The sequence below is a fragment of the Paraburkholderia sp. RL17-383-BIF-A genome (assembly GCF_046028015.1).
GTDB lineage: Bacteria > Pseudomonadota > Gammaproteobacteria > Burkholderiales > Burkholderiaceae > Paraburkholderia.
Genome location: NZ_JARESR010000023.1, coordinates 57672 through 115342 on the forward strand (window position 1 = coordinate 57672; position 57671 = coordinate 115342).

A 57671-nucleotide genomic window follows, 5' to 3' on the forward strand; every position below is an offset into this window, starting at 1 on the left:
CGGCGCGCCTCACGCATCCGTAGGCCAGTTGTCAGGATATGTAGAAATTTCTGGATCTGCGAAAAATAAATCGATTTTCCATATGTAATTGTTGCTTATCGCCACGCTGCATATCGAAATTGAATGGTTTTATTTATTCTGATTGAGGAAATTTCACGTGGGCACTGACGTCATTTTTTGCTAGCCTTTCCGGCGAAATCGATTGGCCGCCTGGCCCGCGAACACACTAATTTCTAACCGATGTGGGAATGCCTACCATGCTGAAAGTCACCAAAGCCGTGTTTCCCGTAGCGGGCCTCGGGACACGATTCCTGCCGGCTACCAAGGCAAGTCCTAAGGAAATGCTGCCGATCGTCGACAAGCCGCTGATTCAATACGCGGTCGAAGAAGCGATTGCCGCCGGCATCACCGAGATGATCTTCGTGACGGGCCGCAGCAAGCGCGCCATCGAAGATCATTTCGACAAGTCCTACGAGATCGAGGCTGAACTCGAGGCGCGTAACAAGCAGAAACTGCTCGACCTGGTGCGCAGCATCAAGCCGGCTAATGTCGACTGTTTCTATGTGCGTCAGGCCGAAGCGCTCGGTCTTGGCCACGCGGTGCTGTGCGCCGAAAAACTGGTGGGCGACAGCCCGTTCGCGGTGATTCTGGCGGACGACCTGCTACACAGCTCGAAGCCGGTCATGAGCCAGCTGGTCGATACATTCAATCACTATCACAGCTCGGTGATCGGCGTCGAAACCATCGCGCGTGAAGACAGCCGCTCGTACGGCGTGGTGGATGGCCGCGAGTGGGAAGACAACGTGATCAAGCTGTCGGGCATCGTCGAGAAGCCGGCGCCGGACAAGGCGCCGTCGAATCTCGGCGTGGTGGGCCGTTATGTGCTGATGCCCACCATCTTCAAACATATTCGCGCGTTGAAGCCGGGTGCGGGCGGTGAGCTGCAATTGACCGATGCAGTGCAATCGCTGCTGACCGAAGAGCAGGTGCTGGCTTATCGCTATTTCGGCACGCGTTTTGATTGCGGCAGCAAGCTTGGGTATCTGAAGGCGACGGTGGAATTCGCGCTGCGTCATCCGGAAGTGAAGGCGGAATTCGAGGCTTATTTGCAGGCGTATATGCAGACCAATATGCAGGACGGCGTGCCGGCGCAATATACGGCGGAAGCGGCTTGATCCACTTTGAAGGCCGCCGTGGCTAGCGCAGGCGGCTGATGCGCGCCGCGCTCGTTCGAGAGCGCCATGCGCTCGCGAAACTCCCGCGAAACTCATCACGCAGAAGCAACGCGCAGCAGTATCGCGCACATTAAAACGGGCGCCGCTAACCACGCGGCGCCCGTCTTTCTTTCAGCCGGCCCACGCTTCACGCGCGGCCCGGCAAGCCCGTCCTCAGGCTTCTTTCTTCACTTCCAGCCGGAACTTGTGCAGCAACGGTTCCGTGTAGCCGCTCGGCTGCTGGCGTCCTTCGAACACCAGCGCTTGCGCGGCCTTGAAAGCGATCGTGTCGAAGCCCGGCGCCATCGGCTTGTAGTGCGGGTCGCCCGCGTTCTGCTCGTCGACCACCTTCGCCATGCGCTTGAACGTCTCTTCAACCAGTTCGCGTTTCACCACGCCGTGATACAGCCAGTTGGCGATATGCTGGCTGGAAATGCGCAGCGTGGCACGGTCTTCCATCAGGCCGACGTTGTGAATGTCCGGCACCTTCGAGCAGCCCACGCCCTGATCGATCCAGCGCACCACGTAGCCGAGAATGCCCTGTGCGTTGTTGTCGATCTCGCTGCGGATCTCGTCGTCGCTCCACTTTGCCTCGGCGACGACCGGAATCGTCAGCAAGTCGTCGAGCAGTTCGTCGCGCACCTTCGCGTAGTCCGTGCGTTCCAGTTCCTGCTGCACCGCTTGCACGTCGATCTGGTGGTAATGCAACGCGTGCAGCGTCGCGGCGGTCGGCGAGGGCACCCATGCGGTGTTCGCGCCGGCCTTCGGATGCGCAATTTTCTGTTCGAGCATGGCGTGCATCAGATCAGGCATCGCCCACATGCCCTTGCCGATCTGCGAGCGGCCGCGCAGGCCCGCGCTCAAACCGACCAGCACGTTGCTGCGCTCGTAAGCGGCGATCCAGGCGCTCGACTTCATGTCGCCCTTGCGCAGCATCGGACCGGCTTCCATGGCCGTGTGCATCTCGTCGCCGGTACGGTCGAGGAAACCCGTGTTGATGAACGCGACACGCTCCGATGCTTCGGCGATACAGGCGAGCAGGTTCACGCTGGTGCGGCGCTCCTCGTCCATGATGCCCATCTTGATCGTGTTGCGCGGCAGCTTCAGCAGGTCTTCCACGCGCGCGAACAACTCGCTCGCGAAGGCGACTTCGGCCGGGCCGTGCATCTTCGGCTTGACGATATAGATCGAGCCGGTGCGCGAATTCAGCTTGTGCTTGCGGTCGTGCAACGCGCACAGCGTGGTGATCACGGCGTCGAGAATGCCTTCCGGAATCTCGTGGCCGTCTTTCGTCAGCACCGCCGGATTGGTCATCAAATGACCGACGTTGCGGATGAACAGCAACGAACGGCCATGCAGCACGACCGGCGCCGTGCCATTCGCGGCGGTGTAGACGCGGTCGGCGTTCAGCCGGCGCGTGAAGGTCTTGCCGTTTTTCGTGACCTCTTCGGCGAGATCGCCGTTCATCAGGCCGAGCCAGTTGCGGTAGAGCTGGACCTTGTCGTCCGCATCCACGGCCGCGACCGAGTCTTCACAGTCGATGATCGTGCTCACCGCCGCTTCGACCACCACGTCCTTCACATGCGCCGAATCGGTCTTGCCGATCGAGTCGTTCACATCGATCTGGATTTCGAAGTGCAGGCCGTTGTGCTTGAGCAGCACGGCGGACGGCGCGCTTTCTTCACCCTGATAGCCGATGAATTGCGCCGGCGTCTTCAGTTCGCTCTTGCCGGTCTTCAGCGTGACGATCAGCTTGCCGCCTTCCACGCCATAGTGGGTCGCGTCGGCATGCGAGCCGTTCGCGAGCGGTGCGGCCTGATCGAGAAACTTGCGCGCATAGGCGATCACCGCGGCGCCGCGCACCGGGTTGAAGGCCTTCTGCTTGTCGGCGCCGTTGCTCTCGGGGATTGCGTCGGTGCCGTACAGCGCGTCGTACAGGCTGCCCCAGCGCGCGTTCGCCGCGTTCAGCGCATAGCGCTGGTTCGACAGCGGCACCACCAGTTGCGGGCCGGCCTGTTCGGCGATTTCGGTGTCCACGTGGTCGGTCGTGGCTTTGACGCTGGCAGGCACGGGCACGATATAGCCAATGCCCTCCAGAAATGCGCGGTACGCACGCAGATCGCGCACCGGACCCGGATTGGCGCGATGCCAGTTGTCCAGCTCGGTTTGCAAGCGGTCGCGCTCGGCGAGCAACGCACGGTTCTTGGGCGCCAGCTCATGCACGAGGGCGTCGAAGCCCGACCAGAATTCAGCGCTGTCGATTCCGGTGCCGGGCAGGGCTTCGGTTTCGACGAACTGGTCGAGGTTGGCGGCGACTTGCAGTCCGCCGCGCGGGTTCATCTGAGTCATCGACTGCTCCATCTATCTGAATGGGGCCGATGAGGGGGCATCGGCCCGCGTTGTGCAACGGTTTAGCTTCTTATGATGATCGCCGCCGCTTCGAGCGGCACGCGAGTTTAAGCGGCGATAGCCTGAATCCCGGCCTTGGCGATCTGCGCGTCCTGATCCGACTTGACGCCGGACACGCCGACCGCGCCGACCACCTGGCCGTCGACGATCACCGGCACGCCGCCTTCCAGCGTGCCTTGCAGCGGCGCGCTCAGGAATGCGGTGCGGCCGTTGTTGATCATGTCTTCATATACCTTGGTTTCACGCCGTCCGATCGCCGAAGTGCGGGCCTTTTCGGTCGCGATATACGAACTGGCCGGCGCGCTGCCGTCGAGGCGCAGCATTCCGAGCGGATGGCCGCCGTCGTCGACCACCACGATGGCGACGGCCCACTTGTTCTGCTCGGCTTCCGCGCGGGCGGCTTCGAGAATGCGGGTCGTTTCGGCAAGGGTCAGCACAGGTTTGCTCAGCATAATGAATTTCCTGGTTCGTTTATGGTAACGATGCTTCTACAAGTTCTATCCAGTGGCGCACCGGAGTGCGCCCGGCGCCGTCCAGATGCATCTGGCAGCCTATATTGGCCGTGACGATCAGCTCCGGCTTGCCGCTTTCCAGCGCGTCGAGCCGGTTGTTGCCTAACCTTTGCGTAACCTTTGCGCAAGCTCGGGCTGGGTAATCGAATACGTGCCTGCCGAGCCGCAACACAGATAGGCGTCGGGCACGGCGGTGAGATCGAAGCCGAGTTGTTGCAGGATCGACTCGACCGCGCCGCCCGGCTTCTGCGCATGCTGCAACGTGCAGGGGCAGCGAAACGCGTTTCTTTGCTGAGTCTGCCCTGGCAAGCTTGCTTGCAGCTGACCGAGCGGCCGCGTTGGTGTTCGGTGACAGCGCGGGTTGCACGCAGCCCTCCAGCATCAGCATTGTGCGCGGATGCGGCGGCGCCGGCCTTGGGTTTGTCCCAGCATTTGGCCGAACGCTTTGCCTCGCGATTTTACGTCCAAGCGCGGCCGGAAGAAACGGCCGCATCGCGCGGCCGGTCTTCAGCAGCGCGCCGAATACCGCCGAATGCGGGATCGCGCGGCGCAAACCCTCGCGCAGCAAGCGTTCCGACAAGGGCCGCTCGATGCGCCGCTCCAGCTCGGCACGGCCGATATCGAGCAGCGCGTGATAGGTGACGCCGGACGGGCAGGTGGTTTCGCAATTGCGGCAGCTCAGGCACCGGTCGAGGTGCAATTGGGTTTTCTGCGTGACCGGCTCTTCCTCCAGCATCTGCTTGATCAGATAGATGCGCCCGCGCGGGCCGTCGAGTTCGTTGCCGAGCAGTTGATAGATCGAACAGGAAGAGCAGCGGCTCGTGCGGGCGACATTACGGCTGGAAGGATGGGAGTAGAGGGCTTTACAATCGCGACTTAAACACAACAATTCGCACGCTCCCCACGTGCCCCCACTCCATGGCGACCATCAGCGAGCTTTTTGTCTATCCGATCAAATCCTGCGCGGGCATTGCGTTGCATGAGGCGCGTCTGTTCGCCACCGGCCTCGAATACGACCGCTGCTGGATCGTCACCGACCCGGCCGGCGCCATGCTCACGCAGCGCGCGTATCCGCGCATGGCGCTGATCCAGGCCGAAATCGGCGCCGAAGATCTCGTGATTCGCGCGCCGGGCATGAGCGAATTGCGCACGCCGCTGGACAGCGCGCGGCTCGAAGCGCCGAGCGCGGTGCAAACGCAGGTCTGGCGCGATGCCGCTTATGGACTCGACACCGGCGCGGCAAGCGCGGCATGGTTCTCGACGTTTCTTGGCGTGCCCGCACGGCTGCTGCGCTTCGATCCCGAGCGGGAGCGCATTGTCGATCCGGACTATACGGATAGCGTGGGCGGCGCGACCACGCACTTCGCCGATGGTTTTCCGCTGCTGGTGATCGGTCAGGCGTCGCTCGACGATCTGAACACGCGCCTGAGCGGCAAGGGCGCACCGGCGATTCCGATCAACCGGTTCCGCCCCAATGTCGTGCTGACGGGGCTCGACGCGTACGAAGAGGATTACGTGGAGACGCTGAGCATCGACGGGGAGGCGGGTGAGAACGTGCAATTGCAACTGGTGAAGCCGTGCTCGCGCTGTCCGATGCCCACCATCGACCAGGCCAAAGGCGCGCCCGATCCGGACTGGCCGAACGAGCCGACCGACACGATGAGTGTCTATCGCGCGAATCCGCAGCGAAACGGGGCGATCACGTTCGGCAACAACGCGCTTGTCGCACGCGGGGCTGGGCAGTGGCTGCGCGTGGGGCAGTCGGTGGAGGCGGAACTGGGTTTCGGCGACTGACGGCGGTGGGTGGCCAGTACGTCTGCCAGGTCGGCGAGGTCGGCAACATCGGCAAACGCGGGAAGAGGCCGGTCAAAATGTCCAGCGCAACGTTGCCGGCGCAACGACGCGAAAGCCGCCGGTCTCGGTCTTAATGGCGGATCCGCCCGTTCAACGCGGCAAGAATGACCGGCATGGGCACCGGTTTGACGAAGTGATGATTGAAGCCCGAACGCAGCGACTCGCTCTTTTCCTCGTCGCGCTCGAGCCCGGTAACCGCCACCAGCATGGGCGCGGGCACGTCGCCCACGTAGCGGATTCGCCGCGCGACCGCGCGCCCGTCAAGGCGCGGCATTTCGACGTCCAGCAACGCGGCCTCCGGATGCCAGGCGCAGTATTGCGCCAGCGCGTCGAGGCCGTTGCGCGCGGTCCTGATGTCGAAACCATGTGCGCTGAAAAAGAGTACGTAAGCGGCCAGCAGATTCGCGTCGTCGTCTGCGATCAGAAGGCGTGTGGCTCGTTGATGGCCCATCCGATTTTCCCCAGTGTGTGTTCTGTGTGTCCGTCTATTCCTTTCCGTCCATTCTTGTTAGTGAGCAATTTGAAGTCCTGAGAGAATTCATCTTCAGGAGAGTTTGTTTTCAGGCCGCGTAGAGACAGTTTTCACAGAACCGCGTTTTATAGCGAAGGTTGCCCGGCGCGAATCTACAACCTGCGCAGCCATATTGCCGTACTGAGCATTCTTTGCGACCGCAGTTATTTCGGTAATCTCTGCGCCTGAGCGCTTTTACGCCGCCTGTGCAACGAACTCTCGCCCGATCAGCTTGTCGATCTGCATGGCCACTGTTTCATCGCGCCGTGCCTGATCCGCAGCCCTCGCGCACTCAACGCTCTCGCCGATCGCGCTGCCCACCAGAATCACCGCCGGACTACCGAAACTCGCGCTCGTCGCATCGACCGCGAGGCGATCGAGACGGCTCACGAGGCGCCGCTCGTTGCTGCCCCCCGCCCACTGAACGACGGCTGCCGGGGTGTCGGCCGGCAGGCTCGCGAGCAACGCGGTCGCGATGCTCTCGATGCGCCGCATCCCCATATAGATGGCTAACGTGGTGCGGGTCGCCGCCAATGCGGCCCAGTCCGGCTCGCCGTGATCCTCCGTATGCGCGGTAACAAAAGTAACGCCGTGGCAGTGGCGGCGATGCGTGAGCGAAATGCCCAGTCCCGCGGCGGCCGCGAATCCCGACGAAATGCCGTTGACGATCTCGACCGAAATGTCGGCGTCGCGCAGTGCCGCGAGTTCTTCACCGGCCCGGCCGAATAGCAGCGCTTCGCCGCCCTTGACCCGCACCACATGCAAGCCCTTGAGCGCGTAGCGCCGCATCAGGCGTTCGATAAACGCTTGCGGCGTGGAGCGGCAGCCGCCGCGCTTGCCGACGCGAATCACCCGCGCCTGCGGCGCCAGCGTCACGATCTCCGGATTCGCGAGGTCGTCCAGCAACACGACGTCGGCCGCCGCCAACGCTTTTGCGGCTTTCAGCGTGAGCAGATCGAGGTCGCCCGGGCCTGCGCTCAATAAGGTGACCTTGCCGGTGTTCGTGTTCATCGCGGTGTCCTTCGCTTGTGGGTCGGCTAACGGCAGTTGAATTGCCGGAGCCAAATAAAAAACGGCGTCCGCTCGTGATGGTCACGAGGGGACGCCGTTGTCCGTTTGCTACCTGGTGTATCGGTATTCGACTTCGAGTGGGACGAATCACAACATTGTGCTTCGTCCGGTATTCGTTCGTACTGCAGGTCATGGTGGCTGCGTTGCCACGTTGACTTGTTCACTCTTACGCAAAGATCACGCCATACATCGCGACGGTGCGTTCAATGCCTTGCCGGGTCTCGGCTCCCACCGAAAGAACTGGCGTCGACGCACCGCATGCGTGCCCCGATTGCGCACGTACACAGTGCTGCGTCGCACCATGCGTGTGCTTCGCTGCATCGAAACGCGTCGCGCGCCGGGGGCGCCGCACGCGCGTGCCATTTGCCTCGAAGCCCCGCGCCACGGCGTCTTTCGGGCCATTCCGTGCAATTGGCACAGGCCTTGCATTAAGGCTTGCCATCGGATCAACGTGGATCCGCTGCGAGTGCAACACAAAGTACTCGCCGCAGCACAGGTCAGGACAACGGCGTCCCCCGAACTCAGTCATCGACTGGGTTCGCGGGACGCCGTTTTTATTTCCGGAATCGCTTTCGCCACCTGCCGCCCGACGGCGCTCGCAACCAGCACATTGAGGAAACCGCGGTCATGAAAATCATCGTTATCGGTCACGGGATGGTCGGCCACAAACTGGTCGAGTGCCTTGCACAAGACGCCGCGCATGGCCTCGACATCACGGTGCTGAGCGAAGAATCGCGGCCGGCCTACGACCGCGTGCACCTGTCCGAGTTCTTCTCGGGCAAGTCGGCGGACGACCTGTCGCTGGTCGAGCCGGGTTTCTTCGAGCGGCAAAACGTGTTGCTCAAGTTAAACGCAAAGGCCGTGGCGATCGATCGCGACGCGCGCACCGTGAAGGTATCGACGGGCGAAACGCTGCCTTATGACAAGCTCGTGTTCGCCACCGGTTCCTATCCGTTCGTGCCGCCCGTGCAGGGCCGTGAACGCGCGGATTGCTTCGTGTACCGAACCATCGACGACCTCGAAGCGATGCGCGAATGCGGTGCGCGCTCGAAGACGGGCACGGTGGTCGGCGGCGGACTGCTCGGTCTCGAATGCGCGAAGGCGCTGCGCGACATGGGCCTGCAAACGCACGTGGTCGAGTTCGCGCCGCGTCTGATGGCCGTGCAGGTGGACGACGGCGGCGGTCGCGTGCTGCGCACCAAGATCGAGGAACTGGGCGTGACGGTGCACACGCAAAAGAACACCACGGCGATCGTGGACGGCGAAGCGGGCACGCACCGCATGCAATTCGCGGACGGCAGCCACCTCGACACCGACATGATCGTGTTCTCGGCGGGCATTCGTCCGCGTGACGATCTGGCGCGCGAGAGCGGTCTGACACTCGGCCCGCGCGGCGGTATCGTGATCGATGACGCCTGCCGCACGAGCGATCCGCACATCTATGCAATCGGCGAATGCGCGCTATGGAACGGCCAGTTGTTCGGCCTCGTGGCGCCGGGTTATGAAATGGCCCGCGCGGTGGCGAAGCAATTGCACGGTGGCACGGCCGAATTCGTCGGCGCCGACATGAGCACCAAGCTCAAGCTGATGGGCGTGGACGTGGCGAGCATCGGCGACGCGCACGGCAATACGCCGGGCAGCCGCGCCTACCAGTTCAGCGACGAACGCAAGCAGGTCTACAAGAAGCTGGTGGTGTCGGAGTGCGGCAAATACCTGCTGGGCGGCGTGATGGTGGGCGACGCCGGCGAATACGGCACGCTGCTGCAGATGATGTTGAACCGCATCGAGCTGCCGGCGTCGCCCGAATTCCTGATCCTGCCGCAGGCGGACGGCAACGCGAAGCCCGCGCTCGGCGTGGAGGCGTTGCCCGCGGGCGCGCAGATCTGCTCGTGCAACAACGTCTCGAAGGGCGAGCTATGCGCCGCGGTCTGCGCGGGCGCGATGGACATCGGCGCACTCAAATGCGCCACCAGCGCCGGCACTTCGTGCGGTGGCTGCGTGCCGCTCGTCACGCAGGTGATGAAAGCCGAGATGAAGAAGCAGGGTCTCGCGGTCAACAATCACGTCTGCGAACACTTTCCGTATTCACGCCAGGAGCTGTACCACATCGTGCGGGTGGAAGGCGTGCGCAGCTTCGGCGAACTGCTCGCGAAGCACGGTCATGGTCTCGGCTGCGATATCTGCAAGCCGGTGGTGGCGAGCGTTCTCGCGTCGTGCTGGAACGAGTTCGTGCTGAAGAAGGAGCACGCGTCGTTGCAGGACACCAACGACTATTACCTCGCCAACATTCAGCGCGACGGCACGTATTCGGTCGTGCCGCGCATGGCCGGCGGTGAAGTGACCCCCGACGGTTTGATCGCGGTCGGGCAGGTGGCCAAGAAATACGGCCTCTATACGAAGATCACCGGCGGTCAGCGCGTCGATCTGTTCGGCGCGCGCGTCGAACAATTGCCGCTCATCTGGGAAGAGCTGATCGCCGCCGGTTTCGAATCGGGCCACGCCTACGGCAAGTCGCTGCGCACCGTGAAGTCGTGCGTCGGCTCGACGTGGTGCCGTTATGGCGTAGGCGATTCGGTGGGCCTCGCGGTCGAGATCGAGAACCGCTACAAGGGCCTGCGCACGCCGCACAAGATCAAGTTCGGCGTGTCGGGCTGCACGCGCGAGTGCGCGGAAGCACAGGGCAAGGATGTCGGCATCATCGCGACCGAGAAGGGCTGGAATCTCTACGTGTGCGGCAACGGCGGCATGAAACCGCGCCATGCCGAGCTGCTCGCTTCGGACCTCGATAAAGAAACGCTGGTGCGCTACATCGACCGCTTCCTGATGTTTTACGTGCGCACCGCCGACCGTCTGCAACGCACCAGCGTGTGGCGCGACAACCTCGAAGGCGGCCTTGAGTATCTGATCGACGTGGTTGTCAACGATCGCCTCGGCGTGGCCGACGAACTCGAGTCGGAAATGCAGCACGTGGCCGACACCTACGAGTGCGAATGGAAGAAGGCTGTCACCGATCCCGAAACGCGCAAGCGCTTCCGTCATTTCGTCAACAGCGGCGAATCCGACAGCAACATCGCTTTCGTCGAGGAACGCGGCCAGATCCGGCCGGCCACGCCCGCCGAGCGCCACGCGAAGCTCGCCGCGATTCCCGTCGTCGTCGAAACCGTCTGATTGATTTGCACCCTTCACCGAGGACTTCCGTCATGAATAACGATCGCCTGCCACGCGCCTGGACACCGGTTTGCCCGCTCGACGACATCGTGCCCAACACGGGCGTTTGCGCGCTCGTCAACGGCGAGCAGGTCGCGGTTTTTCACGTCGACAACGGTGACGCCGACGCCACCGTGTTCGCCATCGACAACTTCGACCCCGGCTCGCAGGCGGCGGTGCTGTCGCGCGGGCTGATCGGCAGCCTCGGCGAGCGCATCGTGGTCGCTTCGCCGATCTACAAGCATCACTTCGACCTGCGGACCGGCGAGTGCCTGGAAACACCGGCGTATTCCGTCGGCGCGTTCGCCGCGCGAGTCGAAAACGGCCAGGTGTGGGTCGCCGTTTGAGCCACGGATTGTCTGCAACCTTTTCGAGTGATCTTGCCCGCCATGTCCTCCACTAACGTGAAAACCGTGTGCCCTTACTGTGGCGTTGGCTGCGGCATGGTGCTGCATGTCGAGGACGGGCAGGTCGTGAAGATCTCCGGCGACAAGGAGCATCCGGCCAACTTCGGCCGGCTGTGCACCAAGGGTCAATCGGCGCACGTCGCGTTGCGCAAGTCCGGGCGTCTTGAAGATGCGTTCGTGCGCCATGCGCGTGGCCAGGACCCGGCGCCGCTGCCCATGGCGCAGGCGATCAGCACCACAGCGGCGCGTTTGCGCGGCATGCTCGACGAACATGGACCGGATGCGCTGTCGTTTTACGTGTCCGGTCAGATGTCGATCGAGGCTCAGTATCTCGTCAACAAGCTCGCCAAAGGCTTCGTCGGCACCAACAACATCGAATCGAATTCGCGCCTGTGCATGGCGAGCGCGGGCAGCGGCTACAAACTGTCGCTCGGTGCGGACGGCCCGCCGGGATCGTACGAAGACATCGATCATGCCGACCTGTTCTTCGTGATCGGCGCGAATATGGCCGACTGTCACCCAATTCTGTTCCTGCGCATGATGGATCGCGTGAAGGCCGGCGCCAAACTGATCGTCGTCGATCCGCGCCGCAACACGACGGCGGAGAAGGCCGATCTCTTCATGCAGATCAAGCCGGGCACCGATCTGGCGTTGCTCAACGGCTTGCTGCATCTGCTGCACGAAAACGGCCATACGGATGCCGCATTCATCGCCGACGCTACCGAGGGGTGGGACGCGATGCCTGCGTTTCTCGCCGACTACGCGCCGGAGAAGGTCGCGCAGATCACCGGCATCGCACTCGACGATCTGCGTGCGGCCGCGCAGATGATCGGCACCGCGAGCGAGTGGATCAGCTGCTGGACCATGGGCCTGAATCAGAGTACGCACGGCACGTGGCACACCAACGCGATCTGCAATCTGCATCTGGCAACGGGCAAGATTTGCCGCCGCGGCAGCGGACCGTTTTCGTTGACTGGCCAGCCCAATGCGATGGGCGGCCGCGAAATGGGCTACATGGGACCGGGATTGCCGGGCCAGCGTTCGGTGCTAGTCGAAGAAGACCGCGCGTTTATCGAAGACCTGTGGCGCATTCCGAAGGGCACGCTCAAACCGGAAGTGGGCAACGGCACGATCGACATGTTCACACGCATGGCGGCGGGCGAGATCAAGGCGTGCTGGATCATCTGCACGAACCCGGTGGCGAGCGTGGCGAATCGTCAGAACGCGATCGACGGCTTGCGCGCGGCGCAACTCGTGATCGCGCAAGACGCTTTCCTCGACACGGAGACCAACCGATACGCCGACGTGCTATTGCCCGGGGCGCTGTGGGCCGAAGCCGAAGGCGTGATGATCAACTCCGAGCGCAATGTCACGCTGATGCAAAAAGGGATCGAGCCGCCGGGCGCTGCGCTGCCGGACTGGCAGATCATCGCGCGCATTGCCTGCGAAATGGGTTACGCGGAGGCTTTCACTTACGCGAGCGCCGAGGAAGTTTTCGCGGAAATCACCCGCGCGTCGAATCCCAAAACCGGCTATGACCTGCGCGGCGCGAGCCATCGTCGTTTGAAAGAAACGCCGTTGCAATGGCCGCTTGCATCGGGCGATTGCGCGGAGCGCAATCCGGTTCGCTACCTCAACAACGGAGTGAGCCAGACACTCAAGGAACTGCCGGACGGCAGCCGTCCGCGGCTCGTCTTTCCGACCGCGAGCGGCAAGGCAATGTTTTTCGCGCGCGCTTACGCGGCGCCGGCCGAATTGCCAGATCGTGAGTTTCCGATCGTGCTGAATACCGGCCGCTTGCAGCATCAATGGCACACGATGACCAAGACCGGCAAGGTCGCGATGCTCAACAAGCTGAACCCCGGTCCGTTTGTCGAGATTCATCCGGAAGATGCCGCCACGCTCGGCATCAAGGCAAAAGACCCGGTGGAGATTCGCTCGCGCCGCGGCCGCGCGGTGTTGCCGGCTGTCGTGACCGAGCGCGTGAGCGCGGGCAACTGCTTTGCGCCGATGCACTGGAACGATGTATTCGGCGACGACCTGTGCATCAACGCCGTAACGAGCGATGCGATCGACCCGGTCTCGCAGCAGCCCGAACTCAAGTTTTGTGCGGTCGCGTTGAATCCCGTTGTGGCCGACAGCACGGAGCCGCTTCTGAATGACGACGATACGGTGCTCGCCGAGGCATCCGTTGCCGTAGCCGTGAGCGCGGCGCAGGAGAACACCGTATCGGCAAGCGCCGAGGATCTGGATATGCCCCGTATCAATGCACTCACCGGCCTGTTGCAGTTGCCGGCGACGCTCGCACCTTCGTTCAACGATCAGCAGCGGGTCTATCTGGCCGGCTTCGTTGGCGGCCTGCGTTCAGCGGAAGCGCAGGGCGTCGACAGCGTGCCGGTTCTGCCCGGCAACGCTCCGTTCGATACCACGAGCCGCCTGTATGTGGACGGCTTGCTAGCCGGTCTCTATAGCCGCAGTGCGACGATTGCCGCCGCTCCGCTTGCGGCCTCGCATGCGCAGGCATCGCAAGTATCGGGCGTGCGAATTGTGCGCGCGCGTCCCAAGGTCACCTTGCTGTGGGCCTCGCAAACCGGCAACACCGAGTCGCTGACCGAAGGCTATGCAACTCGTTTGATGGAGTCGGGCTTCGAAATCCGCACATCGTGCATGGCGGACTATCCGGCCTCAATGCTTGCCAAGGCGCAATACGTGCTGTTGATGACAAGCACTTTCGGCGATGGCGATCCGCCCGACAACGCGCAAAGTTTCTGGACGCAATTGAACGCCGAGGGCGCGCCTCGGCTCGACGGCGTGCGCTTCGCGGTGCTCGCGCTCGGTGACCGCAACTACGACCAGTTTTGCGGACATGGCCGTCGGCTCGACCAGCGGCTCGCCGAGCAAGGCGCGCTGCGGCTGATGGACCGCGTCGATTGCGACAGCGAGTATCAGGAGAGCGCGGATGCGTGGCTCGATCGCATCATTGTGCGCATCAAGGAAGAGGACGCCGCGCTGTACGCGGTGCCGCCCGGCGGCATGGTCAACGCGGTGGTGCCGGGCACGGTGCCGAGCAAGACGCGGCCCGCCGCATCGCGGCTCGTGAGCAATCTGCGCCTGAACAAGCAGGGCGCGGCGAAAGACACGCGTTACTTCTCGCTGCACACGGGCGACTCGGGACTCGAATACGAAGCAGGAGATGCCCTTGGCGTTTGGCCAAGCAACTGTCCCGAACTGGTCGACGAATTGATCGGTCTGAGCGGTTTGAGCGCGGATGCCGCCGTGAATGTGGCGGGTGCGGGCGAAATGCGTCTCGCCGATGCACTCGCCAGGCACTACGAGATCGCGCGACCGAATCCGGATCTGCTCGCGTTTGTCGCCGCACGCAGCAATAACGGCGCGCTACGCGATCTGCTGGCGCCCGAGCGCAAGGCCGACCTCAAACAGTGGTTGTGGGGCCAGCAGATCGCCGACGTGCTGCACGAATTTCCGGTGCGCCTCACGGCAACCGAATTGACCGGCATGCTCAAGCGTCTGCAACCGCGTCTTTACTCGATCGCCTCGAGCCCGAAGGCCCATGCCGGCGAAGTTCATCTGACGGTTGCCGCCGTGCGTTACAGCAACGGACGCCGTCATCGCAAAGGCGTGTCGTCTACTTTTCTCGCCGATCGCGCGGGCGATGTCAACGTTCCCGTGTTCGTGCAGAAGTCCGCACACTTTCGTCCTCCTCATGGTTCAGAAACGCCGATGATCATGGTCGGACCCGGTACCGGCGTTGCACCGTTTCGTGGCTTCTTGCACGAGCGGCGGGCACGTGGCGACACGGGACGCAACTGGCTGTTCTTTGGCGAGCAGCATGCCGCTTCCGATTTCTACTACCGCGACGAACTTGAATCGATGCGCGACAGCGGCGTGCTGACCCGTCTCGACGTTGCGTTCTCGCGCGATCAGGCGGACAAGGTCTACGTGCAGGACCGCATGCGCGAGCAGGGTGCGCAATTGTGGGCATGGCTCGAAGACGGTGCGCATTTCTACGTGTGCGGCGACGCGAACCGGATGGCGAAAGACGTCGATGCGGCGCTCAAGGAAGTGGTCGCCCGGCACGGCGGCATGAGCGATGAGAAAGCGCTCGACTACGTGAGCCGCCTCGCGCAGGAAAAACGCTACGCACGCGACGTTTATTGATAGCCGCACGCTTTCCAGAGCGACGAGTGCGTTCACCGTTTCAAGGTTTCAACGAGTACGCAGTGAAGCTTCAAAAGACGGAGCCGGATGGCATGGAGGTTGCATGTTCATGCCGGTTTTCAACATCGTGATCATTCCGGTGCGTAGCGCGTGGCGCAATCTGCCGGATAGTCGAAAAATCAGTTTTGTGAGGATGTCTGATGAAAAACGTGATGAGCTCCCTAAAGAGTGGGGACTGGCGCGCGCTGGTGGCGTGTTTCCTCTATTTCGACACCGGCTTTACCGTCTGGGTCCTGTATGGACCGCTCGCGCCGTTCATCAGCAAGAGCATAGCGATGACGCCCGCGCAACAGGGACTGCTGGTCGCGGTGCCGGTGCTGTCGGCCGCGATTCTACGGGTTACGCTGGGTAATCTGTATCAATCCGCTCACGGCAAGCGCATTGCATTGATGGGCGTGCTGTTGTCGGCGGTGCCGACCATCGTATTGCCGTTGATGCCTTCCGTGCCGTCATACACGGTCCTGCTGGTGCTCGGCGTGTTCCTCGGCGTCGGCGGCGCAAGTTTCGCTGTGGCGCTGCCGATGGCCGGCAGCAACTATCCGCCGAAGGTGCAAGGTCTCGTGCTCGGCCTCGCCGCGGCCGGCAATATCGGCGCGGTGCTCGACGGCTTCCTGTTCCCGCAGCTGGCCACGCATTACGGCTGGCAGATGGCCGCCGGCGGCGCACTTCCGTTGCTCGCGATCGCGGCGATCACGCTCTATTTCTGGGCCAATGATTCGGGCGTGAAATCGGGTAGCGTGCTGCGCGCATTCGGCAGCTTCGCGGTGACGCTCGCCGGATTGATCGTGCTGGTGCTGCTGGTCGAAGCCGGCATGTTCGGCTCCGGCAAGACCGGTGTGCTGCTGTTGCCGGTGATCGGCGCATTGCTGGCCATCGCGGTGCTGCCCAAGCGCTATCGCGCGGTGCTGGCCGAGCGTGACACGTGGGCGATCATGCTGGTGTACAGCATTACGTTCGGCGGTTTCGTCGGCATGTCCTCATATGTTTCGCTGCTGTTGACCAACCTCTATCAGCTCTCGAAGATCGACGCGGGTCTCTTCATGGCATTGCTCGCCGCGACCGGCGCAATGGTGCGACCGCTCGGCGGCCTGATCGCCGACAAGGTGTCCGGCGTGCGCGCGCTGACCTTCCTGCTCGCTATCATCTCGTTGTGCGACTTCGTGTTCGCCGCTGCCATGCCTTCGATGGCGGGCGGCATCACACTGCTGTTGTGCCTGTATGTGGCCTTTGGCCTCGGCAACGGTGCGACCTTCCAGCTGGTGCCGCATCGCTGGGCCGGCCGTACGGGTCTGATGTCGGGCATTGTCGGCGCGGCAGGCGGCATCGGCGGATTCTATCTGCCGGTCGTCATGGGTATCGCCAAGGAAAGCACGGGCAGCTATCAGATGGGCTTTGCGACGTTCGGCGCGCTGGCGGCATGCGCGTTCCTTGCGATCGTCGCGCTGCGCCGTCCGTGGATGGCGTGGTCGATGCACTCCGGTGTGATGCACGCGCACGCAACGGAGTAACCGGGTCATGCGCTCAACCCGGCCTGCGCATCGACGCACAGGCCGGGGGCCGGGGACCGTGTCGCGCGACGGGGCCGATCACAATCATAAGAAGTTGACATGAGCTTCACGACAGAACGGGTTCACGCACACACGTCCGACACGGACGTCTCCAGCGAGGTGTTGAGCTCGTTGATCAATCTTGCGGGACGTCAACGGATGCTCTCGCAGCGCATCGTGTTGAAAGCGATGCTGGCGTTCCAGCAGTTCGACGGCGCGCTGGCGATCGCGCGCGACACGTTAAACACCTTTGCCGACAGTCATACGGTGCTGACGCAAGGCCGCGATGGCTTGCCCGGCCTGTTTTCTCCGGCGCTGCGCGAAGCGTTTCACGGCAGCGGGAAAGTGGCCGCGAAGATCGCGGACTTTATCGCGCTGGCTTCGGCTGCGTTAGAGGCGATCGGGCGCGCGTCACCGCGCGCTGACGATGCGCTGAAGGCGTTGGTCGACTCCGTGGATCCGTTGCTGACACAACTGCACGGTGTCACCGCCGTCTACGAGCAGGAAAGCCGGCGCATAGCGCGCTTGCAGAAGAAGGAGCAGCAGCAACTGATCGAGCGGATCAAGGGGATCGCGAAAGAAGCGCACATCGTGTCGTTCAACGGACAGATCGTGGCGAGCCGCGCGCAAGTGACCGGCCGCGAGTTCGCCGTGGTGGCCGGCGTAATGACGACGATCACAAAAGAGCTGGAAGCCGTGGTGAACGCATTCGTGAAGAAGACGTCGACGGGGTGAGGTACGCAAAGCGGCGGTATTGCCGTATGCTTGGCGTTTTCTTGGTGTCAGGTAAATGTAATGAGTAACGGGTGGCACGTGGTGTGGGCGACCGCCCAGGCAGAATTTTCCGATCTCGGCAGCGTGGCCGACGTCACCCAGGTGCTGATGCGCCTCGGACTCGCATTGATACTCGGCGGCATATTGGGTTTCGAGCGTGAGTTGTCGCGGCGCGATGCCGGCATGCGTACGCATATGATGGTGGCGGTGGGCGCGGCCTTGTTCGTGGTCGTGCCGTTGCAGGCCGGATTTTCGCAGGACAACATGAGCCGGGTGTTGCAAGGACTCGTGTCGGGTATCGGCTTTCTGGGCGCGGGCGCCATCATCAAGCTCAGCGCCGAGCGCGAGGTGCGCGGCCTGACGACGGCGGCGAGCCTGTGGCTGAGCGCGGGTGTTGGCGTGGCGTCTGGGCTCGGGCGCGAAGCCACGGCGATTCTCAGCGTGGCCATCGCGCTCGCCATTCTGTCGAGTGCGCGGCTGTTCAAGGGCCGCGAGCAGGAGGAGAAGTAGATCTGAGAGGGGGGGGCGATCCTACGACGATGCGGACGCGAAGCCCCCACTGCTTTAAAACTTATGCCGCAGCGCGACCCGAACAGCGACCTGCGTACTCGTCGACGAAGGCGCCTGCACGCCAGGAATGAACGCGTTGTCGAGAATCGAGTGAGTCGAATCGCCCGCCACCTTCTGGTACTCGCCCTGCACATAAACGTCGGTGCGCGTCGACAGGTTGTAATCCGCCATCAACCCCACCGAGTGGATCTTCGGCTTCACACTGCCTGACGACGCGCCGTAGTTCTCCATCGTGTACACATACTGGGCGCCGACAAAGAACGCCGGCGTGAACTGGTATTTGCCGTTCACCTCGAAGTTCTGATACTTCAGCGTATTCAACGTCACGCCCGGCGCGGCCAGCGGAATGCCGATATAGCCGTTGCCGGTCGGATTCTTGTAGTTCGAGTTGGTGTACGCAAAACCTGCCGTCGCCGAGCCGAACGTGTAGTTGATGCCGCCGCCGAACACCCGCATGCGTCCGGCGATAAAGCTCGCGTCGTTGGCGGTGATCGCGCCGGTGGAGCCCACGCCCGGATTGTCCGCCTGCATGTAGGCAGCGGCCACCAGCAGGCCGCCGTTCGCGTACTGGCCGCCGAAGCTGTACGCGCGGTTGTTCGCAAAGCTGGTGTCATTGCTGAAGCTGTACACGCCGCCGAACTGGAAGCCCGCGATCTCCGGGCTCGCATACTTCACGCTATTGCCGAGACGGAACGAGTTGTCCGTGTTGTCGTTGTCGTAGGGATGCGCGAAGAGGTAGCCGGCCCAGTTGCCGTTGGCGGTGGTCTGAGCGAGGTAATCGACCACGGAATCGTACTGGCGCCCCAGCGTGACCGTGCCGAAGCGGCTGTCGCTCAACCCCACGTAGGCCTGCCGGCCAAACATGCGGCCACCCTGGCCGAGCCGCCCGGAGCTTACGTCGAAGCCATTTTCCAGTTGAAACACGGCCTTCATGCCGCCGCCCAGATCTTCCGCACCCTTCATGCCCCAGCGGCTGCCTTGCGCGTAGCCGCTCGCCATTTCCCAAACCGCGCCGTGTCCGGCGTTGTTGGTGTAGTCGATGCCTTCGTCGAGTACGCCGTACAGCGTCACGCTGCTTTGGGCGAAGGCCGAGGACGCGGCCAGTGAGGTGAGTGACGTGAGCGCCATGAATGCGGCGGTCGCGATGCGGTTCTTTTTCATCTTGAGCTCCAGACGTTGGTAGTGAGCGGGCCGAATGCCTTCGACGCCCGCTGCTTTTTGGCAAAGCCCGGATTCTGCAAGTTGGGAGGCCGATCGCGAATGAGGCACATCCCTGGATAAACGTGATTTTTTAGAATGTTTGTCCCGCAAATTATTCGCTTGTGGCCAGCGGTGACGCAGAGAAAAATTCCGTCCATGCACCTTTGGCAGACAAGCCATAGCCGAGGGCGATGCGTTTTTCGCACCAATGCTTTTCAGGAGACGACCATGCGACTCGATCGGAATTTTGCTAACGGCCGGTTCAACGAACCCGCGACAGGAACCGCTGGCAGCGAGCTCATCGCCGTCTACAATCCGGCCACGGAGGCCGTCATTGCCCACGTGACGGGCGCCACCGAAGCTGAAGCCATCGCCGCTGTCGAGGCCGCCGCGGTCGCGCAAAAAGGCTGGCGCAAGCTGCCTTCGACCGAGCGCGCGGCTTACCTGCACAAACTCGCCGATGCGCTGACCGAATGCGCGCCGGCCATCGGCGCGGCGCTCGCGCTGGAGTCGGGCAAGAGCGTGGCCGACGCCACCAACGAGGCGATCTACGCCGGCCAGATCACCCGCTATCACGCGGAGTGGGCTCGCCGCATCGAAGGGGAAGTGATTCCGAGCGATGCGCCCGACGAAAACCTCGTGCTGCATCGCGAGCCGATCGGCGTGGTGGCGTGTCTGATTCCGTTCAACTATCCCGTCTACACGTTCATGCGCAAAGTGGCGCCGGCGCTGATCGCCGGCAACACGGTCGTAGTGCGCCCGAGCAACAACACGCCGACTTCCGCATTCGAAATCGCCAAAGCGGTCGAGAAGGCCGGTATGCCCGCGGGCGTGGTGAACATTCTCGCGATGAATCATGCGACCGCAGAAGCGCTCTGCACGCATCCCAAGGTCGGCATGATCACGCTGACGGGCAGCGTCGGCGCGGGCCGCAAGGTACTCGACTACTGCAAGGCGAATATCGCCAAGCCATCGCTGGAACTGGGCGGCAAGACGCCCGCGATTATCGAGGCCGATGCCGATCTGGAGAAAGCCGCGCGCGACCTGGTCGCTTCCAAGACCACGCACTGCGGTCAGTTGTGCACGGCGATCGAACGGGTCTACGTGCAGGAAAGCGTGCATGACCGGTTCGTCGCGCTGCTGAAAAAGCATATGAGCGCGGTGGAAAGCGGCGATCGCAGCGAACAGCCCTCGCTGATGGGGCCGCTCGTCAACGAAGCGTCACGCCAGTCGATTCACGCGATGGTGGAACGTGCGGTCGCGGCAGGCGCGAAGCTCGAAACCGGCGGCAAGCTGCCGCAAGGAAAAGGCTACTTCTACCCGGCCACGTTACTGTCGAACTGCCGCCAGGACATGGAAATCATCCAGGAAGAAACGTTCGGTCCGATCATGCCGGTCGTCAAATACCGCACGCTGGACGAAGCGCTCGAGATGGCCAACGACCATCAATTCGGTTTGTCGTCGGTGCTGTATACGGAGAACTATCGCGGTGCGATGAAGATCGCCAACGGCATCGAGGCAGGCGAGCTGTATGTGAACCGTACGCCGGCCGATCCGTATCAGGGCTTTCACGCCGGCTGGAAACGTTCGGGCCTCGGCGGCGACGACGGCAAGCACGGCATGCTCGAATTCACCCAAACCCGTCTCGTGGTCATGAAGTACTGAAGCTGAACCGGCACGCGCCGCACGTCGAACCCACGGCGCGTGTCTGCCTTGCAACCCAAAGAAGCGCAGCGAACCGCTGCCAGTCCATAACAAACATATTGGAGACCCGGCGGGCCGGTGGGCCGGTGCTGTGTCTCTGAGGAGCGCTCACGTGTCATCCCAACCCGTTCGAACCAACGCATCGCTCGCTTTAGGCGACGAGCAGGCCGCACTGCAAGACAGCAAGACGCAGCGCTATATCCAGCTGATGTTGCTGGTGATCGCAGCCGGCGCGATCTACCCGATTCTGTATCTGCGGCAGGTGTATCAGCCGACCATGCTCGAAGTTTTCCACATCACCGATAGCCAACTCGGCTATCTGTATTCGTCGCTGGGCACGATTTTTCTGGTGAGTTATCTGCCGAGCGGCTGGCTCGCGGACCGCATCGCGCCGCGTCTGCTGATCTGTTTTTCGCTGATCGCCACCGGCGTGCTCGGGCTGTGGTATTCGACCGCGCCGTCTTTTCCCATGCTGATGATGATCTTCGGCGGCTGGGGCTTGTCGACCGGCCTGACGTTCTGGGCCGCCGTCATCAAACGCGTGACGATGATCGCCGGCACGCATGAGCAGGGCCGTTTCTTCGGCTTGCTCGACGGCGGACGCGGCCTGATCGAAGCCATGCTCGCGACAATCGCGATCACGCTGTTCGCATGGATGACGCAAACCAAAGGTGCACCGGTCGCGGCCGGTTTTAAGCTGGTGGTGTACATGTACGCGTTTCTGTGCATTGCGCTCGGCGTCGTGCTCGCGCTTGTCAAAGACCCGCAAGGCACCGAAGACGCAGCCGCCAATCGCGCCGCGCGTCAACGCAACAACGTGCTGGTCGACCTGAAGACGCTCGCGAAGATTCCCGAACTGTGGCTGGTTGCCGCCATTGTGTTCTGCGGCTATCAGGTGTTCTGGGCCACTTACAGTTTCTCTGCGTATCTGCATGAAGGCGAGATCGGCCTGACGGTCGTGATGGCCGGCACGATCACCACGCTCAAGCTGTGGATGCGGCCGATCGGCGGCATTGGTGGCGGCTTTCTGGGCGACCGCTATTCGAAGGTGTCGGTGCTCGTGATCGCGCTCTTTCTCGCCGCGCTGTCGCTCGTGGGACTGATGGCGGCGCCGCGTATTTCGAGCCACGTGCTGCTGGTTTTCCTGGTGTTGTTCATCGGTATTCTGACTTACGCGATTCGCGGCCTGTACTGGTCGCTGCTGGACCGCTGCAATATTCCGGTTGCCACGATGGGCCTTGCGATCGGCCTGATCTCCGTGCTCGGCTATTCGCCGGACGTGTTCCTGCCGCTCATCAACGGTTATCTGACGCAGACGTTCCCGGGCGTCTTCGGCTACCAGCTCTACTTCGGTTATGTCGCCGCCATGGCGGCGCTCGGCGGCTTTGCCGGGCTCGCGCTGAGAAACATGCTCAATAGAAGAGAGGTTGCATAAATGAAAGTTGTCTCGCTCGAAACGCATATCGTCGCCGTACCGCCGCCACACGTGGGCGGCATGTACTGGATCTTCGTCAAGCTCAAGACCGATTGCGGGATTGAAGGCGTCGGCGAAATCTATTCGGCGACGTTCCACCCGAAAGCGATGACTCATATCATCGACGACGTATTCGGCCGCTATCTGCTCGACAAGGACCCGCACCATATCGAGCGGCTCTGGCGCGAGGCGTATTCGAGCGGTTTCACGCAACGCCCCGATCTGACGATGATGGGCGTGGTCAGCGGCCTGGAAATGGCGTGCTGGGACATTATCGGCAAGGCGGCCGGCAAGCCGGTGTACGAGTTGCTCGGCGGCATGGTGAATCAGCGGCTGCGTTCATACACGTACCTGTATCCGAAGAACAGCCGCGGCGAATACGACTACGACGATCCGGATCTGGCGGCCGAATGCGCGGCTGAAAACGTCAAACGCGGGTTCACCGCGGTGAAGTTCGATCCGGCCGGGCCGTACACGGCGTACTCGGGTCATCAGTTGTCGATGGAAGTGCTGGATCGTTGCGAAACCTTCTGCCGGCGCGTGCGCGAAGCGGTGGGCAGCAAGGCCGACCTGCTGTTCGGCACGCACGGGCAGATGGTGCCTTCGTCGGCGATCCGGCTCGCGAAACGCCTCGAAAAATACGATCCGCTGTGGTTCGAGGAGCCGGTGCCGCCGGGCCAGGAAGGCGCCATGGCGCAGGTCGCGCAACACACCAGCATTCCGATTGCCGCCGGTGAACGCCTTACCACCAAGTACGAATTCTTCAAGTTGCTGGAAGCGGGCGCCGCGTCGATTCTGCAGTTGAACGTGGCTCGTGTGGGCGGCCTGCTCGAAGCGAAGAAAGTCGCGACGCTGGCCGAGGTGTACTACGCGCAGATCGCCCCACATCTGTACAACGGGCCGATTGGCGCGGCGGCCAGCATCCAGCTCGCCACCTGCACACCGAACTTCCTGATTCAGGAAAGCATCGGCACGTGGGACGGTTTTCATGCGGCCGTGCTGAAGAAGCCGATTCAATGGGAAGACGGCTACATCATTCCTTCGCAGGAGCCGGGTCTCGGCGTCGAGCTGAATATGGAGGTCGTCAGGCAGCACACGCCTTACACCGGCGAGCGCCTGCATCTGCAGATGGCGGCGCAGCCGGCCGACGTGAAGGATCTCGCGCCGGCAAAGGGTTGAGCGTGGTTTGATCTGGCGAGTTTCACCAATACGCTTTCAATGGATTGAGCGCCGTCTGGCGATATAGAGCATGAACTACGATTACATCATCGTCGGCGCGGGTTCGGCGGGCTGCATTCTCGCCAATCGCCTGTCGGCGTCGGGCCAATACTCGGTGCTGCTGCTCGAAGCAGGCGGCAAGGACAGCTCGTTCTGGTTCAAGATTCCAGTGGGTTTCACCAAGACGTACTACAACGAAACCTACAACTGGATGTACTACAGCGAGCCGGAAAAGGAACTCGACAACCGGCCGATTTATTGTCCGCGCGGCAAGGTGCAAGGCGGCTCGGGCTCGATCAACGCGATGATCTTCGTGCGCGGCCAGCCGCACGATTTCGACGATTGGGCCGCCGCCGGCAACAGGGGCTGGGCGTTTCGCGACGTGCTGCCGTATTTCCGCAAGCTCGAATCGCATCCGCTCGGCAACACGGAATATCACGGTGCCGACGGCCCGATCCGCATCTCCCCGATGAAAGACGCGGTGCATCCGATCTGCCACGTGTTCCTCAAGGGCTGTGATCAGGCGGGCTACCAGCGCAGCGACGACTTCAACGGCGCGCAATTCGAAGGCGCCGGTATTTACGACGTGAATACGCGAAACGGGCAGCGCTCATCAAGCAGCTTCGAGTATCTGCATCCGGTGCTCTCACGCAAGAACCTGCGGGTCGAGCGCGACGTGCTGGTAAGCCGCGTTCTATTCGACGGCAACCAACGCGCGATCGGCGTGAGCGTCACGCAGAACGGTGTCGCACGGCAATTCATGGCGACGCGCGAAGTGATCCTGTCCGCGGGCGCGGTCGATTCGCCGAAGCTGCTGCAACTCTCCGGCGTGGGTGACAGCGCGTTACTGGCGAAGCATCGCATCGCAATGGTCAAGGATCTGCCCGCCGTGGGCCAGAACCTGCAAGATCATCTGTGCGTGAGCTTCTACTACCGCTCGAACATGAAGACGCTGAACGACGAGATGCGGCCGTTGCTCGGCAAGCTCAAGCTCGGTCTGCAATATCTGCTGACGCGCAAGGGACCGCTCGCGATGAGCGTGAACCAGTCGGGCGGCTTCTTCAAGGGCAGCGAACGCGAGGCGCAGCCGAACCTGCAGTTGTACTTCAATCCGCTGTCGTACCGGATTCCGAAGAGCAATAAGGCGAATCTCGAACCTGAACCGTATTCGGGCTTTCTGCTGGCATTCAATCCGTGCCGGCCGACAAGCCGTGGTTCGATCGAGATCGCATCGAATCGCGCCGAGGACGCCGCGAAGATCCGTATCAATGCGCTGAGCACGGAGAAAGACATCAGCGAAGTGATCCAGGGTTGCGAACTGGTGCGCAAGGTGATGGCTTCGCCGGCACTGAAGGCGATTACGGTCGAGGAGATTTCGCCGGGACCGCAGGTGAACACGCGGGAAGGTTTTCTGCAGTACTTCCGCGAGCAATCGGGGTCGATCTACCACCTGTGCGGTTCGTGCGCGATGGGCGACGATCCGCGCACCTCCGTGGTCGATGCGCGTTTGCGCGTGCATGGCCTTGCCGCACTGCGCGTGGTCGATGCGTCGATCTTTCCGAATATCACGTCGGGCAATATCAACGCGCCCACCATGATGGTCGCGGAAAAGGGCGCCGACATGATTCTCGAGGACGCGGCGAGTCAGGCCGCGTACCGTCCCGACGTGGCCGAGCTGGCTGCCGCGGCTTGACGGCGTGATGGGCCCGGCGGTTGTCGGGCCGGCCACCGCACAGTAAGAAACCGCGCCGATGCGATGCCATCGGCGCGGTTTCTATTTCATGCGATGTGGCGTGTGTGACGCGTCGCAATGCCGCTCGGTGCTGCAACGCACGCCTCAATCCTCGTCGCTCATAGGCGCCGATTCCGACGCATCGAGCGCGCGTCCGCTCAACCAGATCTCCTGCTGCAGCCAGTCGCGAAACAGCGCGACGTGTGGCAGATCGTCCTGCTCGCTACGGGTGACGAACCAGTACGACTGATGCCCGTCCACATGCACGTTCAGCACCTGCACGAGTTGGCCTTCCGCGAGTTCGCGCGCGATCATGTGACGGTCGGCGATCGTCACGCCGAGTCCGTCGATCGCGGCGCGAATCGCGTGGTCGAGCAGATCGAATTCGTAACCGCCGCGCGTATCGACGTTTTCAATTCCCGCCGCTTTCAACCAATGCTGCCAGGTGAGATAGCGCTGATCGGCGCTCGCCAGCACGTGCAGCAGCGTGAACTGATTCAGGTCGATCGCCGCACGGCCCGCCTCGCGCGCGAGCAAGGCGGGCGAGCAGACGGCGATATGCCGCTCGCTCATCAATAGCCGGCTGTCCACGCCTTCCCACTCGCCATTGCCAAAGCGGATCGCGCAGTCGAGCACGCCGGATTCCGCGAGGTTATCGTCGACGCGCGTCGACAGACTCAGTTCGAGCTGCGGATGCGCGTCACGCAAGCGGCCGAGACGCGGCATCAGCCAGCGGCTCGTGAAGGTGGGCGGCGCATTGATACGCAGACGGTTGCGGTGAGTTTTCTCCTGCAGCCCGCGAACCGTGAGTTCGATCCGGTCGAACGATTGCTGCAACGCCTGCAGAAGAATCCGGCCGGCGGCGGAGAGTTCCAGATGATGGTGATGACGCTGCAACAGCGTCTCGCCCAGTTGTGCCTCGAGTTGCCGGACCTGGCGGCTGACCGCGCTTTGCGTGACGTTGAGCAGTTCCGCGGCGCGGGTAAAGCTGCCCGTGCGGCCGGCCACTTCGAAGGCTTTGAGCGCATTCAGCGCGGGCATTTTGCGTTTCAAGATGTTCGACCGGGAGGTGAGGCGCGGTAGCGCGATGTCCCGGTATTTTACTGGTTTGCCTGCGCGGCGCCTGCCTGACAAGCGGCGCGCAGGCGGCCCGTCATCAATAAGCAATACAGACCGACTTGCTCTCCGTATAGGTGTCGATGATCGCCTTGCCGTGTTCGCGGCCGATGCCGGACGCCTTGAAGCCGCCGAACGGCATGGCCGGATCGACCATGTTGTGCGTGTTGACCCAGACGGTTCCGGCCTCGATGCCGTCCACCAGCCGCAACGCCTTGTCGAGCTGGTTGGTCCAGACGCTCGCGCCGAGTCCGTACTCGGAGGCGTTCGCCTCAATCAGCACTTCATCGATGTCGTCGTAGGGCATGGCCACCAGCACCGGTCCGAACACCTCTTCCTTGACGACGGAAAGCGGCTTGCGGGTGCGATTGGCGATCACCGTCGGCCGCACGAAGTAGCCGTCGCTCTCCACGCGCGCATCGCGCGACACGATCTCTCCGCCTTCGTCCTTGCCTTGCGCGATCATGCCGGCAACCTTGTCGCGGTGCCGCGCGGAAACCATTGGGCCCATCTGCGTCGCGGCATCGAAACCGGAGCCGAGTGTGATGCCGTCGGCAACGGCTGCGATGCCTTGCACGACTTCGTCATAAATCGAACGTGCGACGTACAGGCGCGAGCCTGCCGTGCAAACCTGCCCATGGTTGAAAAAGATCGCGCTGGCCGCGCCTTCGATAGCCTTGCGCGGGTCGCAGTCGTCGAGCACGATTACCGGGCTCTTGCCGCCCAATTCGAGCGACGCGCGCTTCAGATCGTCGGCGCATTGCCGGCCGATGATGCGCCCGACCTCGGTCGATCCGGTGAACGTGACCTTGTTCACCAGCGGATGCCGGACGAGCGCCGCGCCGGTGGTTTCGCCTCGGCCGGTGACCACGTTGAATACGCCGGCAGGGAAGCCCGCTTCATACGCCAGTTCAGCGAGCCGGATGGCGGTCAACGGCGTTTCTTCTGCCGGTTTGAGCACTACCGTGCAACCGCAGGCCAGCGCCGGGGCGATTTTCCATACCGCCATCAGCAGCGGGAAATTCCACGGAACGATTGCTGCGACCACGCCGGCCGGCACGCGCCTCGTCGACGCGTTGTAGCGCGTGCCCGGCGGGAAGGGAATAGACAGATCGAACGTCGTGCCTTCGATTTTAGTCGCCCAGCCGGCCATATAGCGCAACCATTGCACGCTGCCCGCGACTTCCAGCATCTTCGAGAAGCCGATGAGCTTGCCTTGATTCAGCGTTTCCAGCGTGGCAAGTTCGTCGCTATGCCGCTCCATGAGGTCGGCGAGCTTGAGCAGCAATCCTTCGCGCATGGCCGGCGGCATTCTGCGCCACGCGTCGGATTCGAAGGCGGCTTTCGAGGTTCTAACGGCGTGATCGATATCCGCTTCCGACGCGTCGGGGATCTGCGCGATTGCTTCCGCGGTGGCCGGATTGAAGATCGGGAAGGTTTTGCCCGCGGCGCTGCCGGTCTTTTCGCCGTTGATGAACATGGTATGTGGCAGCGTCACCGCTGGCTTGTGTTCAGTCATGATGTTTTGTCTCCGTTGGGGTTGTGGCCGTTGCGCTAGCCGGAAGGGTTCGTTTGACGCCGGTATGGGTTCGAATGCGGATAAAAGAGCTGCGTTGCACGCCAACGCACTGCTAAAGACGCAGCGCAGATCAGGTTCGCTGCCGCGCCCAACGCATACAGCACAATGAATCCATCGCCGAAAAAGTAGGGAGTGGTCGACAACGCCGCGCCCAACACCATGCCGACGTGATGCGCGAGGCCGGGACAGCTTGCGCTCGATACGCTGTTCGAGCGTGCGCGCAAGTCGACGAGCGCTGGAATCGTCAGGCAGTCGAGAGCCAGAAAGAGAGTCGCCGCGAGCGGGGCGAGCGCGGGATTGTCGCTCGCCGCAAGCGTGCCGATCAGCGCCGCCCGCGCGACGTACAACGCGATCAGCATGCGATTGCCGCGTGAACGGTCGGCGATGAATGCGAGCGCGCAGACTGCGGCAAGCAATAGCGCGATTTGCCAGAGCGGCTGCGCGCCGCTTACGCCGCAAATCGCAAAGAGCTGGAAGCGGGCAAGGCTGCCGCTCGACAGTCCCGCCAGCAGGGCGAGCAAAGCCGTTGCGGCTGAAGGTGGCGCCGTGTTGACCGAGTCGTGCGTGCGGCGATGCAGGTCGTGACGCTGTTTGACGGATGGGCCGAGCACGCACAGTCCATAGAACAACATTCCGATGCCCGTTGCCATCATCAGCACTGCAACGACAGTGCCGTGCGCCGCGCTGTTCAGGTACGCCGGCACACTGTTCGTCGCGGTAAGCGTCGCGATCAACGTCGCGGCGCTCGCCAGCATGGTGTGACGGGCGCATGAGCGTGACATCAGCAGTGGCACGCTCATCATGACCAGCAGCATCAGCGCGCTCATCCACAGCGAAGTAGCGCGCTGACCCATACCGGCCTGCATCAGCAGCGTAGCGCCGCCGCTCGCGAGCCCCACGCATGCCGAACTCGCGCACAGCACGCGCGCGAGGGCGGTGTGCCGCGCACGAGACACGATCGGATCAGTGCTTGCAGCAACCATGATCCGGGAACTTGCCGTCTTCAACGCTGTTCAGATCACGCTCGGCCGGCAGGTCCATGGTCGGGTTCGCCGAGAAGAAGTTGTTCGGCTTGAGCATGAATCCTGCGTATTCCACCGGCATCACCGGGAAGTCCTCCGGCTTGCACACGTGTGTGTGGCCGAAGCTGTGCCACAGCACGATGTCTTCGTTCTCGATGTTGCGGTTCGCTTCGATATAGCGCGGCAGTCCGCCACCGCCTGAATGCTGATTCGGGTAATCGCCGCTGGCATAGCGCTCGGCCGGATCGAACGGCGTGACCCATACGTGACGCGTGGCAAAGCCGCCGCGCTGGCGCACCTTGGAACGTTCATCGGCGAGCATCAGCGGCGAGTCGTTCACGACCAGCTTGTAGCCTGGATTCGCGCCGACGGCATTCTTCACGTTCGGGTTGAAGACCTTCCAGTAGCGGCCGGTGTTGCCGTTCGCGACACGAGCCGCTTCGCTTTCGGTTTTCAACACGCGCTTCGTCGTGTCGAATACGTTGCCGTACGGGTTGGTGTCGCCCATTGGACGAGGCACAAATTCATGTTCGGTCACGGTGTTGTGCTCGCCGTCCACCATCATATGCATGCGGGCATTGAAGAAGTGCTGGTGCGTCGGGCCGCCGAGGTTCTCCGTGATCATGCCGCCCCACGGATAGGTATCGCCGTCGGCGACCGCCGAGGTCTGCACGATGCCGGTCAGCTTGCATTCGAGCTGGATCGTGCCGTCCTGGTAGAGATACCAGTAGAAGCCGTAGTCGTAGTTGCCGACCGTGGCGAAGAAGGAAATCACGAGACGACGCGAGCGGCGCATTTCGAACACACCGGTGCGGAATTCATAGTGCTTCCACAGCGTGCCATAGTCTTCTTCGTGCATGCAGACGGCGTTTTTCATCACGAATGCATTGCCGAAGTCGTCCGCGGACGGAATGTCGAAATAGCGAATCGTGCCGAGGCAATCGCAACCCAGTTCGAGCTGGTTCGCGAGTTTGCCGAGACCGTATTCGCCGGCGTCGAAGGCGCTTTTCCAGTAGTGGTTGGTGCTCGGGTCGGAGTAGGGCACGCACATTTCCGTGACGCTCGCACGGTAGATGATCGGTCGCGCGCTCTTGCCGTCGTCCCACGAAAGTTGATGCAGGACGAGTCCTTCACGCGGCGTAAAGCCGACGCGAAAGTTCCAGTTCTGCCAGTTCACGTGCCAGCCGTCGATCGTAAAGCTCGGGCCGTCGGGCTGGTTGATCGAGAGCGGTTTGAGCGTGCTGCGCGGCTCGCCGAGGCTCGGCGTGTCGTAGTTGTGTTTGGCGCGCGGAATCGGAATGATGCGGCCGTCGTCCACGAGTTCGATCACCTTCTTTTCGAGCAGATCGACCACGGCGAGCACGCCTTCAATAGGATGCGCATAGCCGTTATCGGTCAGCGTTTCGCGGTAGTAGCTCACGCAGCGCACGAGACGCCGGCCGTTCTCGTTCTCGCGATCGAAACAGCCCGCCGAGAACGGATCGACCTGAACGCGTTCCAGATCTTTTTCGCTGAGGCCGCGTTTCATCACGGCTACGCGCCATGCTTCGTCACTCTTGACGATCTGTTCCGCGTTCATGAAGTCGTCGATCATGATCGGCGGCTGGCCGTAAGGCGCCTCGCCGAATGGCATGACGCGGCGCGCGGCGATCTTCTTTTCTCTCAGGTCCACCTCGAATTCGATCGTCGCGCCATTCGTCCGATCGATTGCAAGCACGAAGGCTGTCCGCGAAAAATACTCGCCGGTCTTGAACGCCACGACTTCGGCTTTCGGCGGCTCGCGCAGTTCCACCATTGGAAAGCGCGCGTGCGAATCGAGTTTTTCCGCGGCTTTCACGAGATCGCACGCTAGTTGCATTTCTGCGCCGCTCAGCGGATCGAGCGGATGAACGGGGACGTGAGCGGCTTTCGTGGCATTCGTGTTCATAAGATTCCCGTAAGGAGTTGCTGGACCGGACAGCGTGCTCGCGAGGCAAATGGCGCGCGGCAATCGCTGAGTCGATGGCAAATCGTAGGAACCCAATATTATTTTCGCGCTTGCTTATCGCGCCAAATGAACGATAAAGTGCGCCAAGAGGAATGACTCGGGCAACACATCAGCGAAGACTGAGGAGGAGACGCTCAACATGAAAAAAGTCACGCTCAATGGCAGTTTCCCGATGATTCGCGCCGCGGTCATGGGACCGGTTGTGCGCGCTCTCGACGCATCGGGCGCGCAATGCGACGCGCTGCTGGAGGAGTTCGGCATGAGTCGGCGGCTCTTGTCCAATCCGTATGAAATTCTGCCGCTCACGCGTTATGTGGCCGCGTTCGAACGTGCCGCCGAAGTGCTCGGCGAGTCCGCACTCGGCTTGCGCCTCGGCAGCGAATTACAAGTGACGGAACTCGGGCCGGCGGGTCTGGTGTTCTTTTCGTCCCCCACCTTGAACGCGGCGTTGCGCAAGTTTTCGCTCGCGCTCGCGTCGTGGCAGAACACCACGACCTGCGAATTGCTACGCGACGACGAATGGCCGATGTGGACTTATCAGATCGCCAGTCCGCAAATCTGGCCGCGCCGGCAGGATGCGGAATACAGCCTCTCGACCATGTGCCATATGGTCCGGCTGGTGAGGGGCGCAGCGTGGAATCCGGTCGAAGTCCATTTCGAGCACGCAGCGCCCGCGGATATCAAACCGTATGCGCGAATCTTTCGTGTGCCGGTGCGCTTTCAGCAGCCTTTCAACGGGATGATTCTGCGTCCGCAGGATCTCGACGCACCGCTCAAGAGCGCCGATTCGCAAATGGCGCGCATGATGGAGCGCCACGCGACCGACCTGATTGCACGCGATGCGATGCCCCACAGTATCGTCGAGCAGGTTCGCGATCTGGTTACGCGACGTCTCGCGCACGAAAAGCTGATCGTCGCCGACATTGCGAAAGATCTCGGTCTCTCGCACCGCTCGTTGCAGCGGCACCTTGCGGAGCAGGGCACGTCCGTGCGGCAAATCCTGCGCGAGGAGCGGCAGCGCAGTGTGGAGGGGCTGCTCGAACGGGAAGAACTCACCAATGCGGCGATCGCCCGCGCTGTCGGTTATGCCGATGCGACCGTCTTGTGGCGCGCCACGCGCAACTGGAAAAAACAATAGCGCCGGACCTCATGGCACTTTCTTTCATTGTGAAAGCATCGTGCAGGCCAGATGTTGCCGCGCGAAAATAGTTCAGGTTCCTAAATATTCACGGCAAGCCGCTGAATTCTGGCTTCCCGGCGCATTGGCGCACATTATCGAAAATTTGGCGCGGTTCGCGAAGTCGCTTTATTTTTTAGCTACCTACCATGCGCTCACACCGAAGCTTCGGACGTCGGTCAACCGGGTGCCTGGATCAGCCGTGCTGGGGTTCAGGACGTGTTCCAGACTAGCCAACACAACAGAGGCAGCGATGAGTGAACCTTATTCTCCGACCCGTGCGGTCGACGCGGAGAACGCCGTGGAATTGAAAGGCAATACGCTGGGCCTGTGGCAGATCGTTTTCCTCGTGATTTCGGCGGCCGCGCCGCTGACCGGCATGCTCGGCGCGGTGCCGCCCGCGATCAGTCTGGGTAACGGCGCGGGCATTCCGGGCGCGTTCGTGGTTGCGGGCGTGGTGCTGCTGATCTTCAGCGTCGGCTTTGCTTCGATGAGCCGGCACGTGGTGCGAGCCGGTGCGTTCTATGCGTACATCACCGCCGGACTCGGGCGGCCGTTGGGCATGGCCGGCGCGCTTGTCGCACTGATGTCGTACACGTTCATCCAGATCGCGCTGTACGGACTGTTTGGATTCTTCTGCACCGTGATTCTCTCGCCGCTGTTGCATACCGGCTTACCCTGGTACGGCTATTCGTTGATCTGCGTAGCGGTGGTGCAATTCACCGGAATACGCGGTATCGATCTGAATAGCCGCCTGCTCGGCGTGCTGATGTGTCTTGAACTGGGCATTCTGCTGCTGCTCGCGATCGCGATCGTCGTGCATGGCGGCGGACCCAACGGCCTCACGCTCGCGCCGTTCACGCCGCAACATGTGTTCAGCGGCCACCTCGGCATTGCGGTGATGTTCGCGTTTGCGTCGTTCATCGGCTTCGAGGCCACCGCGATTTACGGTAAGGAATGCCGCGATCCGAAAGTGACGGTGCCTCGCGCGACGTACGTATCGGTCATGCTGATTCTCGTGTTCTTCGCCTTTGTTACGTGGACGATTGTCTGCGCGTACGGTCTTGCCGATGTGGTCACGGTCGCCACCAAACAGCCCGGCGATTTCTGGTTCATCCAGTCCGGCAAATATCTGGGCGGAGCGGTGACGACGGTGATGAGCTTTCTGCTGCTCAGCAGTATCTTCGCGAGTCTGTTGTCGTTTCATAACACGCTGGTGCGTTATATCCACGCGCTGAGTCTCGAGGGCATCCTGCCGCAAGTGCTTACCCGCGTGCACGAAAAGTACCGTTCGCCGTATAGGGCGAGCTATCTGCAAACGCTGTCCGTTTGCGTGCTGCTCGGGCTTTTCATCGCGGCGGGCAGCGATGCGTTCAACATCGTGTTCAGCTGGAGCTCCGCGCTCGGCACGATCGGCATTGTGATGTTGCAGGCGGTGACGAGTTTTTCGGTGATCGCGTTCTTCCGCAAGACGCGTAAGGACACGCGCGTATGGCACTCGTTCGTCGCACCGCTGGTGGGTGGTTTGGGTCTGCTCTATATCGGCGTGATTCTGGTGCGCAATCTCGACGCGCTCAGCGGCTCCGATAGTCCGATCGTCAAATCCTTTCCGTGGATCGTATTCACGGTGGCGTGCGTCGGCGTGGTGATCGGTCTCATTCTGCGCAGGAAGCGCCCGGATATCTACGCGCGCTTCGGCCAGTAATCGCGTCGCTCGACTACCACTCTCCTTACTTCCCGGCAGGAAAATCATGGCAGACAATTTCGTCAAGCGCCCGGCGCTTGCGCTGGCCGCGCTCGGCCTTGCGATGGGCGCGCACGCGCAATCTTCGGTGACGCTTTACGGCACGGTCGACGCCGGTGTCGTCTACACGAACAACCAGCAAACGACGCTCGCCGACGGCAGCACCAACGGGCACGCGAACTACCAGCTGGCGGGCGGCAATCTGGTGCCGTCGCGCTGGGGCTTGATGGGCACGGAGGACATTGGCGGCGGGACGAGCGTCAACTTCGCGCTGGAGAACAGCTTTCTGATCGGCAACGGCGCGATGCTGCAATCGAATACGCTGTTCAACCGCAATGCGTGGGTCGGTTTGAACAACGGCACGTATGGGGCGTTGACGTTCGGGCGTCAATACGATCCGTTCTCGGACTATATGGGTGCGTACGCGTCGAGCAACAATTGGGCGACGCTATACGGTTCGCATTTCGGCGACATCGACAACCTGAACGAAGCGTTCAACTTCAATAATTCGATCAAGTACATCAGTCCGAGTTTCGGTGGCTTCACGCTGGGTGGCCTGTTCAGTCTGGGCGGCGTGGCGGGTCATTTTTCGCAGAACAAGGGGTGGGCGCTGGCGGCGAATTACGTGCAGGGACCGTTGTCGCTGAGCGCGGGGTATCTGGAGTTGAATCAGCCGTTGCAGGCGGCGTTGGGCGGCACCAGCAGCTATATCGGCGATCTGAGTTGCGCTAACGCGGACGCGTCGTATTGTCTGTTGCAGGATGCGAGCAAGGTGCGCATTCTTGGGGCAGGGGGGGCGTACGCGTTCGGCAAGGCGAGTGTAGCGGTGACTTATACGCACACACGGCTGTCGCAAAGCCAGTACTTCGCGAGTGCCGCGCGGCCCGCGGGAGCCGATGTTTCGTTCGATATTGCCGAGTTGAACACGACTTATATGGTTGCACCGGATTTGCAGCTTGGGCTGGCGTATATCTTCAATGATGCCGAACCGGGCGGCGGGGCTTCTACCCGGGTGCACCAGGTCAATCTTGGCGCGGTGTACAGCCTCTCGAAGCGCACCGCTGTCTATGCCGTGGCGATCGGGCAAAAGTCTTCAGGGGCCGGGTTGGGAGTGGATCCGGCGACAGGAGGGACGGAGAATCTGGCGCAGATTCCCAATATCGTCAATTCGGATACGGATCGGCAGGTTTCGGTGATTTTGGGGCTGCGGCATAACTTTTGATGCACCCCGGCCAAGGCAAAAACCTAAGCTAATCCGCCAGCCTTTTATCAGCCAAAGCATTCTGACAATCGGCGATCACCTGCCTGACGAGCCTGGCCTGAGGGTCCAGCTCGTCCGTATCAAGAATCTCCTCGACCGCGTCTCTAGCCCAATCGGTTTCGACAAACTGTGCGTGCCGCCGCGCAATCTCCACCGCGGTGGCCGACAGTTTCGCGATACTCAGCCAGTCGGCCTCGCGCGCGCGCCGGTCGAGCCATTTGTGGGCCGCCTGCACGTGAAACGCCGCGTCGGGCCAGTCCTCATTCAGGTAATAAGCGCCAAGACTGCCGCATGTGAGCCAGCACAACAGCTCCAAACGGTCTCGTGGACTCAGATGATGGCGTACATCACTCATGGCGACGCTCGCTGCTGTAAATTGCGTTCCGGTGAGGACGGCGAGCCGCCATCCTCCGCTTTGATTGAACAATATCACGCAGAATTCAAGCGCGGCAATTCCTGACGTTCCCTGGCGTGCCGGCGCCACAGCAGGCACGCCAGCTGACTCGCGGGCCTGCTGCGCTAGCGGGTGGCGACGATGAACAGCCGCGGAAACGGCAACAGCACCGTGCCGTCGGCGAGCGCCGGATAAGCCTCGGCGATCGCGTCGCGGTATCGCCGCAGGAAGGCGGCTTGCCCGGCGGCGTCGAGTTCGGCGAGGAAGGGCCGTAGCGCGCTGCCCTTGAACCATTCGACCACCGCGTCCGTGCCGCCCGCAAGCGGGTGGTGGTAGACGGTGCGCCACACGTCGACCCGCGCGCACAGCGGCTTGAGCAACGCGTAGTACCAGCCGGCGTCGTAGCGCAGGGTGCGCTCGAGGCCACTCAGTCTGGCAGCCCACGGGCCGTCCGCAGCGATTTCGCGCAGCAGACGGTGTGCGGGCTCGTCCAGGTTGTCCGGCATCTGCACGGCGAGACTGCCGCCCGGCGCGAGCTTCGCCACGAGCGACGGAAACAGCCGCTCATGATCAGGCACCCATTGCAGCACCGCATTGGCAAGAATCAGGTCATAGGGCCCATGCGCGTCCCACGTGGCAATGTCGCTCACCTCGAACTGGAATTGCGGCAGGCGCTTGCGGGCCGCCTCGATCATGTCCGGCGAGCTGTCCATGCCGCTGACGACGGCGCCCGGCAGACGCGCGGCGAGCGCTTCGGTCGAGTTGCCCGGGCCGCAGCCAATGTCCACCGCGCTCCGTACGTCCGTTGCCGGCACGGCCGCCAGCAGATCCCTGACCGGACGCGTGCGCTCGTTTTCGAACAACACGTATTGCTTTGCTTGCCAATCCTGCTTCGACGTCATCTGTTGCTCCTCGTGTGCGTGATGGCCGGACCGGTTGTCGGGGACTCCGTCTGGACCGTGCCCCGAACCGATCCAATCCGTTCATTTTCAGTGGCGCCGAGCGCGGAGTAAAATGAATTTATCATTCCGATTCCTTCATTTTTCTAATGAAAATCGACACGCTCGGTGTCCAGGCATTCGTCGCCATTGCGGATCGCGGCAGCTTCCAGAGCGCCGCCGATTCATTGCACGTCACGCAAACGGCGATTACGCAGCGTCTGCGCAAGCTCGAAACTTACCTCGGCGTCACGCTGATCGAGCGGACCACGCGATCCATGGCGCTCACCAAGATCGGGCGCAGTTTTTTGCCGCAGGCGCGCCGCCTGCTCGGCGAACTCGCCGACGCGCTGGTGGAAATCCGCGAGACGGGCGAGGCGCGGCGTGGCGACGTGTCGATCGCCTGCGTACCGACGGTGGGCGTGCAGTATTTGCCGCGCATTCTGCAGGCCTATTCCGCGCGCTACCCGCATAACCGGATCAGGATTCTCGATCACGCTTCGGCTGCGGTGGAGGAGGCCGTGCTGCGGCGGGAGGTGGAATTCGGCATCAATATTGCGCGCGAGGCGCATCCGGATCTGGTCAGCGTGCCGCTCACGGAGGACCGCTACGTCTTGATCTGCCATGAAGATCATCCGCTCGCGAAGCGGCGCCGCATTGCCTGGCGGCAACTGCAATCCTATCCGCTGATTCTCGCGGGCGAGGTGAGTGGCAACCGCGCGTTACTCGATGTCGCACTGGAGTCGAGCGAGCTGGCCTTGCGCTCCTTTTACGAGGTCCAGCGCAGTTCGACCGCTGTCGGCCTGGTCGCGCAAGGTGTGGGCGCGGCCGTGGTGCCGGCGCTCGCGCTCCAGAAGGGCGCGTATGCGACGGTGCGCACCGTCGAGCTCACGCAACCCGTCGTGTCGCGCACACTCGTCCTCGTGGCGCGCAAGACCGCGCAGTTGTCGCCGGCGGCGCAGGCGCTCTACGACATGATTCTCGAGCAGGCGACGCTCAAAGCGTGAAAGCGTGAAGCCGTGAAGCCGTGAAGCCGTGAAGCCGTGAAGCCGTGAAGCCGTGAAAGCGGCGACGGCCAGGAAGCAAGGTCGTCAGGCCGCGTTCCGCCTGCGCGTCTCCACTTCACTTAAGCGTAACCCGTTGGTTGCTCGACGAAAGCGCCACCCACTCGCCTATGCGACGCGATGTCACTCTCACGGAGCCAAGGTATGCGGAACAATCCGTTGCCGCTCGACCGGCTTCGCGGATATTTTCGCGATCCTGATTATCCAGATCGCACTGATCATGCCGGTCGTCGTTAGTGACGGGCAGTTGGGCGCCTGCTCAATGACTTTCTTATTCAGCTTGCTTTGTTTCGGAAAGCCAATCGTCTTTCAATTTCATAAGCGCAAATTGAGTTTTAACCGGCGCAGCATTGTGTTGTGAAGACGATCAGTTGAACATAGCGCCCGCGTCACCACCCACATTGTGAGGATAGAACTGAATGCAAAGTAACAAAAAAATGGCGCTGCGGCTTGGCGCGATTGCGGCTGTGGTATCTCTGAGTGTGTCATCCGCGTTTGCTGTTGTTAGCGAGCCCGCGCCGAATCCGTTTTTTTCGTCGAAGACCTATGCGTTGACTCACGTCGATCCGGCAGCTACCGACGTCGCACCCTATCCTCTAACGCGCGGCACGTTCCACATCGACCCGGCCAAAGAGCCACGCGTGATTCGCGGCCCCGTCAACATCATGACGCTCGAGTCCACATCGAAAGACTTTATGTGGGGAGTGTCGAGCGAAGGTGCGACGTACATCGACGTCTCGAACGGCGGATTCAGGGAAGTCGCGCGCATCACGCCGCCGGGCGTCAAGGTGATCGAGCCTGCAGTGCTCGGCAAGGTGCTGGATCAGCATTTCGCTAACGTCGATCAGGTGAAGGACGCCGTCTTCAACCGGCTGGGCCTCGATCAGACGCGCGTGGGCAATGGCATCTACGGTCTGGTCGACAAGGACAACCGCGTCTACTACAACACCGCGGACGGCCGGATCTTCGTCTATGGCCTGAAGGATCCGCGCAATCCCGCAGCGGGTATCGAAGTGGTCGCATCGCGCGATCTGAGCAAAGATGTGCTGACGGGCCAGCACGGCTTCTCCGGCAAGGAAGGCATCATGGGTCTGAATCTGACTTATGACGGCAAGCTCGTCGTGCTGGGCAACAACTCGGTCTCCGTGATCAACCGCGATCTGAGCGGCCAGGCGCACACCATCCACCTCGACGAGAACGAGTTCGTCAGCAATTCGGTTGCGGTCGACGACAGGAACGGCCTCTATTTCGCCTCCGACAAGAAGATGCACAAGGTCGTCTGGACGGGGACCAAACTCTCCAACGACGCGTCTGACGGCGCGTGGAGTTCGCCATACGACACGGGCGACTGGATGCCGACAGTCAAGTTCGGAACCGGAACCGGCTCGACGCCGACCTTGATGGGCTTTGGCAAAGATGACGACCGGCTCGTCGTGATAACGGACGGCGCGGATCGCATGAAACTCGTGGCGTTCTGGCGCGACCAGATTCCCGAGGGCTTCAAGAAACAGTCGGGCACGAAATCGAACCGGATCGCGGGCCAGATTCTCGTGACTGCCGGCTTGCCGTCGAGCACGAAATACATCCAGTCCGAGCAGTCGGTGGTTGTCAACGGATATGGCGCATTCGTGGTCAACAACATTGCCGAGCACGGCGAAAAGGACAAACTGGTCGACGTCCTGTCGCTCGGTCCGATCAACAAGCCGGCGCATGGGGCCGAGCGTATCGACTGGGATCCGGCGAAGCATCAGTGGAAGTCGGCGTGGACCAACGCTTCGGTGGTGTCGATCAGCATGGCGCCGACCATGAGCGGCCCTTCCGGCATTGTGATGACCAATGGCTACTACGAGAAAGACGGCTGGGAAATGGACGGCCTCGACTGGAATACCGGCAAGGTCGTGTATCGCGCGATTTTCGGCAAGTCCAATTGGGGTAACGGCGGCTACGCTCAACCGCAACTGTTCCCGAACGGCGATTTGCTGTTCAACAGCATCGGCGGGCCGATCCGGATTCGGAATCAGTAAGCGGTAGAGGCAATCAAGACAGTGTATCGGCGCGCGCAATCGGCAGATTGATTGCGCGCGCCCTGTTTTTATGGGCTTTCGATACGCCCATGCCCACGCATATGCATCGTTGTTTTCAGCCGAAATCGGTCGAACGCGACAATGCCTCCCACGTTTCAATCTCCGCGTTCAGTGCAGCGAGCTTCGCTTTCACCAGATCGAACGCGTCGTTGCCGAGCAGCAGGTGCACCGGCGGATTCTCCGCTGCGACGATCGTCAACAGTGCTTGAGCCGCTTTGCGCGGATCGCCGGCCTGCTTGCCACTCTTCGCCTCGCGCGCCTCGCGGATCGGGTCGAACAGGGCGTCGTAGTCGGCAATGCTGCGGCCAGCGCGGATCATCGAGCGGCCGGCCCAGTCAGTGCGGAACGACCCGGGCGCGACGGCCGTCACCTTGATGCCAAAGCCTGCCACTTCTTTCGCCAGCGTCTCGGTGATGCCTTCGAGCGCGAATTTGCTACCGCAGTAGTACGCAATGCCGGGCAACGTGATGAAGCCGCCCATCGAGGTGATATTGATGATGTGACCCGAGCGACGCTCACGCATGGCCGGCAAGACGGCCTTGATCATCGCCACCGCGCCGAACACGTTGACGTCGAATTGCCGGCGTATATCGTCGAGCGGCGACTCTTCCAGCGTACCCTCGTGCCCGTAACCCGCGTTGTTGACGAGGACGTCGATCGGGCCGACCGTTTGCGTGATCGCCGCGACGGCGGGCTCGATGGCGTCGAACTCCGTCACGTCGAGCACGATGGCGTGGGCCCGTCCAGCCGCCAGCGCCATGAAGGCGTCGCGCGCGGCCTGATTGCGCACCGTGCCGACGACGATATGGCCCGCGTCGAGCGCAGCCTGCGCGAACGCGCGGCCGAAACCGGAACTCACGCCGGTGATCAGAAACGTTTTGCTCATGATGATCCACTCCTTTGTTTATCCGCCGTCACGCGGCGCCTTCGGGCGAAAGCGCACGGCGTTGACGGAAGCCAGCCCAGGACTGCATGGTAGGGGCGGCCAGGTCCGGTGCGAATGCCGGTTCGTCTGCGGTGATTGCCTAATCCTATGAGTCGATGGATTTTCCAGCGCGGCGGTGGCACATTGCCGTCTGGTTATGCATGTTTTGGAAGGGGCTCAAAAGTGACGGCCAAACACCGTAATCCAGGCGCGCGGCAACGCATGGTGGCCTTGCTCGAAAATCTCGCGCCGGTGGAAGGCTACAACCTCACCGTGTTGCCCGACGTGCGCTTTTTGCGTTCGAACCGGCCGCTCAGTCGCACGCCCGTGCTGTACGACCCCGGCGTGGTGATCGTGTGCCAGGGCCGCAAACGGGGCTTTCTCGGCAATACGGTCTACGTGTACGACGCGCAGCACTATCTGGCCGTCTCGGTGCCGGTGCCGTTCTCGATGGAAACCGAAGCGAGCGAGGCGGAGCCTTTGCTCGCGATCTATTTGCGCCTCGACTTCAAGGTGGCGGCCGATCTGATGCTGCAACTCGACGAGCGGAACGCGGGCGTGCGAGCCGAGCCGCTCGGCATGATGTCGACCCCGCTCGATGCGAAGTTGAGCGCTTCAGTGCTGCGTTTCCTGGAAGCGATGAGCGTGCCGCTGGAGGCCGAGCTGCTCGGGCCGGCGCTGGTGCGCGAAATCTATTTCCACGTGCTGACGGGTGAGCAGGGCGGGGCGCTGCGCGCCGCCCTGACCGCGCAAGGACAATTCGCGAGGATCGCCAAGGCCATCCGCAAGATTCACGCGTGTTATGGCGAGCCCCTGGGCGTCGAGCAACTGGCGCTGGAAGCGAACATGAGCGTGCCCACCTTCCACTTTCACTTCAAGGCAGTCACGCGCTCGTCGCCCATGCAATATCTGAAGTCGACGCGACTTCATCAGGCGCGCCTGCTCATGGTGAGAAACGAGATGACGGCAGCGCTAGCGTGCGCGCAGGTGGGTTATGAAAGCGCTTCCCAGTTCAGCCGCGAATTCAAGCGCTTATTCGGCCGCAGTCCGGTCGAGGAGGCCGACCGGTTGCGCAAGACCTTCGCCATGCCGCCGCCCGCGCCGGGCTCGATCTTTGTCGCTTCGCACTGAGCACAGCTGGCCCGGTGCGCACGACGCAAATCGTGCCTGTCGGCTTCAGCACGCCGCCGATACAGTTTGAACCCATGCTACAGATCCTCGGCAAGACCTCGTCCATCAACGTCCGCAAAGTCCTGTGGACGTGTGCGGAACTCGCGCTTCCATTCGAGCAGGAAGACTGGGGCTCCGGATTTCGCGCGACCGGCGTGCCGGAGTTCCTCGCGCTGAATCCCAACGCGATGGTCCCCGTCATCAAGGACGGCGAGTTCGTGTTGTGGGAGTCGAATTCGATCATCCGTTACCTCGCCGGCCGCTATCAGGGCGAGTCGTTGTATCCCGTCGACCCTCGCGAGCGCGCCCGCTGCGATCAATGGATCGACTGGCAGGCGAGCGAATTGAACCGCTCGTGGAGCTATGCTTTTCTGGCGCTCGTCAGGCATTCTCCGGCCCACCAGGACCCGCGGCAGATCGAGCTGTCTTGCGAGAACTGGGCGAGGCATATGGCCGTGATCGAAGGTCAACTGGAACAGACTGGCGCGTTCATCGCGGGAGAGACGTTTTCGCTCGCGGACATTCCGATCGCGCTGTCTATCAACCGTTGGCTTGAGACGCCGTTGCAGCACGGCGATTTGCCCGCGGTCGCCGCCTATATGGCGCGTCTTGCCCCGCGCGAAGCTTACCGAACGTATTGCCGCAACGGCACACCGTAACGTCCGCGAGTGACCGCGGCGGGCTTTGCACACGCGCTCGCGGACACCTGCGCCGCTTACAAAAACCATGCACGGTGCTTGCGGATTCCTGCCTGTGCAAGCGCTTCTGCGTGGCACGCCCCGAGTCGCCTACAATGGCCGCTTTTGCGACACCGATTGAAGGTTCCACGATGCGGGTATCGAAAGTTGCGCTGGCGTTACTGACAGCGTGTTTCACTCTGAATGCGAGTGCCGAGATGACGGCCGCCCAGTACAAAAAATGGGCGCATGCCGATAACAACTCGATCTACGCGGCGTACATCACCGGCACGATCAATGCGTTCGGCTGGGCGAATGGAGATCTGGTGGCGAAGAAGCGTCCGGCGCTCTTCTGCCCGCCGCAAAATCTCGCGATCGGCAACCAGAACGTCTATCCGTTGCTCGACGAGTTTTTCAACAATCACCCGAGCATTTCGGACGACTTTCCGATCGGTCTCGCGATTCTCCGTTCGCTGCAGGGCGCGTTTCCCTGCTGAGGCCGAGCGGGACTGCGTGGCTCGCGCGGCTCAGGCTGCGGCCGGAGCTTCGCGCTCGCAGCATTTCGCGTAAGCGTTCTCCATGCCCGGCAGAATCTCCACGATCTCGACGCAGCGGCCCTGGAACGCGCCCGGCCAGCAGACGTCAACGAGGCGGGGCCACCGTCGGCCCCACCGTCTGTCAAACCTGAACGAGCTTCGGAATCTGCACGTCCGGATTGACGTCCGCTTCATAATCCACGCCCGCGATTTCGAAGCCGAACAGACGCAGGAAATCCGTCTTGTAGCCGGTGAAATCGGTGAGTTCGTAGATATTGTCGTTGGTCACCTGAGTCCAGAGCGCCTGCACGCGGTCTTGCACTTCAGGATCGAGTTCCTTGTAGTCCGCGCGCAGACGTCCTTCGTCGTCGAGATGCGGCGCCGTGCCGTACAGGCTGTCCTTGTACAGGCCGTAGACCTGTTCGATGCAGCCTTCATGCGTGCCTTTTTCCTTCATGACCTTGAAGAGCAGCGACAGATACAGCGGCATCATCGGGATCGCGGAGCTCGCCTGGGTGACGACCGCCTTGAGCACGGAGACGCGCGCATCGCCGCCTTTGGCCGCCAGCTTCTCGCGAATGCCGAGCACCTTCTGGTCGAGGTCTTTCTTGGCCGCGCCAATCGAGCCGTTCCAGTAGATGTCGTGGGTGATCTTTTCGCCGAGGTAGGTGAACGCGGTGGTCTTCGCGCCGTCCGCGAGCACGCCGGCTTCGAGCAGGGCGTCGATCCACATCTGCCAGTCTTCGCCGCCCATTACCGCGACGGTGTGGTCGATTTCGTCCTGCGTGGCGGGTTCGAGCACGGTTTCCTTGATGACTTCCTTGTCCGTGTCGATGCCGCGCAGATTCACGGCACGGCCGACCGGCTTGAGCGTCGAGCTGAACACTTGGCCGCTTTTCGGATGCGTGCGCTTGGGCGCGGCGAGGCTGTAGACGACCAGATCGACCTGGCCGAGATCGCGCTTGATGACTTCGATGGTGCGCTGCTTGACTTCGTCGGAGAAGGCGTCGCCGTTGATGCTCGTGGCGTACAGGCCTTTCTCCGTGGCGAATTTCTCGAAGGCGGCGGTGTTGTACCAGCCGGCCGTGCCCGCCTTGGTCTCGCTGCCGGCGCGCTCGAAGAACACGCCGAGCGTCGCGGCGTCGGAACCGAACGCCGCGCTGATGCGGGCGGCGAGGCCGTAGCCCGTTGATGCGCCGATCACGAGCACCTTCTTCGGGCCGTTGGCGATGGGGCCGCGTGCCTTGACGTACTCGATCTGTTCCTTGACGTTGGCCTCGCAGCCGGTCGGATGGGTGGAAACGCAGATGAAGCCACGCACGCGCGGTTTGATGATCATGAAGCACCTCTTGTCGGAATTGGCGACATTATAGTGGGCCTCGATTGATGCGGGCGCACCGCGCGGGGTTGGCCCCTTGCGACGCGCTGGCGCCACAAAAATCGGCCGCCGCCGCGCATCTTGGTAGGATTGCGCCTTTCCAAGCCGACTCGAAGCTAGCGTGAAGCGCCTGATCCCCTCATTTCTGGAGACCCTTGAAAAAGGGCTGACTCTGGCGAACCCCCTGATCGCCCAAGCCTTGTGGCACGTGCGCCATCCTACCTGGCGCGGCGTGCTGAAGGCTTGCGCGGCGCTGCCGCTGCTGTTCGTGCTGTATGTGCTGATCCTGATCCCGTTCACGCCGGGCATCGGCGACATCCGCAAGGCCAAGGTCGAGCAGCCGGCGCAGATTCTGTCGGCGGACGGCAAGCTGCTGGCGGAATTCAAGCCCTCCAACCGCGAGTGGGTCAAGCTCAAGGACATCTCGCCCAACGTGGTGAATGCGCTGATCGCCACTGAAGATCACCGCTTCTACCAGCATTGGGGTCTCGACTGGCGGCGCACGGCCTCGGCCGCGCTGCACACCTTTTCCGGCGACCGCCAAGGCGGCTCGACCATTACGCAACAGTTGGCCCGCAATCTCTATCCCGACGAAATCGGCCGCGCGCCGACGCTCACACGCAAGCTCAAGGAAGCGATCACGGCGTTCAAGATCGAGGCGCTCTACACCAAGGACGAGATTCTCGAGACCTACCTGAACACGGTGCCGTTCCTCTACAACGCCTACGGCATCGAGATGGCGGCCCGCACCTATTTCGACAAATCGGCCTCCGATCTGACCGTGCTGGAAAGCGCCACGCTCACCGGCATGCTCAAGGGCAATAGCTATTACAACCCGGTGATCAACCCGGAACGCGCGTTGCAGCGCCGCAATACGGTGCTCGGGCAGATGGTCAAGTACGGCAAGCTGACGCCGGCGGCCTATGCCACGCTCAGCCGCCGGCCGTTGCACATCGATTTCGAGCGCCAGACCGAGCCGCCCGGACCCGCGCCGCACTTCGCGCAGCAGTTGCGCAAGTGGCTCGCCTCATGGGCGGATCGCAACGACTACAACATGTACGCCGACGGGCTGGTGGTGCGCACCACCATCGACTCGCGTCTGCAGACCATGGCCACTCAAGCCGTCACCTTGCAGGGCAACCAGTTGCAGGGGATCGCCAACGCCGCGTGGGGCACGCGTTCGGGCTGCTCGAATGGCCGCGATCTGCTGCAGACCTTCCTGCGCGAAACACCGGACTACCGCGCCGCCAAAGACGCGGGACTAAGCGACGACGACGCGCTCAAGCGCGTCTCGTCCGACCGCGAACTGGTCAAGTCGCTCTGCGAGACCAAGACGCGCGTGCAGGCGGACTTTCTGGCGATGGACCCGCGCAACGGCCAGATCAGAGCGTGGGTGGGCAGCCGCGACTTCAGCCAGGATCCGTTCGATCACGTTCAGCAGGCGCGGCGCCAGCCGGGCTCGACCTTCAAGCCGTTCGTCTACGCGGCGGCCTTCGAGTCGGGCGCGAAGCCCGCCGACACCTTCGTGGACAAGCCCGTGGAAATCCCGCTGGCGGGCGGCGAAGTCTGGCGTCCGAGCGACGAGGACGAGCCGAGCGAGCGCAAGATCAGCCTGCGCGACGGCCTCGCGTATTCGCGCAACCGGATTACCGCGCAGTTGATGGAGACGGTCGGGCCGAACAAGGTCGCGCGTCTCGCCCGCGCCATGGGCGTGCGCGACAGCGAGCTGGACCCGGTGCCGTCGCTCGCGCTCGGCACGAGCCCCGTCACGCTGAAGGAGATGGTCGCGGCCTACGGCACGATCGCCAATCTGGGCGGCTACGTGGAACCGGTAATGGTGACGCGCATCGAGAACCGCAAGGGCGAGGTGCTGGCCGAATTCGCGCCGGTGCCGCCCAAACAGGAGCTATCCGCCGACGCCGACCGCGTGCTCATCGACGTCATGCGCGACGTGGTGAACCGCGGCACGGGGTCGAGCATTCGCAGCCGTTTCGGCGTGCGCGGCGACGTCGCGGGCAAAACGGGGACGACGCAAGGCAATGCGGACGGCTGGTTCATCCTGATTCATCCGCAACTCGTGGCGGGCGCGTGGGTGGGCTTCAACGACAGCCGCGTGACCTTGCGCAGCGATTATTGGGGGCAAGGGGCACACAGCGCGCTGCCGATCGTCGGTGATTTCTTCCAGCGCGCGCAGCGCTCGAGGCTGGTCGATACGCGCGTCAAGTTCGCGACCGACGAGAAGCCGGGCTGGTTTGCCGAGCGCTCGGGCAGATTGCGCGAGTGGTTCCAGAATCTGTTCGCGGCTTCGCCGGCCAAACCGGAGGCGCCGGTTGCGCCGCGCAATGCGACACGTCATGCGCCGCCGACAGCGCCTGTGGAGCCGTCGGCGTCCGCTGCCGCGCAGCCGCGTGCGTTGCCGCAACCGCCGCTGCTTCCTACGCCGGGCTCGGCGCCGGTGGCCGCGAGCGGGGCGGTGGATGGTGAAGCGCGCGGGGGTGGCGAGCCGGCCTTGGCGCCGACACCCACGCCGGACGACGTAGTGCCGCCCGATGCCGGCAGTCCCGCCAACGCGCTGCCGGCAACGTCGGCGAGCGGCCGCGGCGCGCCTTGATGTGGAACGGGCCACGCCTTTCACGGCGTGGCCCGTTTCGTACCAGCCGCGGCGGAAATAAACGCGCCTAGGACCGCGCCGCCTTCGCGCCGTCCGCGATGTCAGGATTCGAAAAACCGGACGACGCTTCGAGCGAAGCGTCGTGATGCAGCAGCAGAACGGCCGCTACCCCGACGAGTCCCGCGCCCGACAGACACAACAGACCCGCGCCGAAGCCGCCGGTGCTGTCCTTGATCCAGCCCATCGCGTAGGGTCCGAAAAAGCCCGCCAGATTGCCAAGCGAGTTAACCGCGGCGATGCCGCCCGCCGCCGCCGCACCCGACAGGAATGCGGCCGGCAGGGTCCAGATCACCGGCAGGCAGCCGAAGATGCCGAACCCGGCGATCGACAGCGCGATCATCTTCTGCACCGGATTGTCGAGCCCGGCAGCCGCGGCGATGCCGCCGGCCGCCACCAGCAGTGCGAACGCCACGTGCCGTTTGCGTTCGAGCCTGCGGTCCGAATGCCGTCCCCAGAACACCATGCTGATCACGCCGACGATGTACGGCAGCGACGTCACGAAGCCTGTCTGCAGGTTGGTGAGGCCGAACGATTTGACGATCTGCGGCAGGAAGAAACTCAGCCCGTAGTTGGTTGCGTTCGCACCGAAATAGATCAGCGCGACCGCGAGCACGCGCGGATTGAAGAGCGCTTCTTTCACGCTGAAAGCATGCACGGCTTCGCGATGATCGCGCTCCTGTTTCTGGCGCGCGACCAGCCAGTTGCGCTCGTCGGCGGCAAGCCAGTTCGCGTCGGCAGGCTTGTCGGTCAGGTAGTAGAGCACCGCGAACGCGAGCACCAGAGCGGGCGCCGCCTCGATCAGATAGACCCATTGCCAGCCGGCCAGTCCGGCGAAGCCGTCCATCGACAGCAAGGCGCCGGAAATCGGCCCGCCGATCACGGTGGACAGCGGAATGGCCGCCATGAAGTAGCCGACCACGCGGCCGCGATACGCGGCGGGGAACCACAAGGTGAGCAGGAAGATGATGCCGGGAAAGAAGCCGGCTTCCGCCACGCCCAGCAAAATGCGCAGGCCGTAAAACACGTGCGCGGCCGAAAACCCCGTGTAACGCGCAATATCTGGGATATACGCCATCGCGCCCGCGAGAATGCCCCATGTGAACATGATTCGCGCGATCCAGCGGCGCGCGCCGAATTTCTCCAGCAGCAGATTGGACGGCACCTCGAAGAAAAAGTAGGCGATGAAGAAGATCCCAGCGCCGAAACCGAAAGCGCTCGCGGAAAAGCCGAGCGCCTTGTTCATTTGCAACGCAGCAAAGCCGACGTTGACGCGGTCGAGATAGGCTATGAAATAGCAGAGCATCAGGAACGGCACGAGCCGAACCGTTACGCGTTTCATGGTGCGTGCTTCGAGATCCATCGACTGTCTCCTCCGGTTCATGTCCGGTCTGGTTGGAATGGTGTGGTTACAGACTAGACGCTGAGGTGCGATTGCGGAAGTTTTTTGCGCGGCGCGCCGCGCTCAGGTCCACGGAGTGTGGACCTTATCGAGGTTGCGATCGAGCTGACCGGCCGCGTTGATCAGCGTTAGATGGGTCAGGGCCTGCGGAAAGGTGCCGAGCGCGCTCACACGGGAACCGACAGCAACGACTGTGCCGACCCGTTCGCGTTGGATGGACGGCGAGAAATAACGCGGCCACCGTTGGCGCGTGCGACGATCCTGCGTCAATAAAACGCGTGGCGGGCGGTCGAATTGATGTCGGGTGAGAGACGAGTGGACTTGCTGTGTGCGATTGTTTAGGCGCAAGCAACAGTGTTTTCAGATGGCGAGGCTGATCTCTTGCGCGCGATTACGGATAATTCGATATCGACTAATCCGTAATGAAGTGCAGGTGACACATGTTCAACTCAGTCTCGGACCGCACGCCCGGGCGGGCGGCGGCATTCGGCGCGCTCAACGAGCGATACCCGCTGTCGGGACGCGCGCGCGCCCTTGTCGTGGCCATCGCCGCGTGCGCGAGTCTGATGGGATGCGCCACGTCCAGCGACGTGGTGGCCACCAGCAAGCCCAACACCTATACAGTCGCGGCAAGCGCTACCGGTGGACGCATGGCGTGGGCGCGCGCGCACGAACAGGCCATGAACCAGGCGCGCGATTACTGCGAGCGTCGCGGCATGCAAGCCAGCGTGACGACGGAAACCGTCAGCGGCGTGCAAGTGCTGACGGAGCATGGGTCGTCCATGAATTTCGAATGTCATCCCAAGTTTTAGGCGTTCAATCAGCGCCGGCTCGTGGCGTGTAATTATGAGCCACCTTAGCAGTCGATCGTCTGCATCCCTGAGTACACATTCAATCCGAAGAAAGCCTGCGCTGCGCTCAGACCGCCGCCTTGGGTATGAGGGCAGCCAGGCGGTATCCGTATTTACTATTGGCCGATCGCCATCTACGATAGATTGAGGTTTCGGCTCGACTTCCTGCGCGATTTGTCGTCGATAGAAAGAGAATAGTGCGTGGTTGGAAGTCTTCCGTTGTTCCTGTGCGTCTTACGGCACCAACCATCTCGCGGGAGAGCGCCATGATTCGCGCCGAACGTCGGATCGTGTTCGCGGCCATCGCGGTGTTCGTCGCGCTCGCCGGCATGGCGATGGTCATTCACGGCGTTCTGTTCGACACCCGCAACGACACCGTGTATGGCGGCGTGTTGCTGGTGATTGGGGTCGCGGTGCTGGCGCTGATGCTGACTCCGCGGCCGTCGGATAAGTCGTGAGGTTTCGTGGCGCCTGAGCAAGGTATGCGCGGCGTGCAGTCGCGCGGAATTGTCGCGTCATCGCTGTGAGCGCGCGTCGGGGACCTGCCTGCCGGTGTGGTCGACGAGCGCGCTCAGATTGCACACCGGTAAGCAGATAACCGGCCTCCCGATCACCTCTCATCTCTTCTCGCCGCCCAACCCCTTGCGCGCAACCAGGCCGCCTAACTGCCGTGCAGCGTATCGATAATCGCCTGCGTAATGGCGCGTCTGTCATACGACGCGCGATGGATCATGCCGACCGTGCGCAATACCGGTGAATTCGAAATCGACAGCACGCGTAGCGACGGATCGTTGTGCCAGTTGCCGCGGTGCAGAAGTGGCAGCACCGTGACGCCGATATTTTCGCGCACCAGCGCCACGATCGTCTCGATCGAGTTGAGTTCGAGGTACTCGTTGACCGCGAGGCCTGCCGCCTGCAAGGCATGCTCCACGACGCGCCCGGTGCGCACCCGACGGTCGAAGCGCAGAAAGGGGTGGCTGAGCAGGATGCGCTGCGGATCGGTATCGGTGATTTTGCGGCTGGCTATCAGCATCAGCGGCTCCGTGTAGAGCGTCGTCCACTTCAGCGTGTCGGGCAGCGTGATGTCGGCACGCGCGACGATCGCCGCGATATCGACCTCTCCCGCCTCAACCATCTTGGCCAGTTCGTCGGAGCGCGACGATAGCAGCCGCACATCCAGTTGCGGATGGGCGGCCTTCAGCCGCGCGACGACCAGCGACAGCGCGCCGATCACCGATACCACGGCGCCGATCGTCACCGGTCCGACCATCGAATCCGTCGGCGTTCCCTCGAGCTCGGTCAGCAGATCGAAAATCTGCTCGACTTTCGGCCAGATCTCTTGCCCGTGCCGGTTCAATGCGATCTGCCGCCCGCTGCGATCAAACAGCTGGCGGCCGAGTGCCTGCTCGAGCGCGCGCATCTGCAAGCTCACCGCCGCCTGCGTCAGCGCGACGCTCTCGGCCGCGGCGGCGAATGATCCGGTTCGTGCGACGGCCCGGAAGGTCCTCAACATGCGCAGCGTTGGCATTGCCCATCCACAAGTAAAATTTAAGTGTGACCAAGAAATATTAATATTTTCCAACGTAAAGCGCACCAGATAATCGCCCCAGAACGTCCGCATTGAACAGGACCATTAGTCCGATATGGAGCTTTCAAGCATGCCCGATGCCGACCGTCGACCGGTCCTGGAGGTCCGCGGCTTCTCGTTGAAGTTCTCGCGCGCGGCCGAGGTGCCGAACCTCGTGCACGACGTGTCGTTTTCAGTCGGCCCTGGCGAGACGCTTTGCATCGTCGGTGAATCGGGCTGCGGCAAGAGTGTGACGTCGCTCGCGCTGATGGGGCTGCTCGCAAGCCCGCCTGCGCACCGCGTCGGCGGTACCGCGCACTTCGAAGGCCGGGACCTGTTCTCACTGTCCGAGCGCGAACTGGCCGATATTCGCGGCAACCGGCTGTCGATGATCTTCCAGGAGCCGATGACGTCGCTGAACCCGGCGTTCACCGTCGGCGAGCAGATCGGCGAAAGCATCCGGCGGCATCGCCATGTCGAGCGCGGCCAGGCGCGCGAGCAAGCGCTCGAGATGTTGCGGCTCGTGCGGATCCCGGCGCCGGAAACGAGGCTGGACGCGTACCCGCATCAGCTTTCCGGCGGCATGCGCCAACGCGTGATGATCGCGATGGCGCTCGCGAATCGCCCGCGCCTGTTGATCGCCGACGAGCCGACCACCGCGCTGGACGTGACGATCCAGGCGCAGGTGCTGTCACTCGTGAAGAATCTGCAAGCCGAGACCGGCACCGCGATGGTGTTGATCACGCATGACCTCGGCGTCGTCGCGGAAGTCGCCGACCATGTCGCGGTGATGTACGCGGGGTGCATCGTCGAATACGGCACGGTCGCCGATCTGTTCGACGACCCGCAACATCCGTACACGATCGGACTAATGGGCGCGATTCCGTCGGTCGGCAAGCGTGAAGGCGCGCTCGCGACGATCCGCGGTTCCGTGCCGTCGCCCGAGATGATGCCGCATGGCTGCCGCTTCGCGCCGCGCTGTCCGTTCGCGGAGCAACGCTGCATCGACGCCGCGCCGCCCGACAAGGTGATCGACGGTGTGCATCGCGTCGCCTGCTGGCTAGCGCCGGTCGAACAGGTCGCCGCGCCGCTATCACGCAAGGAATTCGCATGACGAGGTTGACTCCAGCAACGCCGCATGCGGACCCGGCCTCGAGTTCGCCGTCGCCGATCATCGAGGCGCGCGCACTGACGAAGCATTTTGGCGGTGCGCGGCATCTCTTCACGCGCACGCCCACTGTCTATGCGGTCAACGACGTGTCGTTCGCGGTCAACGCCGGCGAGACTTTCGCGATCGTCGGCGAATCCGGCTGTGGCAAGTCCACGCTGGGCCGACTCCTGCTCCGTCTGATCGACTCGACAGACGGCCGGGTGTTCTATCAAGGCGTGGACATCACCCACCAGCAAGGCGCGCCGCTGCGGCGGCTGCGTCGCGAAATGCAGATCATCTTTCAGGATCCGTTCGCCTCGCTGAATCCGGGCATGACGATCGGTCAGATCGTCGGCGAGCCGATCGCGCTGCACGGGCTCGCGCGCAACGGCGTCGAGCACCGCGAGCGCGTTGCGCAACTGCTGCGCACGGTTGGCCTGCAACCGGCCTATGCGGACCGTTACCCGCACGAATTCTCGGGCGGCCAGCGACAACGGATCGGCATTGCCCGCGCTTTGGCCGGCGAGCCGAAGCTGATCGTCGGCGATGAGCCGGTGTCGGCGCTCGACGTCTCGGTGCAGGCGCAGGTGATCAATCTGCTCGAAACACTGAAACAGAATCTCGGCCTCACGCTGATCATGGTTGCGCATGACCTCGCGGTGATCCGCCATATGAGCGATCGCGTCGCCGTGATGTATCTGGGCGAGATTGTCGAGCTGGCCGATGTCGATGCCCTGTTCGACGCGCCGCTGCATCCGTACACGCAAGCGCTGCTGCGCGCGATTCCGGCGAGCAGCCCGCACGAGCGGCGCGCGAAGCCGGCGTTGTCCGGTGATCTGCCGAGTCCGAGCGCGCCGCCGTCCGGTTGCCGTTTTCATACGCGCTGTCCGCACGCGAAGCCGCACTGCGCGCAAGTGCGGCCGGTCAGCGAGCGGCTCGACAACGGACGGCAGGTGGCGTGCCATTTCTGGCGCGAGATCCAGAACGCCGGCGGCGGCACGCCGCTGCTCACGAGCGTCAGCCCGAAATTGGCCGAACGGCTCGCGATCTACCGCGACCGTCAGGCGACGCTGGCCGCCGCCGGCGGCGATTGGGCCACTGGCCGAGATGAAGATCGAGTGAAGCATCAAGTTGCCGACGCACCGATGCCCGTTTAGCGCACCATTTTTTGAATTAGAAGAGAAAGGGAAGTCCTCATGCGAAGAATGTTGATTGCCGCGGCGCTCGCGCTCGGCGCCACTGCCGCGATGGCCCAGACCAGCCAGACGATCCGGATCGGCCTGCAGGACGACATCGGTTCGCTCGACCCCGCGCGCAGTGTGCAGCTCGTCGACCGGATCGTGTTTGCGTCGCTGTGCAACTCGCTGGTGGATATCACGCCGGACCTGAAGATCGTGCCGATGCTGGCGACGTCGTGGACGACGAGCGCCGACGGCAAGACGCTGACGTTCAAGCTGCGTCAAGGAGTCAAGTTCCAGGATGACGAGCCGTTCAACGCGGCCGCCGTCAAGGCGAACCTGGACCGCGACCGCACGCTGCCGACGAGCAATCGTAAGAGCGAACTGGCGTCGGTCGATCACGTCGATGTAATTGACGACTACACGGTCGCGATCGCGTTGAAACAGCCGGACGCGGCCCTGCTCGCGACGCTGACCGACCGCGCCGGCATGATGCTCGCGCCGAAGACGCTGGCCGATCCGGCCGGCGTTGCCGCGCATCCGGTGTGTTCGGGCCCGTACAAGTTCGTCCAGCGCGTGCAGAACGATCGAGTCGTGCTCGAAAAATTCCCCGGCTACTGGGACGCCGATAAATACCCGGTCCAGCGCGTGATCTTCCTGCCCATTCCGGACAGCACGGTGCGGCTCGCCAATCTGCGCTCGGGTTCGCTCGACATGCTCGAACGCCTCGCGCCGTCCGATGTCGCGTCGGTCAAGAGCGACGCAAGCGGCAAGTTCGCGCCGGTCAGCGGGTTCGGCTATTACTACGTGACGTTCAATGTCGGCAACGGTAAGCGCAGCAACGCGCTGCTGAAAGACAAGCGCGTGCGGCAGGCGTTCGACCTCGCGATCGACCGTGATGCGATCAACCAGGTGATCGGTGCCGGCATCTTCACGCCGGCGAACCAGGCGATACCGAAGTCGAGCCCGTACTACAACGCGTCGCTGCCAATGCCGCATCGCGACGTCGCGAAAGCGAAGGCGCTACTGAAAGCGGCGGGCCACGAGCACGTCGACATCGAGTTCACTTATCCGAACAACACGGTGTCGAGCCAGATCGTGCAGATGATGCAGGCGATGGTCGGCGAAGCCGGCTTCAACCTGAAGCTGCGGCCGACCGACTACGCGACCGAGCTCAATGCCGCGCACAGCGGCGACTTCGAGGCGATGTACCTCGGCTGGTCGGGCCGCGTCGACCCCGACGGCAACCTGCATCAGTTCAATACGTGCGCCGGCAACCTCAATTACGCGCATTACTGCAACCCTGAAGTCGATCGGTATCTCGACGCCGCGCGCGTGAAACTGACCGCGGCGGACCGCAAAACGGATTACGACGCGGCGTCGAAGCTGCTCGCCGAGGACGATCCGATCGTCTACGTCTATAGCCAGCCCTGGCCGTTCGAGCTGTCGAAGAAGGTGCAAGGCTTCACGCCCTATCCGGACGGCCTGATCCGCCTGCGCGGCGTCAGTATCAAAGGCTGACCGATCATGCTGCGGATCATCGCCAATCGCATGCTGGTCGCCATTCCAACGCTGATTCTCGTGTCGATGCTGATCTTCGGCCTGCAGAAGCTGCTGCCCGGCGATCCGGTGACGGCGATGGCCGGGGAAGATCAGGATCCACAGCTGATCGCGTCGCTGCGCGTCAAGTACCATCTCGACGAGCCGGTGCCGACGCAATACGTTCTATGGGTTCGCGACGTCGTGCACGGCGATCTCGGCGCGTCGCTGCGAACCGACGTGCCGGTCACTTCGCTGATCGCGCAGAAGTTGCCGGTCACGCTGCAACTCGCGGCGATGGCGATGATCTTCGCGATCGGCATCGGTATTCCGGCCGGCGTCATTTCCGCTGCAAGCCGCGGTGGAGCGCTCGATTACGGCGCGAACATTTTCGCGCTGTCTGGCATGTCGATCCCGAACTTCTGGCTCGGGATCATGATGATCTTCATCGTATCGGTGCGCTGGCATCTGCTGCCGTCGTCCGGCTACGTGTCGCCGACCGAAGACTTCTGGCTGAGCATCAAGACGATGCTGATGCCCGCGCTGGTGCTCGGCGCGTCGCTCGGCGCGCAGTTGATGCGCCACACGCGCAGCGCGATGCTGAGCGTGCTGCGCACCGACTATATTCGGACCGCGCGCGCCAAAGGGCTGCTGCGCGGCACCGTGGTCGTCAAGCACGCTCTTCGCAACGCGCTGATTCCGATCGTCACCGTGCTCGCGCTGCTGTTCGGCGAACTGCTGGCGGGCGCGGTGCTGACCGAGCAGGTTTTCACGATCCCCGGCTTCGGCAAGCTTATCGTCGATGCCGTGTTCAATCGCGACTACGCGGTCGTGCAGGGCGTCGTGCTCGTCACCGCATTGTGCTTTATCGTCGTGAACCTGTGCGCCGACGTTCTGTACGTCCTCCTCAATCCCCGACTTAGGCGCGGCTGATGGCTACTCCCACAACCCCCGCTCACGCGCGCGCCGCATCGCAGGCGACCGTCTTGCCGCGCCGCAAGCGCCGCGGAATCGCGAAATTCATGCGCAATCGCGCTGCCGTTCTTGGCGCGGCGCTCGTGCTGCTCATCGTCCTGATGGCGCTTTTCGCACCCTGGCTGTCACATTACGACCCGGTGCAGGCGAGCTTCATGACCGTGCGTCAGGCGCCTTCGGCCGCGCATTGGTTCGGCACCGACGAACTTGGCCGCGACGTGTTGAGCCGTCTGCTGTGGGGCGCGCGCGCGTCGCTGCTTGCTGGTGTCGTATCGGTTGGCATTGCGGTCTTGATCGGCGTGCCACTCGGTTTGCTGGCCGGTTACTTCGGCAAGCTCGTCGACGGCGTGATCTCGCGAATCGCCGATGCGTTGTTGTCGATTCCATTCCTGATTCTCGCTATCGCGCTCGCCGCGTTTCTCGGACCAAGCCTGACCAACGCGATGGCCGCGATCGGCATCTCCGCGATGCCGCGCTTCGTCCGCTTGACGCGCGGCCAGGCGATCGCCGTGAAAGCCGAGGAATACGTCGAAGGCGCGCGCGCAATCGGTCTCGGCCACGCACGGATCATCATGCGCTACATTCTGCCGAACGTGCTGCCGCCGATCATCGTGCAGGCAAGCCTGACGATCGCGACCGCGATCATCGCCGAAGCGAGCCTGTCGTTCCTCGGGCTCGGCCAACTGCCGCCGGCGCCGTCGTGGGGTTCGATGCTCAACACCGCGAAGGACTTTGTCAGTCAGGCGCCGTGGATGTCGATTTTCCCGGGCATCGCAATCTTTCTAGCCGTGCTCGGTTTCAACCTGCTCGGCGACGGTTTGCGCGATGCGCTCGATCCGCGCGAGTCGTAACCGGATTCCATGACCGCTTCGCTGGGCGGCGGCTCCCTCATCACTTTCGTTTGAGTTTGCAATGACACGTTTCAATTGGCAAAACCCGTATCCCACCCCCCGTTTGCCCGTCTTCGCGCGCAACATTGTTTCGACGTCCCATCCGCTTGCCGCACAAGCCGGCCTGCGGATGTTGTGGAAAGGCGGTAACGCCGTCGATGCGGCGATCGCGGCGGCGGCCGCCATCACGGTGGTCGAGCCGGTCTCGTGCGGTCTCGGCAGCGACGCGTTCGCGCTGGTGTGGGACGGCGCGAAGCTGCATGGGCTGAATGCGTCGGGCGTGTCGCCGGCCGCATGGAGTATCGATTACTTCAAGCGAAAGTACGGTGAGGAAAACGGTCTCGCGAAGCAGCCCAAACGCGGCTGGGATGCGGTGACGGTGCCGGGTGTGATCGCCGGCTGGGAGGCGCTGCATCAGAAGTTCGGGTCGCTGCCGTTTGCGGACCTGATGGAGCCGGCCATCGAGATTGCCGAGCGCGGCCACGCGGTGGCGAGCGTCGTCGCGTACAAGTGGGCAGCGGCCGTGCCCGAGTTGAAGGATCAGCCGGGCTTTGCCGACACCTTCATGCCGCGCGGCCGCGCGCCGGAAGTGAGTGAACTGGTGCGCTTTCCGGGCCACGCGAAGACGCTGCGCAAGCTGGCCGAGCAGGGTCCGCGCGCGTATTACGAAGGCGAGATCGCCGAGCAGATTGCCGCGTTCTCGCGTCAAGGCGGCGGCGCGCTCACAATGGATGACCTGCGCAACTACCGCGCCGA

45 protein-coding genes and 1 pseudogene (1 of these 46 only partly in view) are annotated in these 57671 nt (G+C 62.7%); 30 read left to right on the forward strand and 16 right to left on the reverse strand.

Features of this window, described 5'->3' with window-relative positions:
* The first annotated feature begins 257 nt into the window (after nt 1–257).
* Nucleotides 258–1175, forward strand: coding sequence for a UTP--glucose-1-phosphate uridylyltransferase GalU (galU, locus tag P0D71_RS24020; RefSeq protein ID WP_091794260.1), 918 nt, complete (start codon nt 258–260; stop codon nt 1173–1175).
* 213 nt (nt 1176–1388) lie between these two features.
* Here galU and P0D71_RS24025 read toward each other — a convergent pair whose 3' ends face one another.
* The 3 genes and pseudogenes from P0D71_RS24025 to P0D71_RS24035 form a co-directional block, all read right to left on the reverse strand.
* The gene (locus P0D71_RS24025) at nt 1389–3563 is read right to left on the reverse strand and encodes a malate synthase G (RefSeq protein ID WP_408482456.1); all 2175 of its coding nucleotides are present in this window, start codon (nt 3561–3563) and stop codon (nt 1389–1391) included.
* Nucleotides 3564–3670: 107 nt separating this feature from the next.
* Nucleotides 3671–4075 carry a heme-binding protein gene (locus P0D71_RS24030; RefSeq protein WP_091794256.1) on the reverse strand — a complete coding sequence of 135 codons (405 nt, stop codon included), beginning with the start codon at nt 4073–4075 and terminating at the stop codon, nt 3671–3673.
* A 19-nt stretch (nt 4076–4094) separates the two neighbouring features.
* A pseudogene (locus tag P0D71_RS24035) lies at nt 4095–4946 on the reverse strand (heterodisulfide reductase-related iron-sulfur binding cluster); the annotation flags it as partial.
* A gap of 107 nt (nt 4947–5053) precedes the next feature.
* Between P0D71_RS24035 and P0D71_RS24040 the strand changes: the two are divergent.
* The gene (locus tag P0D71_RS24040; RefSeq protein WP_408482458.1) at nt 5054–5929 is read left to right on the forward strand and encodes an MOSC domain-containing protein; all 876 of its coding nucleotides are present in this window, start codon (nt 5054–5056) and stop codon (nt 5927–5929) included.
* Between the two features lie 130 nt (nt 5930–6059).
* Here P0D71_RS24040 and P0D71_RS24045 read toward each other — a convergent pair whose 3' ends face one another.
* The gene (locus tag P0D71_RS24045) at nt 6060–6440 is read right to left on the reverse strand and encodes a response regulator (RefSeq protein WP_408303497.1); all 381 of its coding nucleotides are present in this window, start codon (nt 6438–6440) and stop codon (nt 6060–6062) included.
* A gap of 255 nt (nt 6441–6695) precedes the next feature.
* Nucleotides 6696–7511, reverse strand: a complete 816-nt coding sequence (gene cobA / locus P0D71_RS24050; RefSeq protein WP_408303496.1) for a uroporphyrinogen-III C-methyltransferase — start codon at nt 7509–7511, stop codon at nt 6696–6698.
* A gap of 687 nt (nt 7512–8198) precedes the next feature.
* Here cobA and nirB point away from each other — a divergent pair.
* The 6 genes from nirB to P0D71_RS24080 all read left to right on the forward strand — a co-directional run bounded on the left by nirB (nt 8199) and on the right by P0D71_RS24080 (nt 18255).
* Nucleotides 8199–10739 (forward strand): nitrite reductase large subunit NirB, encoded by a 2541-nt coding sequence (nirB, locus tag P0D71_RS24055; protein WP_408482460.1) that lies wholly within the window; start codon nt 8199–8201, stop codon nt 10737–10739.
* 32 nt (nt 10740–10771) lie between these two features.
* Complete coding sequence (gene nirD / locus P0D71_RS24060; protein ID WP_091794244.1) at nt 10772–11125, forward strand: nitrite reductase small subunit NirD; 354 nt, start codon at nt 10772–10774, stop codon at nt 11123–11125.
* A gap of 42 nt (nt 11126–11167) precedes the next feature.
* Entirely contained in the window at nt 11168–15364 is a 4197-nt protein-coding gene (locus P0D71_RS24065) for a bifunctional nitrate reductase/sulfite reductase flavoprotein subunit alpha (protein ID WP_408482462.1), read from the forward strand.
* A gap of 200 nt (nt 15365–15564) precedes the next feature.
* A complete protein-coding gene (locus P0D71_RS24070) occupies nt 15565–16932 on the forward strand; it encodes an MFS transporter (protein WP_091794240.1) in 1368 nt (455 codons plus the stop codon).
* A 99-nt stretch (nt 16933–17031) separates the two neighbouring features.
* Nucleotides 17032–17706, forward strand: a complete 675-nt coding sequence (locus P0D71_RS24075; protein ID WP_408482464.1) for a type IV pili methyl-accepting chemotaxis transducer N-terminal domain-containing protein — start codon at nt 17032–17034, stop codon at nt 17704–17706.
* Between the two features lie 60 nt (nt 17707–17766).
* Nucleotides 17767–18255 carry an MgtC/SapB family protein gene (locus P0D71_RS24080; RefSeq protein WP_091794235.1) on the forward strand — a complete coding sequence of 163 codons (489 nt, stop codon included), beginning with the start codon at nt 17767–17769 and terminating at the stop codon, nt 18253–18255.
* Nucleotides 18256–18309: 54 nt separating this feature from the next.
* On the opposite strand, the gene P0D71_RS24085 is transcribed toward P0D71_RS24080, so the two are convergent.
* Nucleotides 18310–19476: a porin gene (locus tag P0D71_RS24085; protein WP_408482466.1), complete on the reverse strand. Its 1167-nt coding sequence runs from the start codon at nt 19474–19476 to the stop codon at nt 18310–18312.
* 267 nt (nt 19477–19743) lie between these two features.
* Here P0D71_RS24085 and aldA point away from each other — a divergent pair, with 267 nt between their 5' ends.
* The 4 genes from aldA (at nt 19744) to P0D71_RS24105 (ending at nt 25604) form a co-directional block, all read left to right on the forward strand.
* Entirely contained in the window at nt 19744–21180 is a 1437-nt protein-coding gene (gene aldA, locus P0D71_RS24090) for an aldehyde dehydrogenase (protein ID WP_408482468.1), read from the forward strand.
* Between the two features lie 151 nt (nt 21181–21331).
* On the forward strand, nt 21332–22654 hold the full coding sequence (locus P0D71_RS24095) for an MFS transporter (RefSeq protein WP_408482470.1): 1323 nt from the start codon (nt 21332–21334) through the stop codon (nt 22652–22654).
* On the forward strand, nt 22655–23872 hold the full coding sequence (locus P0D71_RS24100; RefSeq protein WP_091794227.1) for a mandelate racemase/muconate lactonizing enzyme family protein: 1218 nt from the start codon (nt 22655–22657) through the stop codon (nt 23870–23872).
* A gap of 70 nt (nt 23873–23942) precedes the next feature.
* Nucleotides 23943–25604, forward strand: a complete 1662-nt coding sequence (locus P0D71_RS24105; RefSeq protein WP_408482472.1) for a GMC family oxidoreductase — start codon at nt 23943–23945, stop codon at nt 25602–25604.
* A gap of 144 nt (nt 25605–25748) precedes the next feature.
* On the opposite strand, the gene P0D71_RS24110 is transcribed toward P0D71_RS24105, so the two are convergent.
* The 4 genes from P0D71_RS24110 to P0D71_RS24125 all read right to left on the reverse strand — a co-directional run bounded on the left by P0D71_RS24110 (nt 25749) and on the right by P0D71_RS24125 (nt 31287).
* On the reverse strand, nt 25749–26684 hold the full coding sequence (locus P0D71_RS24110) for a LysR substrate-binding domain-containing protein (RefSeq protein ID WP_408482474.1): 936 nt from the start codon (nt 26682–26684) through the stop codon (nt 25749–25751).
* 115 nt (nt 26685–26799) lie between these two features.
* Entirely contained in the window at nt 26800–28278 is a 1479-nt protein-coding gene (gene styD / locus P0D71_RS24115; RefSeq protein ID WP_408482476.1) for a phenylacetaldehyde dehydrogenase StyD, read from the reverse strand.
* Nucleotides 28279–28313: 35 nt separating this feature from the next.
* Entirely contained in the window at nt 28314–29294 is a 981-nt protein-coding gene (locus P0D71_RS24120) for a hypothetical protein (RefSeq protein ID WP_408482478.1), read from the reverse strand.
* A gap of 7 nt (nt 29295–29301) precedes the next feature.
* Entirely contained in the window at nt 29302–31287 is a 1986-nt protein-coding gene (locus P0D71_RS24125) for a primary-amine oxidase (protein ID WP_408482480.1), read from the reverse strand.
* 199 nt (nt 31288–31486) lie between these two features.
* Between P0D71_RS24125 and P0D71_RS24130 the strand changes: the two genes are divergently transcribed.
* From P0D71_RS24130 to P0D71_RS24140, 3 genes are all read left to right on the forward strand, one after another.
* Complete coding sequence (locus P0D71_RS24130; RefSeq protein WP_408482481.1) at nt 31487–32485, forward strand: AraC family transcriptional regulator; 999 nt, start codon at nt 31487–31489, stop codon at nt 32483–32485.
* 292 nt (nt 32486–32777) lie between these two features.
* The gene (locus P0D71_RS24135) at nt 32778–34229 is read left to right on the forward strand and encodes an APC family permease (RefSeq protein WP_408482483.1); all 1452 of its coding nucleotides are present in this window, start codon (nt 32778–32780) and stop codon (nt 34227–34229) included.
* Between the two features lie 46 nt (nt 34230–34275).
* Nucleotides 34276–35490, forward strand: a complete 1215-nt coding sequence (locus P0D71_RS24140; RefSeq protein WP_408482485.1) for a porin — start codon at nt 34276–34278, stop codon at nt 35488–35490.
* A 28-nt stretch (nt 35491–35518) separates the two neighbouring features.
* Here the strand turns inward: P0D71_RS24140 and P0D71_RS24145 are convergent, their stop codons facing one another.
* Both P0D71_RS24145 and tam read right to left on the reverse strand, forming a co-directional pair.
* The gene (locus P0D71_RS24145) at nt 35519–35884 is read right to left on the reverse strand and encodes a hypothetical protein (protein ID WP_091800518.1); all 366 of its coding nucleotides are present in this window, start codon (nt 35882–35884) and stop codon (nt 35519–35521) included.
* Between the two features lie 164 nt (nt 35885–36048).
* Nucleotides 36049–36825, reverse strand: a complete 777-nt coding sequence (gene tam, locus P0D71_RS24150; RefSeq protein ID WP_408482487.1) for a trans-aconitate 2-methyltransferase — start codon at nt 36823–36825, stop codon at nt 36049–36051.
* A 146-nt stretch (nt 36826–36971) separates the two neighbouring features.
* Between tam and P0D71_RS24155 the strand changes: the two genes are divergently transcribed.
* Genes P0D71_RS24155 through P0D71_RS24165 form a run of 3 tightly spaced genes read left to right on the forward strand, consistent with a single transcriptional unit; the run spans nt 36972 to nt 39949 of the window.
* On the forward strand, nt 36972–37868 hold the full coding sequence (locus P0D71_RS24155; protein WP_408482489.1) for a LysR family transcriptional regulator: 897 nt from the start codon (nt 36972–36974) through the stop codon (nt 37866–37868).
* A gap of 52 nt (nt 37869–37920) precedes the next feature.
* Entirely contained in the window at nt 37921–38286 is a 366-nt protein-coding gene (locus P0D71_RS24160) for a hypothetical protein (protein ID WP_408482491.1), read from the forward strand.
* Between the two features lie 58 nt (nt 38287–38344).
* On the forward strand, nt 38345–39949 hold the full coding sequence (locus tag P0D71_RS24165; protein WP_408482493.1) for a hypothetical protein: 1605 nt from the start codon (nt 38345–38347) through the stop codon (nt 39947–39949).
* Between the two features lie 115 nt (nt 39950–40064).
* Here P0D71_RS24165 and P0D71_RS24170 read toward each other — a convergent pair whose 3' ends face one another.
* Nucleotides 40065–40895 (reverse strand): oxidoreductase, encoded by an 831-nt coding sequence (locus P0D71_RS24170; protein WP_408482495.1) that lies wholly within the window; start codon nt 40893–40895, stop codon nt 40065–40067.
* Nucleotides 40896–41156: 261 nt separating this feature from the next.
* Between P0D71_RS24170 and P0D71_RS24175 the strand changes: the two genes are divergently transcribed.
* From P0D71_RS24175 to P0D71_RS24185, 3 genes are all read left to right on the forward strand, one after another.
* Nucleotides 41157–42065 carry an AraC family transcriptional regulator gene (locus tag P0D71_RS24175; protein WP_408303501.1) on the forward strand — a complete coding sequence of 303 codons (909 nt, stop codon included), beginning with the start codon at nt 41157–41159 and terminating at the stop codon, nt 42063–42065.
* A gap of 74 nt (nt 42066–42139) precedes the next feature.
* Nucleotides 42140–42763: a glutathione S-transferase family protein gene (locus tag P0D71_RS24180; protein ID WP_408482497.1), complete on the forward strand. Its 624-nt coding sequence runs from the start codon at nt 42140–42142 to the stop codon at nt 42761–42763.
* Between the two features lie 236 nt (nt 42764–42999).
* Nucleotides 43000–43278 (forward strand): hypothetical protein, encoded by a 279-nt coding sequence (locus P0D71_RS24185; protein ID WP_286161942.1) that lies wholly within the window; start codon nt 43000–43002, stop codon nt 43276–43278.
* A gap of 181 nt (nt 43279–43459) precedes the next feature.
* On the opposite strand, the gene fabV is transcribed toward P0D71_RS24185, so the two are convergent.
* Nucleotides 43460–44656, reverse strand: a complete 1197-nt coding sequence (gene fabV / locus P0D71_RS24190) for an enoyl-ACP reductase FabV (protein ID WP_408482499.1) — start codon at nt 44654–44656, stop codon at nt 43460–43462.
* Nucleotides 44657–44816: 160 nt separating this feature from the next.
* On the opposite strand from fabV, the gene P0D71_RS24195 reads away from it, so the two are divergent.
* Nucleotides 44817–47306, forward strand: coding sequence for a penicillin-binding protein 1A (locus tag P0D71_RS24195; RefSeq protein ID WP_408482500.1), 2490 nt, complete (start codon nt 44817–44819; stop codon nt 47304–47306).
* Nucleotides 47307–47373: 67 nt separating this feature from the next.
* On the opposite strand, the gene P0D71_RS24200 is transcribed toward P0D71_RS24195, so the two are convergent.
* A complete protein-coding gene (locus P0D71_RS24200; RefSeq protein WP_408482502.1) occupies nt 47374–48726 on the reverse strand; it encodes an MFS transporter in 1353 nt (450 codons plus the stop codon).
* A 479-nt stretch (nt 48727–49205) separates the two neighbouring features.
* On the opposite strand from P0D71_RS24200, the gene P0D71_RS24205 reads away from it, so the two are divergent.
* Both P0D71_RS24205 and P0D71_RS24210 read left to right on the forward strand, forming a co-directional pair.
* Entirely contained in the window at nt 49206–49577 is a 372-nt protein-coding gene (locus P0D71_RS24205; RefSeq protein WP_091794194.1) for a hypothetical protein, read from the forward strand.
* 305 nt (nt 49578–49882) lie between these two features.
* Nucleotides 49883–50074 carry a DUF2964 family protein gene (locus tag P0D71_RS24210; protein ID WP_091794192.1) on the forward strand — a complete coding sequence of 64 codons (192 nt, stop codon included), beginning with the start codon at nt 49883–49885 and terminating at the stop codon, nt 50072–50074.
* Nucleotides 50075–50277: 203 nt separating this feature from the next.
* On the opposite strand, the gene P0D71_RS24215 is transcribed toward P0D71_RS24210, so the two are convergent.
* Complete coding sequence (locus tag P0D71_RS24215) at nt 50278–51144, reverse strand: LysR substrate-binding domain-containing protein (protein ID WP_091794190.1); 867 nt, start codon at nt 51142–51144, stop codon at nt 50278–50280.
* Nucleotides 51145–51274: 130 nt separating this feature from the next.
* On the opposite strand from P0D71_RS24215, the gene P0D71_RS24220 reads away from it, so the two are divergent.
* From P0D71_RS24220 to P0D71_RS24245, 6 genes are all read left to right on the forward strand, one after another.
* Nucleotides 51275–52297 (forward strand): ABC transporter ATP-binding protein, encoded by a 1023-nt coding sequence (locus P0D71_RS24220; RefSeq protein ID WP_408187078.1) that lies wholly within the window; start codon nt 51275–51277, stop codon nt 52295–52297.
* A complete protein-coding gene (locus P0D71_RS24225) occupies nt 52294–53490 on the forward strand; it encodes an ABC transporter ATP-binding protein (protein WP_408482503.1) in 1197 nt (398 codons plus the stop codon). Before P0D71_RS24220 ends, P0D71_RS24225 begins: the two co-directional genes overlap by 4 nt.
* Before the next feature lie 39 nt (nt 53491–53529).
* Nucleotides 53530–55032, forward strand: a complete 1503-nt coding sequence (locus P0D71_RS24230; protein ID WP_408187076.1) for an ABC transporter substrate-binding protein — start codon at nt 53530–53532, stop codon at nt 55030–55032.
* A gap of 6 nt (nt 55033–55038) precedes the next feature.
* Entirely contained in the window at nt 55039–55983 is a 945-nt protein-coding gene (locus tag P0D71_RS24235; protein WP_091794182.1) for an ABC transporter permease, read from the forward strand.
* The gene (locus tag P0D71_RS24240) at nt 55983–56876 is read left to right on the forward strand and encodes an ABC transporter permease (protein WP_091794180.1); all 894 of its coding nucleotides are present in this window, start codon (nt 55983–55985) and stop codon (nt 56874–56876) included. The genes P0D71_RS24235 and P0D71_RS24240 overlap by 1 nt, the downstream gene beginning before the upstream one ends.
* 61 nt (nt 56877–56937) lie before the next feature.
* Nucleotides 56938–57671: the 5' end (the start) of a gamma-glutamyltransferase family protein gene (locus P0D71_RS24245; RefSeq protein WP_408482505.1), read on the forward strand. The gene runs 904 nt beyond the window's last position; 734 of the gene's 1638 nt are visible here — the first part of the coding sequence; its start codon is at nt 56938–56940; the stop codon falls past the right edge of the window.

What these genes read in the sequence shown, in the direction of transcription:
- P0D71_RS24235 (WP_091794182.1), top strand. Translation starts at nt 55,039, where the DNA reads ATGCTGCGGATCATCGCCAATCGCATGCTGGTCGCCATTCCAACGCTG.
- P0D71_RS24180 (WP_408482497.1), top strand. Translation starts at nt 42,140, where the DNA reads ATGCTACAGATCCTCGGCAAGACCTCGTCCATCAACGTCCGCAAAGTC.
- P0D71_RS24185 (WP_286161942.1), top strand. Translation starts at nt 43,000, where the DNA reads ATGACGGCCGCCCAGTACAAAAAATGGGCGCATGCCGATAACAACTCG.
- P0D71_RS24110 (WP_408482474.1), bottom strand. Translation starts at nt 26,684, where the DNA reads ATGCCCGCGCTGAATGCGCTCAAAGCCTTCGAAGTGGCCGGCCGCACG.
- P0D71_RS24100 (WP_091794227.1), top strand. Translation starts at nt 22,655, where the DNA reads ATGAAAGTTGTCTCGCTCGAAACGCATATCGTCGCCGTACCGCCGCCA.
- P0D71_RS24070 (WP_091794240.1), top strand. Translation starts at nt 15,565, where the DNA reads ATGAAAAACGTGATGAGCTCCCTAAAGAGTGGGGACTGGCGCGCGCTG.
- P0D71_RS24065 (WP_408482462.1), top strand. Translation starts at nt 11,168, where the DNA reads ATGTCCTCCACTAACGTGAAAACCGTGTGCCCTTACTGTGGCGTTGGC.
- P0D71_RS24200 (WP_408482502.1), bottom strand. Translation starts at nt 48,726, where the DNA reads ATGGATCTCGAAGCACGCACCATGAAACGCGTAACGGTTCGGCTCGTG.
- P0D71_RS24075 (WP_408482464.1), top strand. Translation starts at nt 17,032, where the DNA reads ATGAGCTTCACGACAGAACGGGTTCACGCACACACGTCCGACACGGAC.
- tam (WP_408482487.1), bottom strand. Translation starts at nt 36,825, where the DNA reads ATGACGTCGAAGCAGGATTGGCAAGCAAAGCAATACGTGTTGTTCGAA.
- P0D71_RS24030 (WP_091794256.1), bottom strand. Translation starts at nt 4,075, where the DNA reads ATGCTGAGCAAACCTGTGCTGACCCTTGCCGAAACGACCCGCATTCTC.
- P0D71_RS24220 (WP_408187078.1), top strand. Translation starts at nt 51,275, where the DNA reads ATGCCCGATGCCGACCGTCGACCGGTCCTGGAGGTCCGCGGCTTCTCG.
- P0D71_RS24205 (WP_091794194.1), top strand. Translation starts at nt 49,206, where the DNA reads ATGTTCAACTCAGTCTCGGACCGCACGCCCGGGCGGGCGGCGGCATTC.
- fabV (WP_408482499.1), bottom strand. Translation starts at nt 44,656, where the DNA reads ATGATCATCAAACCGCGCGTGCGTGGCTTCATCTGCGTTTCCACCCAT.
- P0D71_RS24045 (WP_408303497.1), bottom strand. Translation starts at nt 6,440, where the DNA reads ATGGGCCATCAACGAGCCACACGCCTTCTGATCGCAGACGACGACGCG.
- P0D71_RS24215 (WP_091794190.1), bottom strand. Translation starts at nt 51,144, where the DNA reads ATGCCAACGCTGCGCATGTTGAGGACCTTCCGGGCCGTCGCACGAACC.
- P0D71_RS24240 (WP_091794180.1), top strand. Translation starts at nt 55,983, where the DNA reads ATGGCTACTCCCACAACCCCCGCTCACGCGCGCGCCGCATCGCAGGCG.
- P0D71_RS24140 (WP_408482485.1), top strand. Translation starts at nt 34,276, where the DNA reads ATGGCAGACAATTTCGTCAAGCGCCCGGCGCTTGCGCTGGCCGCGCTC.
- P0D71_RS24105 (WP_408482472.1), top strand. Translation starts at nt 23,943, where the DNA reads ATGAACTACGATTACATCATCGTCGGCGCGGGTTCGGCGGGCTGCATT.
- P0D71_RS24225 (WP_408482503.1), top strand. Translation starts at nt 52,294, where the DNA reads ATGACGAGGTTGACTCCAGCAACGCCGCATGCGGACCCGGCCTCGAGT.
- P0D71_RS24155 (WP_408482489.1), top strand. Translation starts at nt 36,972, where the DNA reads ATGAAAATCGACACGCTCGGTGTCCAGGCATTCGTCGCCATTGCGGAT.
- P0D71_RS24125 (WP_408482480.1), bottom strand. Translation starts at nt 31,287, where the DNA reads ATGAACACGAATGCCACGAAAGCCGCTCACGTCCCCGTTCATCCGCTC.
- styD (WP_408482476.1), bottom strand. Translation starts at nt 28,278, where the DNA reads ATGACTGAACACAAGCCAGCGGTGACGCTGCCACATACCATGTTCATC.
- P0D71_RS24130 (WP_408482481.1), top strand. Translation starts at nt 31,487, where the DNA reads ATGAAAAAAGTCACGCTCAATGGCAGTTTCCCGATGATTCGCGCCGCG.
- P0D71_RS24085 (WP_408482466.1), bottom strand. Translation starts at nt 19,476, where the DNA reads ATGAAAAAGAACCGCATCGCGACCGCCGCATTCATGGCGCTCACGTCA.
- P0D71_RS24040 (WP_408482458.1), top strand. Translation starts at nt 5,054, where the DNA reads ATGGCGACCATCAGCGAGCTTTTTGTCTATCCGATCAAATCCTGCGCG.
- P0D71_RS24135 (WP_408482483.1), top strand. Translation starts at nt 32,778, where the DNA reads ATGAGTGAACCTTATTCTCCGACCCGTGCGGTCGACGCGGAGAACGCC.
- cobA (WP_408303496.1), bottom strand. Translation starts at nt 7,511, where the DNA reads ATGAACACGAACACCGGCAAGGTCACCTTATTGAGCGCAGGCCCGGGC.
- galU (WP_091794260.1), top strand. Translation starts at nt 258, where the DNA reads ATGCTGAAAGTCACCAAAGCCGTGTTTCCCGTAGCGGGCCTCGGGACA.
- P0D71_RS24080 (WP_091794235.1), top strand. Translation starts at nt 17,767, where the DNA reads ATGAGTAACGGGTGGCACGTGGTGTGGGCGACCGCCCAGGCAGAATTT.
- P0D71_RS24175 (WP_408303501.1), top strand. Translation starts at nt 41,157, where the DNA reads ATGGTGGCCTTGCTCGAAAATCTCGCGCCGGTGGAAGGCTACAACCTC.
- nirD (WP_091794244.1), top strand. Translation starts at nt 10,772, where the DNA reads ATGAATAACGATCGCCTGCCACGCGCCTGGACACCGGTTTGCCCGCTC.
- P0D71_RS24210 (WP_091794192.1), top strand. Translation starts at nt 49,883, where the DNA reads ATGATTCGCGCCGAACGTCGGATCGTGTTCGCGGCCATCGCGGTGTTC.
- P0D71_RS24165 (WP_408482493.1), top strand. Translation starts at nt 38,345, where the DNA reads ATGCAAAGTAACAAAAAAATGGCGCTGCGGCTTGGCGCGATTGCGGCT.
- P0D71_RS24025 (WP_408482456.1), bottom strand. Translation starts at nt 3,563, where the DNA reads ATGACTCAGATGAACCCGCGCGGCGGACTGCAAGTCGCCGCCAACCTC.
- P0D71_RS24230 (WP_408187076.1), top strand. Translation starts at nt 53,530, where the DNA reads ATGCGAAGAATGTTGATTGCCGCGGCGCTCGCGCTCGGCGCCACTGCC.
- aldA (WP_408482468.1), top strand. Translation starts at nt 19,744, where the DNA reads ATGCGACTCGATCGGAATTTTGCTAACGGCCGGTTCAACGAACCCGCG.
- P0D71_RS24145 (WP_091800518.1), bottom strand. Translation starts at nt 35,884, where the DNA reads ATGAGTGATGTACGCCATCATCTGAGTCCACGAGACCGTTTGGAGCTG.
- nirB (WP_408482460.1), top strand. Translation starts at nt 8,199, where the DNA reads ATGAAAATCATCGTTATCGGTCACGGGATGGTCGGCCACAAACTGGTC.
- P0D71_RS24170 (WP_408482495.1), bottom strand. Translation starts at nt 40,895, where the DNA reads ATGAGCAAAACGTTTCTGATCACCGGCGTGAGTTCCGGTTTCGGCCGC.